Source organism: Carboxylicivirga taeanensis, from assembly GCF_051851475.1.
In the GTDB taxonomy this organism is placed as follows: Bacteria; Bacteroidota; Bacteroidia; order Bacteroidales; family Marinilabiliaceae; genus Carboxylicivirga; species Carboxylicivirga taeanensis.
Genome location: NZ_JBPUSJ010000004.1, coordinates 403,701 through 454,778, shown reverse-complemented (window position 1 = coordinate 454,778; position 51,078 = coordinate 403,701). Strand labels below are relative to the sequence as shown.

Genomic DNA, 51,078 nt, shown 5'->3' with positions numbered 1-51,078 from the left:
GTTTGAGCATTTTACAAAGCTGCAAAGTCACCAAACAAACTTTTTGAGCATTTTGCAAGGCTGCAAAATCACCAAACAAACTTTTTGAGCATTTTGCAAAGTTGTATAAGCCCCGTTCAAAATGTTTCGGAGTCCCGCACAAAAAAAGCCGCCAAAAGGCAGCCTTTTCAACGGAATACTACAACTATAACTAGTTAACTAGTATCTCATCACAAAATAACCAGGACGGATACCCGGCTCCAGGTTGTCCGGCTGGTATCGCACCAAAATTTTTAATATTCACCTTAATAAAACGCGCCTCGGAGCTCAAACCAGTCACTCCTTTCTCCACTACAAAAACATTGTTTAAGAGTTCAGTTTTGCCAGATAGGTTGGCTTTGATGGGCTCAAAGGCTTTACCATCGTCTGACAGGGCCACAGCGACCTGCTCCGGCGCGTACACCCATGAGCCTCTTTTATCGAGGAACCGCATTTTTATTTCCTGAATTGGCGTATTGTCCGAAAGCTCTATGAGCACTTCCACATCCTTGCCGTTAAACCCCAGAAAGGCTTCATAATCGGATGCCCACAGCGGCGTGAAGTGCTTGACATTCCCATCACACAAATACTCAATGGGTGCATCGTAAGGTTTATCAGGCCCTTGCTCTAAAGTAATTTTTGCACCTTTTGCCTTATTACTCATGGTAATAAAACGTTCGCCCATCTCCTGCTCAATAGAGGGTACTTCATACTGATCGCGCAGTTCGTTCAGGCGAGTCTTCAGCTCATCCGTAATAGCTGTATAGCCGTCCTCTCCATAGAGGTTATTCATTTCTTTTGGGTCATTCTGCAGGTCATACAACTCCCACTCATCACAATCGTAATAAAAATGAATCAGCTTGTAGCGGCCATCGGAAACGCCATAATGCCGCTTAACTGCGTGAATGCCCGGATATTCGAAGTAATGGTAGTACACAGCATCGCGCCATTCATCGATGGATTGCTCCAGCACCGGACGCATGGACATGCCCTGCATTTCATCGGGTGCTTGTACGCCGGCATAATCCAGAAAGGTCTGCGCAAAATCAAGATTCTGTACCAGTTTATCACTCACCCATCCCTTTTGAACAGCCTTTGGATAACGGATTAACAGAGGCGTGCTAAGCGACTCCTCATACATAAAGCGCTTATCAAACCAACCATGTTCTCCCAGGTAAAATCCCTGGTCAGAGGTATACACCACAATGGTGTTCTCAGCCAGTCCATTTTGGTCGAGGTAATCCAGAATTTTGCCAACACCATCATCCACCGACTCAATGGTTGACAGGTAGTCTTGCATGTAACGCTTGTACTTCCACAAAGCGCGTTCCTTCCCCTGTAGTTTGGCCTCATGAAAGGCTTCATTCTTATCACGATAGGCGTTGTGCCACATGGCTTTCTGTTCATCGCTCATTCGCTGATACCAGTCGCCCCAGCCATCGCCAATAACCTCATCGGTACCGGGCTTAGTCAGTTTCAGGTCATAGCCCTCAAACATGATTTTATCAATCTCCATTTCCTGTTCCCGGGCGGCTCTTCCCCGCGTATGATAATCATCAAAGAAGTTATCCGGCACCGGTATTTCGGTGGAATCAAAATGATTGAGGTAATCGGGTGACGGCATCCAGTTCCGGTGAGGTGCTTTATGCTGCACCATCAGGCAAAACGGTTGGTCCTGCCCCTTAATGGCCTCCAGCCACTCCAATGATTTTTCGGTGATAATGTCGGTCACATAACCAGGCACACGAATTAGTCCATCTGGTGTTCGGAAGTCAGGATTGTAATACTCGCCCTGACCCGGCAACACCATCCATTGATCAAAACCTGTTGGTTCACTCTTTAAATGCCACTTTCCAACAATAGCGGTATGGTAGCCTCCCTCCTTTAACAACTTTGGAAAAGTGGGCTGTTCCCCATTAAAGGTCACCTCATTGTTTATCAATCCGTTTTTATGGCTGTGCTTCCCCGTTAGTATAACCGCTCGGGAAGGCGCACAGATGGAGTTGGTAACTGTGGCATTGGTAAAACGAACCCCTTCCGTAGCCAATCGGTCGATATTAGGCGTATGGTTCAGCCCGTGCCCATAGGCACTGATAGCCTGTTCCGCATGATCATCGGAGATGATGAAAATGATGTTGGGCTGCTCTGTTTTAGAGGGCGAGCAAGCAAAAGTCAGCAGCATAGCAACAACTAACAGCAGCTGATTGAAAGTATTTTTCATCTGTTCAAATTTATTTTTCAATGGTCAAATGGAACTCCCAAATAAATTTGTTCATCCGCCTGTGTATCAATCTGGATAATCAAATTTGCATGGTCGTTTCATGCTTGTTATTTTAATAACCTTAAATTCTACGTCGAACTCAAATAATTGGGCATTGAAAGCGGTGACACACCCTAAGCAAATCCCCTCTTCACCTTTCGCACTTCACCGGGGGGAAGCCGGTGGGTGCAGAAAAGAACTGTTAGAAGGTGATTAGTTGCTTAGGGCCTCCGCGTCAATGCGACCAAGAGGACGTACTTCTTGTCCTTCCATATTCTGGAGTCGGTCGCCCAATTCATATCTTGCCTGTTCAGCAATGGCCTGCAGTTGAGCCACCACATCCGGATGCTGATCAATAACATTATGCGCCTCCTCAATATCCGATTTTAGATTGTATAATTCCAGCCCGCATGGCATCTGCTTGGTCCATCCCGGATAGCCGTCTTTACCCGGAGGATGCTGACGGTAGGAACGGTACTCATGCGGAAAATATAATTTCCAGTCACCCTTTTTTACGGCATGCAACTCTCCGCCATAATAGCACCAAAATTCGTCGCGTGGCGTAACCTGCTCACCTTTCAACAAGGCCGTGATATCTACCCCGTCAATTTTATTGGCCGGTAGCTGTGCTCCCGTTACCGCCGCTATGGTTGGCAATAAATCCATGGTGGTTGCGATTTTATCGCTTACCTGACGAGCCGGTATTTGTTGCGGCCAGTGCATGATGCATGGCACCCGGTGTCCTCCTTCCCACATGGAACCTTTCCCTTCGCGCAAAGGGGCTGCGGAGCCGGCATGGTTACCAAAACACAACCACGGGCCATTATCGCTGGCAAACACCACCAATGTGTTTTCATCAATTCCTTCCTCTTTGAGGGCTTGCATCACCTGACCAACCGACCAGTCAATTTCCATCATGACATCTCCATAAAGCCCCTGCTCGCTTTTCCCTTTAAATTTTTCGGAAACGGCCAAGGGTGCATGTGGCATTGAATGCGCCAGGTACAGAAAAAACGGTTTTGTTTTGTTACGCTTTATAAAGTCGACTGCCTTTTGAGTATATAGTGTCGTTATTTGAGCCTGCTGTTCGAGCGTATGGATCTCCTCCACTATTTGATTGCCTTCCAGAATGGGTAACGGCGGATATTTCAGTTTCCAGGGTTTAGAAACCGAATCCTTTTCGTGCACCGAAACGCCATCATAATCAACAGGCCACATATCATTAGAATAGGGAATGCCATAGTACTCATCAAACCCTTGCTGAAGCGGTAAAAAAGCTTCATTACGGCCCAGGTGCCACTTACCTACCATGCCAGTGGCATAGCCCTGCTGTTTCAGCATATCGGCAATGGTTACCTCTTGAGGATTAAGCCCCACCAATGTATCCCAAGGCATGTAGGCGCCACGTACGCTGATCCGTTCATTGTAACAACCGGTCAGCAAGGCCGATCGGGAGGCACTGCAAACGGCTGTGCTCACATGGAAATTGGTAAAACGAATACCATCTTCGGCCAGCTTATCCAAATGGGGGGTCTCAAAATCGGTAGCGCCATAGCATGAGAGGTCGTTGTAGCCTTGATCATCGGTAAAAATAATCACGACATTTGGTTGCTTCTGTTGATGACAACCCGTGAGGCTCGCTGCAAAAAGAACGAGCCAGACTAAAATAAAATTCCTGGAGTTTAAATTCATAAAACTATTTCTTGTGATTGACGATAACTACAAAGTTAAGGCGTCCATCACCAGACTACGTTTTATGTTAGTTCAGAAAAGGTCAGTTATGTTCAAAGTACACAACTACAAAGCTTCCGAGCGAACACAGCACACTCAGGGCGACAACCTCATTAGTGTCCCCGGCTTATCTGCAGTAATAAGTCTTCTATGGTCCGCATCTCGTGTCTGCTGCCATCAGTCTGGTGCAGAATATAGGCCTTATTGGCGCCGCTGTCCACTTCTATTTTGGGGTAGTTCCCCTCATCTTTGGTGGTTAAATAGCCGGTTCGGTTGAGGGCATGACTCAGCCATTTATACTCCACTCCTTTGCCAATCACCCGGATGGTTTTCATTTGCTCCCGTTCCACCTTAAACGAGCCACTTTCGTTATCAAACAGAATGCCTTCCTTTTCAAAAAAGCGACGAAACCCGTTGGCAAGCACCAAATCTTCGGGAATACCCGCTTCGAGGGCACGTCCCTGAGCCAATAGCCAAATCTTATCGGCCAGCTGCAAGGCTAAATCCAGGTCATGCGTTGATAAAAGGATGCCTCTGTTTTTTTCGCGAGCCAGCTTTTTTAGTAGCTGAACGATTTCGATTTTACTGGGCAAATCTAAAAATGCGGTTGGTTCATCCAGAATAATTAGGGGTGTGTCCTGAACCAAAGCTTTTGCTATCATGGCTTTTTGTCGCTCCCCATCGCTCATGCACATCAATTGGCGGTTGGCAAAGCCTGATAAGCCAACATCTTCAATGGCCTTTAAAACCAACTGCTTATCCTCCTTGCTTAGCACCCCAAAAAAATCGGTATAAGGTGTGCGCCCCAGTGCCACCAGGTCGAAAACAGTCATGTTGCTGATATGCAATTTCTCGGTCAGCACCACCGATACCTCTTTAGCCAGCTGACTCCGTTTAATGCTGCTCAGGTCAATGCCATTAATGGCAATACGTCCTTTAATTTGAGGGATAAAACCACTTAAGGTTTTTATGAGTGTCGATTTACCGGCACCATTGGGTCCCAGCAAACAGGCAAACTCCCCGCGATGCAACTGCACGTTTATGTGCTGATGCAGCACCGTCTCTTTATCGCTGTTGCCCTTGTAGCCAACAGCTAAATCATGCGATTGTAAAAGCACATTACTATCCATTGGCGTTCATCTTTCGTCGTTTAATAATCACTGATATCACAATAGGGGCACCGATAAGACCCGTCACCACATTAATTGGCAGGGCGCCGTCAAAGCCGGGTAGCCGGGCTATAAAGTTACAAAACAGTGCCAATACAGCACCAGCCAGTATCACTGCCGGCAGCAGCACCTTTTGATCACTGGTGCGAAACAGGCCTTTCGTCAAATGCGGAACAGCCAGCCCCAAAAAAGCAATGGGCCCGCAAAACGCGGTGATGGCTGCGGTTAATAAGCCGGTGCACAACAAAATAGCTAAACGGGTATTCTTGATGTTAATGCCCAAATTCTCCGCATAGTTCTCGCCTAACAACAGAACATTTAGTGGTTTAACGAGCAGAAGGCTCATTACTAAGCCAAAAATGACCACCGGAATAAGAATTAATAAATGCTCCCAGCTCACATTGGCAAAACTGCCTAAGCCCCAGATAACGTAAGCATGTACATCCTCTTTGGGGCTGTAAAATTTCATCACGCCAATGATGGCCGAAGCGGCATAGCCTACCATAATGCCAACAATAAGCAGAATGGTATTATCGCGCAAGGCACGGGCAAAAAATACGATGAGCAAAAGAATTAGAAAGGCCCCTAAGAAAGCAGCTCCTACCACGGTCAGGTGTCCAAACAAACCATAACCGCTAATGGTGACTCCCAAAATATTTCCTGCAAACAATACCACCAGCGCTACACCAAGTCCTGCACCACTGCTGATGCCCAGAATAGATGGTCCGGCCAAGGGGTTTCGAAACAGGGTTTGCATCTGTAAGCCTCCCACCGCCAATCCGGCTCCTGCTAAAATGGCGGTTATGGTTTGTGGTAAACGCGATTTCAGGATGATGGATGCGTAGGCCGTACGAGAGGCCTCTTCCCCCAGTATAATGCGCACAATATCTTCGAGCGGAATAGATACGGAACCAAAACCAATGTTTATTAAAAAGAATAGCACCAACGAAATAACCAACAATGCAAATCCCAAAAACCACTTTATTCGTTGCTCTTCCATAATTATTCTTTACTTATCAATTGAAAATAGGCCGGCTGATACTTTGGTGAAAATGCAGGATGAACAGCGTGTACCAAGTCCTTAAGGACGATGTGCGGTTGCAATAATCCTTTCTCAAAGTACTGAGATTGTGAGGAATTGGTTACTATTATTTTTTTGTTTTTATAAGCCGAAAAATCTGTATAGCGGTTGTCAATTCGGGCTATCTCGGTGTAAGTTACATCGGTGGGATGGTTAATAATCAATACCCAGTAATCAGTATCTTCGGCTTTCTCGATAATGGTTTCATAGTCGAGAGATAAAGAGCCGGTCCCCTTTGTTTCACGATAGATATAGTTACAGCCCGCATCCTTGAAAAAGTTAGCCATGTAACTCTCTCCCGCTGGCGTGTGCCATATGCCCTGATAAATATGACCTGTAAAGATGGATGGCTTTTCATTTAGCTGCGCCACTTTTTCTTTCACATCCAGATAAGCTGTTTCTATATCAGCAAACAAGCGCTTGGCTTTATTGCCCTTACCCAAGAGTTCTCCCACAAAAACCAGCCACTCGGCACGGCCCAATGGTGTGTGTTCGAGGTAATCGGCATTGGTAATTACCGGAACTCCTGCAGCTTTGACAGCATTAAAGTGATTGTCCTTAAACGGGGAAACCATCATAAAGTCAGGTTCCATATTCACCATCACCTCCACATCGGGCGCCACAGCCAGGCCTACGTCCTTAATAGTACCTTCGGCAATGCCTTGTTGAATATAGGCATCGGCAATGTACTGAGGCTCCGCCACCCCTTTGATCGTCTGCTTCATTTCGAGGCTATTGGCATAATTCACCATGGTTGACGACAAGGCGATCCATTTATTAACCGGCTGCACCAGTACCAGATCGTTCGCCTTTTTCACTGCCTCCAGCTTTGTGGTATCAGAAACCAGAACAAGCGTTTCAGACTTGCTGCTATCCCCCCATGGATCATTCATAACTATTTGCGAATAACCATCGAAATAATTAATAGTAAAGCCCTTGGCGTGCCTGGGTGTATAAGTACTGTCGGGCTGTACATTTGAAGATTGATTGCTACGGTTTGATGGCCGGTTTTGACACGCCATCAGTAAAACACTTGCAAATACGAATGAAGTTATAAGTCTAATCATCTCTTTTTCTCCGAAAGATCTATGAATAAAATGCATAATCAGACAGGTTTTCCGGCTCTCTTTCTTTGTCTCCCCTTCCCGATTCTAATGAACAGTGGTTATCGAAACAAAGTTCCTGCAACAGGCACAGACTACGGCTGCGGGAACAGCTCAGGCGTTTAACCTGATTCCCTTTCTGTATTATACTGCAAAAGTAATGTTTTATGCCGACAAGTGTTAAGCTTTGGATGTTAAATACTCTCAAAGCTGCTTCACTCGGCAGAGCTTTGTTAAGCCTGAATTGTGCTATATTCCCGGTTATACCTCAACATCTGCTCAATAAAACCCTCTTTATAGGATACCTTTACATCCACTATTTGCCCGGAGGCATCCGTAACCGGCTCCAGCTTTGGGTTGATAAAACCGGCATATGGAGCTACATTAAGTTGCCCATAACGCACAAGGACTTCCTGATGGATGTCGGGGTTCACCTTAACGCCATAGCTTTCGACCAGTTGGCGAGCGGCCTCATAATCGCCCTGCGATTTGATGCGCTGCACCTCCTTGAGTAAGGCTCCAAATAACTGACGCAACTGCTCGTAGTCGTTAATTTTGTAATAGGTTTTATTTTCGCGGGTAACCTTCTCTATCACACCGCTGGCACTTCCTTGTTCGAAAACCCAGCTGGCAATTAACTGGCGGTTGCGCATGTGGGTTTGCTCAATATTGGCGCCTTCACTAATTCGGGCCAGCTGAACCATTAAACCATTCCGTATGTAAGAATTGTACTGCGCTTTAGCCACATCCATGTGCGGCACTAAATTAAGTTCCAGCATTTTAGGATCCGCCATAAAGTAAAGACCAAATAAATCGGCTCTGGCTTCTTCAATTACCGAACTGTAAGCCTTTAAATCATCGGAGCGAACACCCTGCTCCAGCCTGCCCGAGCCATGGCCCACACATTCGTGCAGATGCGTATGGAGGTGATCGGCCAGCGCTCCATACTTTTTATGCAAACTCAGCTCCTCAGGGGTGCAGGCAAACTCTTCAATTACACCTGATGTTAATGAAGCCATCTCATAGGCCTCACTGATGTTGTTTAAGGACACAGACTTTGATCCATGAACTTCCCTCATCCATTCCGCATTTGGCAGGTTAATGCCGAGTGGCGAAGCCGGGTAGCAATCGCCTCCCAACATAATGGCGTTTATGACCTTCATGCTTACACCAGTAACTTTCGCTTTGCGATGTTCTTCCATTACTGGCGAATGATCTTCGAACCACTGCGCATTAGCACTGATAACCGATGCCTTATCGGTTTCAGGTTGATCAATAATATTAACCAGACTCTCCCAGGTTGCTTTAAAGCCCAAAGGGTCACCATACACTTCTATAAACCCGTTGATGAAGTCAACTTGTCCCTCCTGCTCCTTTAGCCATTCAATGCTATAGGCATCAAACATGCTAAGATCGCCTGATTGATAATATTCGCACAGGTGATGAATGACTATTTTTTGTTGCGCATTTTCACATACCCCGGCGGCCTGTTGCAACCAATACACAATTTGCTGCAAGGCTTGTGAGTACATACCTCCAATGCACCATTTTTCCTCTTTAAGCTCACCATCCTGCTTTACTAAACGCGAATTGAGTCCGTATGAAACAGGCTGCTTATCTTCCTTATCAATCTGTTGGCTGTAAAACTGCTCTGCCTCTTTCTGAGTGACCTCTTTATAGAAATTATTGGCCGAAGCAACTACAATGTCCTGATGTTCGTCCTGACAGACCCGCTTAGCCATGTACTGCTCATTAAAAAGCAGCATTTCCATACGCTCAAAAAGGGCCTCGCAGGAGTTACAATTCAGCTGCTTTAGCTGCTCCTCAGAAAGGTTTTGTATCCAGGCTTTGAGCTTTTGAGCGGTGAACGAAGGCTTTAGCTTTGTGGTACTGTAATGGTGATGCAAGCCGTTTGAAAACAAAACACGCTTGTAAAACACGGTTAAATCCTCATAGGCAGCATCGGCCGGATCCACTGTCTGATATAGGGTATCTAAGCATTTTCTGAGCCACAAATTGTATTCATTATTCTGATCCCAAATAATATCGCGCCCTGCCAGCGCCGCTTGTGAGAGGTAATAGATATACTGTTTTTGCTTAAGTGGCAGCTGTTCAAAACCCGGGATTCTGTATCGTAATATGCGCAGGTCGGCAAATTGCTCCACCTGATATTGAAAATCATTCATGCTAATGTTTTGTTAATTGTGGTTATCAAGCCTTATTTCTTGGGGTTACGCAGGTCAATGTCTTTTTTCAACACCCAAACTCCTTTGTTGAATTTAAATGCATTGTAAGAAAAATCGGGTCCGTAATACTGGGAAACACCTGCAAACATCGGGTCCGCTGGGGCCAGGTTATCAAACACAATGAGCTTTTCATTGGCGTCATAACGAAGCATCATGGTGGTTTTGGCCGAATACTCAAAGATAACCCTGTTACGAGAAAAACGATCGATTTTAAAAACTGGTGCCCCAAAACGAGCCCGCCCGCTTTGGATGGTTAGAACATCTAACACCCTGGTTTTTATGAATTCATCGTGGCCTTTATAGCCAATTAAGGTGTAAAATGTTTTATCATCACTTTTTGTTTCAACTAAATCGAGGTAAAGCGCCCCGTACCATTTTTTGTTTGAAAGAACTGCACGTTCCGGCGAACGGATTTTTTCAGACGCATCGGTCAACGGTAACACATTAATGTCGTCCTCCTTAACGATAACAGCCCCATAAAATTCCTGCTTAAAATTGTCTTTGGGGATGTTGTAGGTACATACTTTAACCTTTCCATCATCTGAATGAAGCGTTCTCATCCTCTTCAACTGCGCAAAATCGTTCTGAAAGAAGTTTTTATCAGACCAGAGGCGCTGAAGTCGTCTTTGGAGAACCTGATTGACAGAATCCTTACGTGCATCATCTGTTTGCTGCAGCAGTTCTTCAAACAAACATTTGGTGATGATATCTTCTGCATTAACCAGTACCTTCTTTCCATATTTGATTAGAACGCCATAAATATCCTCCCCTTGGTTGGTAAATTCCAAAGAAAGCACGTTATTCCCTTTATTAGCAGGCACATTGACTTCATCACTAAACGACCAGGTGGTATTACGATAGTTCACCAACCACTCTAATTGATAAACACCATTGTAAGTAGTTGCTCCGAAAGCCGCCACCACAATCTTGTTATCAGTCGACTTTGATACATGCAAATTATCGGTATGTCGGATCAGCTCGTTAAGTTCTGCATCTGATTTCCAAACAGCCTGTAATTGGCTGTTCAACTCCTGCAGAACAAATCGCTTATTGTTCGGATCCAATATTGTTTCTGAAGCATTTAGCTTTTCGGCCCATTGGCTCAGGTTTTGCGAGAACAACGTAGTTGAACACAGTAACAGCGCTATTAATAGATACCCTTTGCTTCTCATCTGACTTTTTTATAATTCCCACAAATTTAAAAATAATTGAGTAGAACCAGGGCACAAAAAAAGACAGCCTTGCGACTGCCTTTTTAAATACTTTGTATTGGTGATTAGTCCCAGCTCAGCAGTACTTTTCCACAATTACCCTCTTCCATAACATCAAAGCCTTTTTGGAAATCGTTGATGCTGTATCGATGAGTAATAATTGCTGTCAGATCAAGTCCTGACATCAGCATTTGCTCCATTTTATACCACGTTTCGTACATCTCACGTCCGTAAATACCTTTAAGCGTGAGCCCTTTAAAAATAATCCGGTTCCAATCTACTTGTGTTGATGAAGGCAGAATACCGAGCATCGATATTTTTCCGGAATTATACATGTGTTCGACCAGTTGATTGAACGCGGCCGGCGCTCCAGAGCACTCCAGACCAATATCGAAGCCAATCATACCCAAATCATCCATCACCTCGCGCAAGTTTTCAGTAATTGGATTAACTACGCGCGTAGCTCCCATTTTTCGTGCCAGCTCAGCGCGAAACTCATTGGTTTCGGTGGCCACCACATAGCGTGCACCTGCAAATTTGGCGACTGCAACAGCCATGCTACCAATCAGGCCGGAGCCGGTAATCAACACATCTTCTCCTATCAAAGGAAAAGATAAAGCGGTATGCGTTGCATTTCCAAAAGGGTCCATTATTGCCAAAACCTCATCGGGTATTGATGCATTTATCTTCATCACATTACTCGCCGGCACCTTTACATACTCAGCAAATGATCCATCAATATTTACCCCAATACCTACTGTTCTTTCGCAGATATGCTGACGTCCACGGCGACAGTTACGACAATGACCACAGGCGATATGCCCCTCTCCGGTAACGCGATCTCCTTCTTTAAACTCTTTGACCTCACTCCCCAGTTTGGCAACATGACCGACATATTCATGTCCAATCGTCATACCCACCGGAATCGTGTTTTGCGCCCACTCATCCCACTTATAGATGTGCAGGTCTGTTCCACAAATGGCCGACTTTGAAACCTTGATTAACACATCATTAGGCCCAATCTCCGGGATCTTCACTTCTTCCAACCAAATACCCTTTTCGGCTTTTGATTTTACAAGTGCTTTCATCGTTGTCATTGTCTTATTTTTTAGTTGTAATTATGTTCCTAATCTATTCTTATTCTAAATAACAAATGTGCAAAAGCTATTTGAATTGCACCTATGACTAATGTCATTTCCGAAAAATAAATAAAGGCTGGCAAAAGTGCCAGCCCCTTTTTAAGAATTCATAAAACAATGCATCTATTTCTGTGCCCACCAAAGTGGTGTTAACACGGCATCGTCGCCGTTCAGGAAGCCAACTGCCTGTTCATAGCCTTCGGGGTTGCTATTTTGCAAACTGGAAGGATATTTAACACGCTGTGGAAAGAAAGAAACCTGATTAGTCATGTAATTGGACGCATTGAGATCCGGTAAATTCAATATTGGCTTATCAACCGCCGGATTTTCAAAAAATGGTAAACCTAACCTGCGATGATCGTTCCAGGCCTCCAGCGGTAAGTATGGATTTTGAGCAATGTACTTTTGAGTAATAATTTTAGTAAGGTGATCATTGCTTACGGTTCCATCCTTATACAGATAATTTTTCGGATAATTAAAGTCAACTGTTCCAGCCTCGCCTGTATATCCATCAACATAATTCATTACTACCGGACCCACAGGTTCAACAGTGTGATCCCAACTTACTGATGTTCCAACACGATTATAGGCTTCGGAAACCAGATAAGCATCCAGAAACGACTGTACTCCCCAATAAACGAAATTAGACTCAATTCCCTTTTCATAGGCCTCTTTTCCACTCATAGGCACTGTCCATCCCCTTACAGCCGCTTCGGCTACCAAGAAATAGGTCTCCCACGGAGCAAAGAAAATGCGTCCGTCATTAGCCTGACGAAAGCGCTGGCTTAGACGAGGATTTGTGCCCGGATAAGTAGCCACCTGATTACGTTCGGCCTTTACCCCCCAATCGCCAAGCGGGGCAGCATTCCAGGTGTAAGTGGCATCAATTTCAACAACCACCTCACCAGCATCATCTACCAGGTTACGCGTCACAGTTGTTGCCTGGTTATTCCATGACGGATAGAAACAGAAATTAGGATTATCAAAGTCACCAGGAACGATGAAGCAATGATAGGCCCTTGGATCAATCGTTTCGTGCAAGCCATCGTACCAAAATCCGGTTGACGGATCATTGGTCATAGAAGTTAGATGATCGGTATACCTAACGCCCATATAATCACCTGGCTTAATTTGATCATGTAAATAATCTTCCAGCACATCTTCTGACATAATTCCGCCTAATCCGATGTATAAATTGTTTAGTGTTGCAGACAAGGGCTGACTGTTCCATTCCCGGCTCATAACAGCTGTTAAATCGCTCCAACCACCTTCTTCAGCCACTTTAAATATATCATCAGTTTCGATGAGAATATCTCCTGAAACTGCATCTTCAAACTCTGCTTTTGCTTTTGCGGGATCTACTTCAGACAAACGCATAGCTAAACGCATGCGCATCGAATTGGCATATTTCTTCCATTTTAAGAGGTCAAAGCCATAGGCCTTATCATAGTTAGCAAGGTCCTGAGGTACTTTGGCGTCTTCAGATAAATCGATTTCAGCTGCAGCCTGCTTAAGCTCATCAATCATAAAGTAATAAGCAGTTTCTAGATCGCTAAACTCAGGATTCTTTCCACTAAACCCATCAATGGACATGGGACCAAATGTATCAGCAAACTCGCTTAACAAATAAACACGCCAGATACGGGCCACTTGTTTCAGATTATTTGTATAAGGAAGCGCTACACCTTGCTCTATCTTCTCATCTGCAATGCTAACAGCTAAATAGGATCCTTTCAACCAGCTCGAAAGAGAACTGTAATAGTCATTACTCCATCCATCTACATAGCTACCGGTGGCCAAAGCACCATTGCCCCGCCACTGACGAGCTGCAATTTTCCAATACAACACAAAGGCCCGTTCGGCTACGTGTGGGTTTTGCTGTGCTCCTACAATAGCGGCATTAATTATGTATTCGACCTGCACCTGTTCTGAGCTGGCAGCTTTTGGGTCAACATTTATTTCTTCAAAATCGGAGCAGCCCGCCAATGCTAAACATCCGGTTAGCACGAAGGCTAAGTATAGTTTTATTATATTTTTCATCATCTTATAGTTTTAAAAGTCCAACGATAGATTAAACACATAGCTTCTTGAGGTTGGAGGCGCAGCATTTTCAAAACCTACCGCATTTGTTCCCGTAGCAAATACAGACTCTGGATCCACACCTTTTAAGTGACTCTTAATTAACCACACATTATTCACGGTAAAGCCAAGCTTTACACGCTTGATGGGTGAGTTTTCTAAAATACCTCCACGAAGGCTATAACTTAAACGGATATTTCGAAGTCGGATATTGGTGGCATCATACACATTAGCTTCTGTAATACCCAGGTTTCCGGGGCCTGTTACAGCTTCCCAATAATCCTGTGTGGTAATGGAAGTTGTATTCTCAGTATAACTTTCACCATCGAGAATCACACCGTCAACAACCATGTCATCTCGCATACCGCCTGGAGCTGTTACATCGGCTGTACCAGCGGCCTGCATACCCATGTTTGTACCTGAGAATATCTCGCCTCCAAAACGACCATCGACTTGGAAACTCAAATTAAGATTTTTGTATGAGAAAGAGTTAATCCATCCGACCATGGCATCGGGCTGTTGATTTCCCAATTTTTTCAATTCAGGATCCTCCTGAGGCAAACCATTACCATCCAACAACATTCGGCCATAATGAGCACTTTCAGGGTCGGTCACACGCAGGAAGGAAGTACCGTATATTTCACCATACTTACCACCCACTTCGGCAATAATTCTTACATTATCAAATCCTCCCAAACGGTATTCTACAACATCATCAGCTAACTCTTCAATGGTATTTTCGTTTTTAGAATAGTTCAACTGCATGTCCCAATTAAGACCTGAACTATTCTTGATGATATTACCATGCAACATCAGCTCAATCCCTTTATTCTGAATATCACCGGCATTGATTTTTCTATACTCGTAGCCACTCAGTGGGTCCATTGGTAAATCGATTAGCTGACGCGTTGCATTAGATTTATACCAGGCAAAGTCAATACCCAGTCTATTCTGGAACAAGCGCAGTTCAGCCCCAACCTCCCAGGATTTGATCAGCTCACTACGAACATTTGAATCGTACAAAGTAGTTCCGGCTCCGGCTGTTGTGTCACCTTTAGGGTCTTTACCAATCCAGTAAGTATTATATAATTGATAGGGTCCTAAATCGTTACCAACTTCGGCATAAGAGGCCCTTACTTTACCAAAAGTTATCCATGAAGGCATCGTCACATCCATTTTATTAAACATATCTGTAACAACGTAGGAAACTGTTACTGAGGGATAAAAGAAAGAACGATTATCTTCACTTAAGGTAGATGACCAGTCGTTTCGGAAGGTTCCTTCCAAGAACAGATAGCCATCGTAATTAACCTGCAGGTTACCATAAACAGAGTTAATTTTCTTTTCACTAAAACTATCGGTTATCGTTGGGTTATCAACCCCATTATTTAAGGAGAATAAGTTAGGAACCTCTAACTCGCCTGAATTAGCTGACAAACCTGAATTATTCTGAGACATTAGGTTACCACCCAACATGGCGGATCCACCAAATTTTCCAAAAATATTATCCCTAGATGCACTTATTAAGGCACTGAAGTTATTCTCATAAAATACGCGTTTACTAAGCGTATAACGGCCTCCCGATGAGAGTGGACTTCCTGCATATTGCTTCGTTTCAGTATTGGTCGTATAACGGTCTGAACCACCTTTAATTTCGGCATTTAACCAAGGGGTGAAACGGTATTTTAAAGAACCATGCAAAATAAAACGGTCACGGCTATCTTCATTCAAATTATACCTAGCGTTCCAATACGGGTTTACCTGACTACCACCACCATACCAAATCATGTTTCCAAGTTCATCGGTAGGCGGATCAAAATCACGAATATCAAGAGAAACCGGCAATGTATACATGGTATAGTAGGCATTTGAAGCATTTGCGCCTAACAAAGGACGATTTTTAGCAGTTGTACTACCATATTGAACTTTTGTATCCATGGTCCAACGCTCATCCGGCCCAAACTTAGAAGTGGCGCGTGCGAGCAGGTTCGTTCTCTGCAGCTTGGCACCAGGTATCATACTCTTGTCATCTTTATGCGTAAATGAGGTATACAAAGAAACCTTATCGTACTGCTGCTGGAAAGACACGTTGTAATCCTGCGTAACACCAACATCGAAGAAGTTCTCTACATTATCATAGGCGGTTAAAGGAACTTGCGTACCATCCCATTTTGTTACTTGTTGCCCTTCAATTTTAGGCCCCCAGCTAGACGTACTTAGCTCACTAAAAATACCCTGACTACCTTGTCCAAAAGAGCTTTGCATATCGGGGTTAGTGAAAATGGTCTCAAAACCATAGGTAGCAGATACTGAAATACCTAAGCCCTCCGTTTTTTTACCTGACTTGGTGGTGATTAAGATAACCCCGTTACCTGCTCTGGAACCATATAAAGCAGCTGCTGAAGCCCCTTTCAATACCGACATACTTTCGATATCATCAGGGTTAATATCACCTAATCCGTTACCCATATCGGGCGATGGATTCCAATAATCATTGTTTTCTGCACCAGTAAAGTTATCGATAGGGATACCATCCACTACAATAAGCGGCTGGTTATCGCCCGTTAATGAACTATTACCCCGCAGCACAATTTTTGAAGAGGCTGCCGGTCCTGCACTGGATTTAATAACCTGTAATCCGGACACCTTACCACTTAATGAATTAGCCACATTAGCCTCACGAGATTCCAAAATAGCCTCTCCATCCACTTCCTGAATGGCATATCCCAAAGCCTTTTTCTCACGTTTAATACCCAAGGCCGTTACAACCACCTCATCTAAACCTTCTGATTCGGAAACTAATTTGACATTTATAACTGTATTAGCTGATGTTACAACTACTTCCTGCGTAGCCATTCCGACAAACGAAAACACCAATGTGGCCCCGTTAGCAACAGTGATGTTATACATTCCGTCCATATCAGTTATTGTACCGTTTGTTGTCCCTTTTTGAAAAATGGAGACTCCCGGCATAGGCAGTCCATCATCAGAACTTGTTACCTTACCGCTAACATTTAAGTCTTGGGCATTTAGTAACATACCAAGCATGAGTGTTGGAATAAGCAACAAACATCTTGTTACCCAACTTACATTTCTTTTCATACGTGCGATTTTTTTAGGTTTATAATGGAATAAGAATGGTAGTGAGAGAGAACGTATTTGTCACCAATAATTCTCACGGACTAAACACCCTTAATCAATAAATGCCAAACCCGAAAGTTTGACATCTAAAAGGTACGGTGAGACGCTTGGGCAATCAAGCACTCGTTTACTTATTTTCACATTTAGGAACATATTTAATCACTTTGAAACATATCTCCACCTTCTGCAAAAAAAGAGGCCCTGCCTAAGCAGAGCCCCTTCCATTAATCGCACTTATATAATAGTTTGGTTTTAGAGACTATCAATCAAGTTTTAGTAGTTAGCCCACCAAACTTTGTTTGCCATGTTTTTACTTGCTTCTGGAACATTCGCATTCACAGATACTTCACTTTCTGGAACTCTCATACGCTGAGGAAGTGCGAAGTTGGTGCTACCCTGAGCATAGACTTCAACATCTTTACGTTCTGTTGTTCCATCCGCATTTTTCCATATACCATTAACTGTAGCGTTCTTATCCAAATAGCAATATTCAGGATGACGTGTACGTCTTAAAACAGAATATGCTTCATGCTGAACAGTGTAGGCTGAAATCCATCTTTCGGTAGCGATTATGGCAATTTTCTCTTGTTCTGATGCAGCACTAAATTTTGCTTCTACATCACTTATAAATGAAGAAGGCTCCGCTCCCCAACGCTTACAGCTCGCTGCAAGACCAGTACTTAGCCACTCCTGTGCAGATTTGTCTGAAGTCACCAAGTTACGCTGTACTGCTTCTGCCATAGCTAGGCATACCTCTGCATAATCCATTGAAACAGGATTCCATGTTCCATTGTCATACCAAATTGAAGGGTGCATCCATGAATAGTTAAGAACATTACCTTCTACAGAGTGTGCTGCAATTGAACGAATTGTATCATTTTCATCAACAAAATAATTTGCTCGAGCAGGTCTTCCTTTATGATCATTAGCTTTATCTCCTCGTGGCGCCATAAAGAATTTATCAATTCGTGGATCATAAATGCCTGATAGAGCATTAATATCCTCTGTTGAAGAACCATCTTTATTCACATTGGAAGCGAATAACGGGCTACCTTTCATTACTTCTATTATCTCATAGGCAGGTATAAAAGCCCCAGGACCTGGAGCCCAATTCATTGTATAACCATCCCACGTGAAAGTCAATTTAATTTTTTCATCAGGATTTTCAGGATCAGTTTCTTCCATCGAACCCGGCCATGTCTTGAAGAAACCATAATATTGATTTTGAAGATCAATGGTAGAAGAAGTTCTTTTAACAACCAGATTATCTTCATTACTTTCAAATAATGGATAATTTACAACATTTGCCAGGATTGATGCTGCTACATCTGGTTCTGCATTGGATCTTCTTAACGCCATTCTTAAGCGCAAAGAATTAGCAAATTTCCTCCAATTAGATACGTCGCCTCCATAAACAATATCGAAGGTGTTAAGAGTAGCAATAGTAACATCCTCTTTAAGATAATCTTCAACAGCCTGCTTTAATTCAGCCTCTAAGCCATCATATAACTGTTTTTGAGTATCAAATTTAGGTGAAGGGTTATCAATGTCTCCGTGTTCCGAATATGGAAGATCTCCAAACGCATCACTAATCTTAAGAAACTGGAATGCTCTAATTGTAACAGCAATACCTTTAAATTCCTTTGCCATTGAAGTCTCAGGATTAGCTTCCAAGTATTCTAGAATAAGCTTAACATTGGCAAAAAGAGAACCACCAAATCCATTCATAAAAGAGGATGAGTTATATGAATCCCATACACCTGCAGTCCAGCCTTCATTGTAGTCGTATGCGGTGGCTCCGCCCCACCAACATCCTGAATAACCACCTTCAACATGAGCTGCAAATCGTTCCCCGTGCAAAACAACACCTCTCCAAAACTCAAAACGATCTTCATGAAAAGCCTTTCTCATACAGCTTGCTAACAAAGCTTCTGTTGCTGGATTATCAGCTGTAGGTGCATTAGGATTCACATTGAGTTCATCCAAATCGTTACAGCTTATTGCTAGTAAAGCTATTAATCCAACTGCAATAATTTTTCTTATATTTTTCATATGTAATAGTATTTCTAATAAATGTTTAAATGGCAATGCTTAGTAACCACATTAAGGGTTTATTTTGCCAATAAACTATGATTAAAACTTCACATTAACAGTAAATCCATATGAAGTGGTTGAGGGAACATTAAATAGGTTATAACCCTGACCGTTACCTGTACCCCACGATTGATTAGGATCGATACTTTTAGCGTCTTCATCACGGTATAAGAATCCCAAATTATATGCATTGAAGCTTAATCGTAAATCCTTTACAATACCTTCAGGATTCATCTTAAAGTTATATCCCATTGAAATCTCTCTCAAGCGGATATTTGTAGCATCAACTATCCATGGTTCACCATATCCAGACAATCCATTCCAATAGTTTTGTGCATTCATAACAACATCAGCAGCATTACCATTTCCATCAACACCGGAAACACTTACTCCACTCTCACGTCCTAATAGCGTACGTTCTGTGACACCAGCTGCACTTAAAGCGGCCTCAGTAGCATTTACAATATCCCCTCCAATCTTGCCATCAAGCAATACTCTAAAGTTAAAACGCTTGTATTCGAACTGGTTTAACCAACCAAATGTTGCATCAGGATTAAAGTTGCCTAATTCGACAGCTGTTCCCCCAGATACAAATCCTTCGTTAGTAACACGATAATTACCATCAACTTTTGCAGGAAGCCCCATTATCTTTCCATAGCCGTTCTTACCAGGTTCAGCAATTATCTGAATACCTCCAGCGATATTACTCAAATCAGCTAACGTCTGTTTATCAACACCTTCAGCTAACTCTACTACCTCTGTAACGTTTTTAGCTAAAGTTAAAGTTGTTTCCCAACGGAACGATCCACTTTCTACAGGTACTCCTCCTAAAGACATTTCAAAACCACTATTTTTTACCTCACCGGCATTTAAGAATTTATTATTATAACCTGTAGCAGAAGAAACTTTTGTAGTTAAAAGCTGGTTTTCTGTAGTTTGTGAATAGTAGTTAAAATCGAATGATAAGCGATTATTTAATGCTCTGAAATCCAATCCTGCTTCAATTGAGGCTGTTCTTTCAGGTTTAAGATCAGGTACACCTGGCAAACCATTCACATCCATCAACGGCACCCCATTATGATCTAACAGCGGATTAATACCAAAAGTAGTAACGGTTCTATAAGGATCGGTATCATTACCCACTTCAGCATAACCTAGTCTAACTTTAAGCAGGTTAATTCCAGAAAGTTCTACTACTTCATTTATAAGGAAAGTAGCTGAAACTGCAGGGTACGTGTAAGGATCTGGCAAGGTCGAACTTTTATCATGACGGATTGATGCGTCCAGATAAAGGAAGTTTTTATAGCCAAGATTAATCGTACCGTAAACAGAATTTACTTGCTTCTCAAAATAATTGTAACTAGCCTTTTTTGATAAATAATTCTGAATATTCCAATAACCACCTTTTATAACATCATCTCCGCGGTCAAAGCTAACATTGTTATATTTTTTCATGATGTTACCACCAAGATTGAAACCAAAATCCAGATCTCCGAAACGATTCTTATACATAAGAAGAGCATCGTAGTTAGATTCTCTACTAAGATAATTATTCATTATCCATTGACCTTTCGAATTTTGCTTATGTCCATAGTTGTAACGCTCCTCAACAGAGTTGTTTTGGTAATCTGTACCAGCACGAACAAAACCAGACAAGTGATCTGTTAAATCGAAATCAAGTTTTATAAAACCAATCAGTCGGTCCTTCTTGTTAATCATTTCATCATACTCAGTAGTCCAGTACGGGTTCATTTGAGTACCAACAAATGGGTCATTAGGTTTAACGGCACCATCTGTATCAACATATTTGTAATTCTTTAACTCATCCAAATTAGTGTTTCGTGGAAGTGTGAATAATCCATACATGGCGTTACTGGATGCTTCTCCTAACCATGTACCACCATTAACCTCCTGATTAATGTAATTTGCCTTTACATCTACACGCAACCACTCGGCTAAATCATACTGCGTTCTGATATTAAAATTATGACGAACTTGATCATTACCAGGAAGAACACCTTTTCCATAAAGATTTGTATATGAAAAACGAGAAGAACCATTTTCGCCACCTTTAGTTAAAGAAACTGTATTGGTAGTTTTGAAACCTGTTTCAAAAAAATCTTTAATATTATCTGGCTGAGCAGCATAAGTAAGATTATCTTCGTAGGCACTCCACGATGGCAAGCTTTGACCGGTCATCTCTGGTCCCCAACTATTATCTGAGTCGGTTAAAGTATAAGTAGGTTGGTTCTCTACATAATGCCCCTGTCCATATTTATTTTGAAACTTTGGTAAGTACTGCTCAGAAACCACATCAAACATGTTTGAACTGGACACCTCAATACCAAGTCCTTTACCTTTAGTTCCTGATTTAGTTGTAATGATAATTGCCCCATTTTGTGCACGTGAACCATATAAGGCAGCAGCATTAGGACCTTTAAGAACAGTTACGCTTTCAATATCGTCAGGGTTAATGTCCATTGAACCCGAACCAAAGTTCTTTCTGTCCCAAACTCCGGCAGCGTCTTCAACCGTATTATTATTGATTGGTACACCATCAACCACATAAAGCGGCTGGTTATTGCCAGAAATTGAGCTATTACCGCGAAGAACAACGCGATTAGAAGAACCAAGTCCTCCTTGCGATGAACCTAGATCTAGACCAGCAACTTTACCCTGCATCGAACTTAGCACATCACTACCTGCGGCTGCTTGAATCTCTTCACTATCGACCTTTGACACTCCATATCCAAGCGATTTTTCTTCGCGCTTGATACCTAAAGCTGTTACCACAACTCCCTCCATCTCGATTGATTCGGGCTGTAAGGTCACATTAATTGTTGTTTGGCTACCAACTGTAATCTCCTGCGCCTTCATACCAACAAAAGTAAACGAGACAACTGCGCCCGTTGGAGCAGTAATAGAATATTTACCGTCAATATCGGTAATGGTACCATTGGTTGTACCTTTTTCGACAACAGAAACACCCGGTATGGGCATCCCGTCTTCGGCACTTTTAACAGTACCATTAATCGTAACATCCTGGGCGAAGGCTATGCTTGCTGATAAAAGCAACATAACAACCCCCATGAGTCCTCTCTGAAACCAGTTAAATCTTCTTTTCATAAAGAGTTTAATTTTGGAATTAGTTAATGTATTAAATAAATGTGAGTAGTAGCAAAAGGATTAGCATGAGTATTAAAAGCACAATCAGCACGCTCCGTATTACAAAATACCGGCGTGCTTCATGCTTAATGCTCGATGGTTTATCTCTATTGCTTAATGTTAATTTCATGAAGGCAAATGTAAATCAAAGAACATCATGCGAAATGAAACAGATGTTGAAAGAAATAGAACTTTTAACACTTTAATTGCTCTATTGTATCACTATTGTATTATTGTTGCATCGGCTTCTAATCATTGACTTAAAAAGTGTTGCGGAATGCATAATTTAACTCTTCAAGACATTCTGAGAATGGGGATGATGGGCAAGAAAAAAGGTGAACAAATGTCCACCTTTTCAAATTTTTGTGAGAAAATACAATTACTTCACTAGTTCACCGACCAAAATTGGCTCACCCTGTTCCTCATCTAGGTGAGTAATCAGGACCGTATAAAATTTATTCTTAAGTAATGGTTCGTTAACTTTAACAGGGACATAATACTCCCCATACCCTTTCGACCAGTCGTCGGTAATTGTTTCAATCAACACCACCTGGTGACATCCGATAAAGCGTTTTCGATAAGCCCGTTTATTTTCCAAAGCAACCTTCCGAATTATTTCGCTCCGACGCGTCTTTTCTCCTTCAGGCACACCATTATTCATTCGGGCCGCACGGGTATCTTCCCGCTTAGAATATTTAAAGGTATGTACATGTCCAAAATCCAGGTCCTTTATAGCTGTAACTGATTTCTCGAAGTCTGCTTCTGATTCACCTGGAAACCCGACAATAATATCTGTTGTAATATTAAACCTGGGATCCACCTCACGCAACCGCGCTACCATTCTTTTATACAATTTATAGGTATACATCCTGCGCATTTGCAAAAGCACTGATTCTGATGCACTTTGGAGGCATAAATGCAGGTGCGGCGTAATTTTAGGATGCTGCATTAATTCAAAGAACTCATCATCAAAACTATCGGGCTCAATGGACGAAATTCGAAGCCTGAAATCAAGATCCATATCAACGATATGCCTTAATAATTGAGAAAAATTGACTCCATCGTGCTGATAGCGACTAATATTGACCCCGGTAATGACCACTTCTTTATAACCAAAAGCAACCACCTGCTTAATGTTTTCGAGAATAGCATCGACGGATCGGCTGACTGCCCGCCCACGCACTTTAGGAATAATACAGAATGAACAGAAATTGTCACATCCATCCTGTATCTTAATCATACTGCGGGTATGGAATGTTTCACCAGCAGGCGCATAGCTAAACACACCTCCCTCATAAGTGTTAGAAGGAATAATCTCTTGATTAAAATGAGCTTCTACCAGTTGAGGGATGGCACTTTTTTGCTGATTATCGACCACATAAGCATTCGGATAACGCTTTTCCAGCTGTTCCTTATGATGATTCGCCATGCAACCTGTAATAATCAGCATGCCTTTATGCCCGTGATTTAGTGCATGATTAACCACGTAACGCGATTTCTGGTCGCTCTGATTCGTCACCGTACAGGTATTTACAATAAATACATCCGTATCTTTACTATCTTCAACCACCTCGTAACCTAAGCCTGCAAACCTGGAGGCTAAAGCATCAGTTTCAAACTGATTTAACCGACAGCCTAAGGTCTTAAATCCTACTCTCTTTTTCATATTGTTATCCAGCCATCTCATTTACCTCTACTAACTCCCCTTCAACGGAAAAATTAGTGGTTGATGTAATTTTAACGGTCACAATCCGACCTATTAGCGACTTATCTTCCGATGCAAAACGCACAGTAATTTTACCTTCTGTCTGGGCACTTAAATACCCTTGTTTACGGTCCGTATCCCTTACAAGTACACTTACTTCCTTCCCCAGCAACTGTGCATTGTAGCGCCCCGACACTTCGGCCAGGTCAGCAGATAGAATGGCAAGGCGTTCCTTCTTTACTTTTAAATCTACATCATCCGGCCAGGCGTAAGACGCAGCACCAGGTCTTTTAGAGTACATCGCTATATAAGCCATATTGTACTCAAACTCTTTAAGCACCTGCCGTGTATTCTGAAACTGCTCATCTGTTTCGCCCGAGAATCCAACTATGATATCGGTGAACAAAGTAGCCTGCGGAATCAGTTCTCGGATGGCGCTTACCGTTTCCCTGTACTTTTTTACAGAATGTTTACGGTTCATTTTTATCAGTACCTTGTCATCACCTGATTGAATTGGTAAATGAATTTGTTTAGCCAAACACTTGTAGCGAGCAATCACTTCAATAACATCGCGTCCCATGTCGCGTGGATGTGGCGATGTAAAGTACACCCAAAAGCGGTGCGCGGTCGTTTCGCCTATCTGTCCAATCTGCTCCAACAGCTGAGCAAAGCTTATTTCGTTGCCTTTCTTATCCAATCCATAGGAATTAACGTTCTGACCCAGCAAGGTTATGGAACGATACCCCTTTTCAACCAGGCTTTTAACCTCATCAACAATCTCACTTGAAGGTCGGCTGACCTCTCTTCCACGCGTATATGGCACTGCACAAAAAGAGCAGAACTTATCACACCCGTTTTGAATTGGGATAAACGCCTCAAAAGAGCTGTTGTACTTAGGTTTTACCTTCCAGAAAAAGTTGATTTCGTCTTTGGGATTAAGGTTATCACTCACCAGGCCTGCAGGTGTTGTTATGCCGTAATGAGATAGCATTTGTGGAAACTGTGGCAATTCGCGCATAGCAAACACAATGTCGAACAGCGTTAAAAACTTCTGTTTATCAGCTGGCAAGATACAGCCACTAATAAAGGTGATTAGATTTTGAGAAGCTTTTCGCTTGTTCCACGCAGCAATTTTAGAGTAGACTTTATCAATGGCTTTTTGACGCACCGAACAAGCTAAAATACCTATAATATTCGCCTCGTGTTCATCTTCTGTCCATTGGGCACCCATCCCATCTAAAACTCTTTTCACTCGCTCACTGTCAGACTGATTCATCTGACACCCTAATGTTACCAGGTGGTATTTCACAATAATTCCTTGTTTTGATAATTCGTATTGAGATCGACAATCAATTAATAATGCTGTTAACCTTGCACAGTTATGAAATCAAAGACACCGCAGCTTAAAAATACACCTCAGCATGAATATTATCGGTGCTAACTCCCTGCTCCTCTAAAATGTCGTATACATCATGAATCATGTTACAATTACCACACAGATAATAATGCACGTCTGTACCAAAAGGATGGTTTTTCAAATAATCAGTTACTCTGCCCTTATAATTTCCTTTGGAATCCTGTGAAGTGCACAACACATACCTGCCGGTTTCATAGGCTTCTGAATCGTAGGCTTCATAAGCATACTTAACGCCATGCAACAAGGTGTAGTTAATTGCCTTATTGCTTTGTACGAAACTATGAAATGGCGAAATACCAGTTCCACTGGCAATAAATACATATTTTTGATCTTTAGGTAGATCTTTATTGATTGTAAAGTATCCAACTGGTTCTTCAACCACCACAAAACCGCCCTTTTGAAGCTTTTTTAAACTTGGCGAAACAAGACCATTTTCAACTTCCTTCACAAGTATTTCAATGTAATCATCCTGCTCGGCGCTATAAATAGAATACTCTCTTGTATGTATACCATTTGGCGGTCCGACACATACATGCTGGCCGGCCTCAAACTCCATTCCTTTTTTTTCTATACGTAATACAAATGTGCTATCCGTTAAATGACGAACAGCTAATATCTCGTGCAAATCGGTTTTAATTTTATTTGCTACCGGAACTTCTTTTTCCATTACTACTATCTGTTATAATTTATCAATCCCTCTTGCCTGATTCTGGCTTTTATCTTTTACACACCAATAAACACACCAACTCTGCTTTTGGTTTAATAAAAAAACATCTTTAAATATTAAATAATCCTAACAGCGTTTAGCTCGGATGTAAGTAGCGACATTTTCAAAAGGGCACATCAGGCGATCAAAATTATATGAAAGTGAAGTTTTGATTATCGTAAGTAAAACAATGATTATTATTTTTCATATATTCACCAATCCATAAAAATCTACACATGCTACGCATATTAATAGTCATATTTTCCGTATTGATATTTAGTACATCAATACAGGCTCACTATTCACATTATGGTTTTAATAGTTTAGATACAGAAAATGGATTAACCAACAATACCGTGAACTGTATACTTCAAGATAGTCGCGGTTACATGTGGTTTAGCACTTATTACGGACTGAACCGTTATAATGGTTATGACATAAAAACCTTTTACAGCACTTCAGACAAAGAGGAAACGCTCACAAGTAACTTCATTACCAAACTAGTTGAAGATAATGAAGGTAATATTTGGGTAGGCACTAAATTTGGGTTAAATAAATACCATAAAGACACCGAGAAATTCACCCGCTATTGGGCCAATGACTCCCTACCGGCTTCTTTAACCAATAATCAAATAGGAGCCTTACTCCTGGATAGCCGGGGACAAATGTGGGTGGGAACCATGGGCGGGGGCTTGCACTACTACCACCAGCAAATTGATGGCTTCTCCTGCTTTTCGCAAAGCGACAGCATAGGCGCCTATGTTAACACCATTTCGGCCATAACAGAAGGTTACAATGGAGAGTTATGGATTGGCACCTTCGGCAACGGCCTCAGTATGTTTAATCCCAAGGAACACTTCTTTATCAATTTTGAGTTTCCAACCATGCAGGTGAATGACTTATTGGATGATGGCAATGGCAGTATATGGATTGCAACTGACAACATGGGGTTATACCGATTTGACAAAGAAATGAAGGTATATGAGCGATTTGACTTGAAGGACAGTAAGGTTAAAACAAATCTCAATATCATCCTGTCATTAACCCTGGATAAAGACGGAAGTATTTTAGCAGCAGTGGATGGAGGTGGTATCATCTGCATCGATCCACTCGAAAACGAAATAAGCAACAAAAAAGACCACCAAAATGCCTTTGCACAGCTGGATACAAAAGCCGTGTTTTCAGTTTATATAGATAGCAATGGGCTATATTGGGTTGGCACCATCGGCAAAGGGGTACGCATCGTCAATTTGGAACGAAACCGTTTCCAGCATTACACACACCAGGCACACATCCCTAACAGTCTTAGCGACAACGCCATACTTTCACTCTTACAGGATTCCAAAGAGCGAATATGGGTAGGTACAGATGGTGGCGGACTAAACCTTTTTGATGTTAAAAATGAAACATTTAAGAGTTTCAATCAACTCCCATCCAACCTAAAAAGTAATGTTATAAAGCGGATATTTGAAGATGAAGACCACAATATTTGGTTAGGCACCTATGGAACAGGCTTGGCGTTGCTCAACGAAACAACAAACGAGCTGATCACTTATAACCCAAATAATATACTTAATAGTGAAGCCGTGTCAATTTCTGTGTGGTCCATTGCGCAGCAAAAAAGTCAAAAGCTATGGGTGGGCACTCTGGGGAATGGCCTTTACGAATTCGACACCAGGGATAAAAAATACACACACCTTTCTGATATTTATCCTGAATTGAATAGTGTAATGAACGACTATATTCTCAGTCTGTTCGTCGATTCTCAAAAAAACCTGTGGATTGGCACCAGTAACGGAATTTACGTGTGGCTAAGTGATGAAAAGAAATACATCCGCTACCTGTTTGACCGCATCAATGATAGTGGTGTTGGGAAAAATGCCATCCTCTGTATTAAAGAGGGAAAAGATGGCCAGATGTGGATAGGGTCCAATGGTGGTGGTATCTTCAAATTAAATCCGGAAAATGGAGAAATTGTTAACCTCACGATAAGCGATGGCTTGGCACAGGAACAAGTTTATGATATTTTAGAGCTGGAAGATGGAAAGTTATGGTTTGCCACCCATGGTGGGCTGGCTAATTACGACCAGAAAACGGGACGCTTTCAAAACTACGATACCAGAGACGGCTTGCTTGGCAGCACATTTAATAAGTTGCTCTATACATCGTTTGACAAACTGATGGTTGGAGGCGTTAAAGGCTTGAATGTTTTCAACCCCAATGTAATCAAAGTCAATAATAACGTTCCAAAGGTTCTGCTTTCAGATTTATTAATAAACAACAGTCCTGTTAAAGCTGGCGATACTAACAGCCCTCTAGAGCAAAACATAGCCGACACCAAAGAAATAGTGCTAAATCACCGTCAAGCAAACATTGGGATTGAGTTTGTGGCCATTAACTACTTTATCTCTGAAAAAAACTCATACAGCTATATGCTGGAAAACTCTTCAGAAGAGTGGAGCAAAGCCTCCTCTGAGCGCTTGGTAAAATATAACAATTTAAAGCCTGGCGAGTATGTGTTTAAAGTTAAAGCCGCGAATAATGATGGAGTTTGGAGTAATTCCGAAACTCAACTTAAAATAAAAGTATTAGCTCCTTGGTGGAAGCGCTGGTACGCGTATATGGCCTACTTTATTATTATTGGAGCCATTATGTATGCCTATATCCGATACACCGTATTATGGATTGATTTAAGACGAAAGTTAGAGTTTGAAATCATGGAACGTGAAAAAATAAAAGAACTGAATCAAATGCGTCTTCAGTTTTTCACAAATATTTCTCATGAATTCAGAACCCCATTAACCTTAATAGCAGGGCCATTAGTAACCCTGAAAAAGAAACTTTCGCTCAACAGCGACGACGAAAAACTTTTTAGTATTGCTCACAAAAACACAAACCTTCTTCTGCGCCTTGTCAACCAGGTGATGGATTTTAGAAAGGTTGAAACGGGTTCCATGGAGCTAAATATTTCAAGTGGCGACATTGTTGCGTGTATTAAGGAGTATGGCGAATCATTCCGCTATCTGGCCCTCGAGCGCAATATGAATTTCAAGATTGAGAGTAATATCGACCACTTGCAGATACAATTTGATGAGGACATTATTGAAAAAGTAGTATATAACCTGTTATCCAATGCATTTAAATATGGGAAAGAGCAGGGCAGCATCCAGCTCATCCTAGAACTTACAGATGATGCTGTTATTGAGAAGCAGCAACTCCTTATAAAAGTAAGTGATGATGGGGCTGGAATTGATAGCGATAACCCAGCTGATGTTTTCAAACAGTACAAACGCTTTAGCCATGGTAATAAGCACATTACAGGCACAGGTATTGGATTGGCATTAACCAAGTCACTGGTAGAACTTCACGGGGGCCAAATTACTGTGGAATCAGCCAAAGGCCAGGGAACAACATTTACAGTATGCTTGCCGGTGGTTAATAAAGTCAATCAGCACGCCAACTCTGAATATACAGAAATATTTACTGAACACAGCGAAACACAAACCCCTGCCACAGAACAGACTGATCATGCTGCCAAACAGCATAATTACAAACTTTTAGTTGTGGATGATAATCCGCAGGTGGTTGAGTTTTTAAGCTCCGTGCTGAAACATCACTATCAGGTGCACAGTGCAAGTGATGGTGAACAGGCTTTAAAACTTCTGAAACGACGTTCTTTCGATTTGGTAATATCGGATGTAATGATGCCGGTAATGGATGGCATTGAACTGTGTAAGCAAATTAAAACCAAGTTACAAACCAGTCATATTCCAGTAATTATGCTGACTGCCAAAACCTCGGTTGAAAACAAAATTGAAGGACTGAGCATAGGTGCTGATGCCTATGTGCCCAAACCCTTTAATCCGGATGTACTCAAGGCCTATATCGATAACCTGCTTAAGAACAGGGAAAAACTGAAAGAGGTTTTCACCGGCAATGCACTTATTTTGCCTGCCGATGTAACAAGCACTGCTGTGGATGAAACGTTCATCACCAAAGCACTGGATATCGTTAAAACAAACATGGAAGATGAAACTTTTGGAGTTGAAGAGCTGGGGAGTGAATTAGCCATGAGTCGAAGCAACTTGCATCGAAAAATTAAAGCACTCACCGGAAAATCAACAACAGACTTTATTCGGACCATACGACTGAAGGAGGCAGCCGCTAAACTTATTAGTACCGATGATCAGATAAGCGAAATTGCCTATAAAGTAGGGTTTAACAGCAGCTCATACTTTATCAAAAGCTTTAAAAAAGAGTTTAACATGTCGCCGGGTCAATATAAGCAGGCACATCAAAGATGGAGCTAAAAAGAGTTAAGCAAGAGCGTTCGGGAACTTTTTAGAACGCTGCTGCAGCAATGTCCTTACACACCCGCGGCTAAGGGCATGCTTATGCGCGTTAGCGGCTATAAAAAACAGCGCCAACTATCAATGTCCATCTCAGTGATAAAGCTGCCATGATGTGCTTCGAGACAAACCTCCTGTTGCACGTTTTGTTATTCTTGCCTGAAACTTGCCAGAAAAGAGAAAAGGCTGTCGTTTCCCAACAGCCTTCAATATGGTTCAAAGAGAGTGTGCTACCTTATCCTAATAGATCCTTAATATCATCAATGGAAAGGTTTTTCATAATGCTCTCATCCGTTTGAATAATATCACCAGCCACCTTCTTTTTACGTTGTTGCAGTTTCAGGATTTTTTCTTCTACTGTGTCCCGGCAAATCATCCGATAAGCAAACACTTTCTTATCCTGCCCTATACGATAGCAGCGATCGATAGCCTGATTCTCAACTGCCGGATTCCACCATGGATCCACAATATACACATAATCAGCAGCAGTAAGGTTAAGACCCGTTCCTCCGGCCTTCAGGCTAATAAGAAATACCCGAAGATCATCATTGGTCTGGAAATTATTTACGGATTGTTCGCGCTGTTTGGTTGAGCTTTTACCATCAAGGTATTCAAAGTCGATACTTCGCCGATTCAGCTCATCCTTTATTAAGGCCAACATTTTAACAAACTGCGAAAAAATCAGAATTTTATGGTTGGCTGTTTTGTCGGTGATATGTTGAACAATTTCCTTTATTTTAACTGATTCGCTCACATCGTACTGACTGTTTTTAATCAGCAGGGGCGAATCACAGATCTGACGCAAACGAGTTAAGGCCTCCAGTACCATAAGTTTACTTTTACCAATGCCTTCATCTTCGACCTTACCAATCAACTGATCTCTAAACTGATTTCTGTAAGCTTCATACACCTTTCGTTGAGCCGTATCCATCTCACAAAAAATAACATCCTCGGTTTTAGGTGGAAGTTCAGAGGCCACTTTTTCCTTTGTCCGCCTTAATACAAACGGATTGATTAAGCGTTGCAGCTCATTGCCTACCAACTCATCACCATCTTTATCTATGGCGCTGGCAAAACCGTCTTTAAAAGACGACACAGACCCCAGAAAACCACGATTAACAAAACTCATTTGCGCATACAGATCAAAAGTGCTGTTTTCGATTGGTGTACCGGTTAAAGCCAATCGTCCTTTAGCCTTTAACAAGGAAGCCGCTTTAAAGCGACGAGATGCCGGATTTTTAATTGCCTGCGACTCATCCAGTACGATATAATTGAATTGATAATCCCTTAATAACTCAATGTCACGCAACAAAATACCGTAACTGGTAAAAACAATATCGTAATCATCAAAGAGGCTGGTGTCATTCACCCTATCGACACCATAGTGGTAATAGGCTTTCAGTTCGGGTGCAAACTTATTGATTTCATTTTCCCAGTTGAACAGCAGTGTGGTTGGCACAATAATTAGATTCGTAGTTGCGTCCCTATCCACCACTTGCTGCAAAAATGTAAGTACCTGCAATGTTTTACCCAATCCCATATCATCGGCCAAAATACCACCCCAGCTCATTTCATGCAGGAAGTTAAGCCAGTTAACACCTTCTTTCTGATAGTGGCGTAACTCAGCACTAATGGAGGCCGGCACTTCGGTATCCTCTATCTGTGTAAAGGCGGCCAGGCGGCGACGTTTTTCAGCCAGCTCTTCCAATACGGCCGCATCTTCTATATTTTCAAACAGTTCATCGATGATAGAAAAACGTAGTTTAGAAACAGATAGATGCTCGCCATTAACTTCGCCATGCCTAAAGTATTTTTCAAATTTATGGAACCACTCTGAAGGCAACACACCAACGGAACCATCTGCTAACTGGATGAACCGTTGCTTGTTCATCACCGCTTTACGGATATCTTTCAGGCTCACTACATTATCCCCAAAGCTAACATTGATTTGAATATCAAACCAGTCGTGTCCGGAGCTGATTGAGGTTGATATTTTGCCTTTATGCGGCGAATACTTGAAACTCTTGAGCTCTTTTAAGCCATACACCTCCACATTGTTATGCTGCAGGGCATCAAAAAAGCGGTAAAACCACATATCGTGACTAAACTCGTTGTAGTGTAAATGAAATACCCGATTACTCTTTTGAGCTTCAAATTTTGGATGTAGCTGTGCCAACTGCTCAGCAAAATCATCTTCAAGCTCAAAGTTGCGCTTATACTGAATCACTTTATCATCCTCTTCCACCAAAATATTGCCATTGGTAGTAAGCTTCACTGAAACTCCGTGATGGTACTCTACCTGGGGAGTTATAATCAGATGCTGTTCCCGCTCGGAAAGAAAGACTTGCTTCTTCTTAAAATCAAGCTCTGCTGTTTCGAGGGCAAAAATTCCCTTATCAAACACCATGTCGAAGCTGTTTGCTAAGGGCTTGATGACTTGCTCGAAAAAGATGTCTTTATGAGTCTTGATCATCTTAATAGGCTCCTTATGCTCCACTATAAGCTTAGCCACACGGTAATCCTTTGTTACATAGTAGGCCCCATCAATCACATAGATAAACTGCCCCGATTGCTCGTAATCAATAGCGTCAATCGCCAATACCTTCTCCCCTATCCTTAGCTTCGGATTCAAGTACACAAAGGTGTCATCTTCCTTCACCTCGTAAAATCCATCGATTGGAGTGCCGGCGATTACAATGGGCTCCAAATCGGCTTTACGCAGTTTGTAATTGTTTGAGCCGTTGACATACACATGCTTTTCTTGCGCGAGCAGTTCCATTATTCGCTTATGCACCAAAAATAAATCGGAAGACTTAATGGCAGAATTACACTCATCAATCAGTTCCAACAGTTCTTTCTGTCGCTCACTAATTGTTAGCATATACTCTTCGTGCATGCCGTCGTATTCAGTAATATGCGAACTTAATGCATCCCGCTTTTTATTTGGCTTACCAATTATAGGCGTTAGCTCAATCAGATAATTATCACTAAAGTAAGTTTTGGTAGTGCGCAATTCCAGAACAAAGCCTAATTCTCGTTCTTGCTTTTGAACCTCATCGTGCGTATCTAAGTGAAAAGTTTCAACATCGATCTCATGCAGAATTTGCTCGACCACGTTTTGCTCAATATGCTCAATTGGCACTAATCCTTTGGCAAAATCGGTTTGCTTGGCCACTAAGCCCTTTTTCTCATCAAAACCAATGGTAAAATACGTGTCAAAATCATCCCCGACTATACCATGTTTCTGAAGAGCTTCTGTTTTCAGCCCTTCAAGACTATTTTTAAATACTCGCTTTAAAATGTCAGGGCTGGCCGAACGGGCAAACTTAAGCAAGCAAATAACCTCGGGTTCGGTTAATGACTGCAGGTTTGTTTTTTCTTCGGGCGAAACATAGACCTTATCATCAATATGACTAAAAACAAGGCGGACGTGCTTTTTAAAGTTTTGATCGAGCTGCACAATCAATTTATTGTCGCGTACAATCAGTTCAGAGATATAGCTTACCTGGTAACTGTACGAAACCGCACTTAACACCGAATACGTAGTATTATCTTTTACAAAAGATTCGGTAATACGCTCGTAAGAGGGCAACTCAAAGCCCAATACCGAACGCCCGGATACGGCTCGCTGACTTGATTGCTCATTGCGTTTTTCGAACCCCATCTGAATATTTCCGTCTATATCGGCAATAAATAACAGAGCTGCGATTGTATGAACACAAAATCGCCCGCCTATATATGAGCAGTTACACATCGTCTCTATTTGCCGATCGTTCAGGTTACGTATCTGCACTTTGTGCATTTTAGTATCCTTGACCGAAAAAATCCAGTTATCTAAGGCTTTTTGATAGAGCTGTAATGATACTTTACCTTCTTTATAAAGGCTTGTACCAGCACTGCTGATATCGTTCGATGTATAAAATTCTATTGCATCACTGATGTAGTCTCTCACGCTTTCCGCCATAATCCTCTTTCAATTTGAAAAGTGCTAATCCGCAAAAGTACTAACAGAAACGCAAAAGTGAGCAATGAAAATTACGATAATTTAGCAGCATAATGATATATCACTGAATCACTGCCATTAACACTGAATTTATCATCTCAGAAAATGTAACTCCTCAGCCAGGAAGCAGGTAATTGCTGAGATTTTAACCGGGTTAACCCCAAAAAACAGTCATAAAAAAACCTAACAGATGAGAACACCTGTTAGGTCTTGATATCTAATACCAGTAATTCTGGCTTTTATTTATGAGACTCGATCCACTTACGGGCATTAACAAATGCCTCGATCCATGGAGATACCTGATCCGTTTTTCTGTCAGCAGGATAATAAGCCCACTGCCATGGGAAAACCGCTCGCTCCATGTGTGGCATCATGGCCAGATGACGACCATCATCAGAGCAAATAGCAGCTGTGTTGTAGTCACTACCATTTGGATTGGCGGGATATGTTTCGTAAGCGTACTTACCCACAATGTTGTACTTATCCTCTGCATATGGCAATTGGTATTTACCTTCACCGTGAGCCACCCAAACTCCCAGCTTGCTGCCAGATAACGAACTTAGCATTACAGAATCGTTTTGCGCAATCTCCATATTAAGGAAGATAGACTCAAACTTATGCGATTCATTGTGCAGCATTTTAGGCTTCTCTTCGTGTTCGGGATATACAAGCCCTAACTCTACCATCAGCTGACACCCGTTACAAACACCCAGACTAAGCGTATCAGGTCGAGCATAGAAATTATCGAGGGCCTTCTTAGCTTGCGGATTATACAGGAAGGCACCTGCCCATCCTTTAGCAGAACCCAGAACATCGCTGTTTGAGAAACCTCCAACAAATACAATCAGGTTCACGTCTTCAAGCGTTTCGCGCCCGGCGATTAAATCAGTCATATGGACATCTTTCACATCCATACCTGCCAGGAACATGCTGTAAGCCATCTCCCGATCGCCATTCACACCTTTTTCACGGATAATAGCCGCTTTAATACCTGAGCGCTCTTTACGATCCAAAGCCAGGTTCCACTGCTCTAACTGTCCCGTAAATGTGGTTGGGAATGAATAGTCAAGCGCATGGTTGGCATAATTATCGAAACGCTCTTTAGCAAGTTTCTCTCCGCTCTGCTTGCGGTCCAATAGGTAAGAGGTCTTGTACCAGTCGGCACGGTACTTATCAATGTCCAGATTCAGAGTAGAACCATGGTTCTCGATAATCAGCTCACGAGACTCAATTGGTTGTCCAAGCTCCATGAACTGAACGCCATTCGCCTCAAGCACAGCTGACGCTGCAGCCAAATCTTTCACCTGAACAACTACACCCGGATTTTCACTGAATAATAACTTAACTAAATCCCTTTCTTCGTAATCGTTCAAATTAACTTTAGCACCGAACGACGTATTCGCAAAATTCATTTCCAGCAAAGCAGTTACTAAACCTCCTGCCGAAATATCATGCCCGGCCAGTACCAAGCCTTTGTTGATTAACTCCTGAATGGTGTTGAAACCAGCTTTAAAGTATTCAGCATCGGTCACAGTTGGAGCTTCGGCACCCAGTTTATTAACTACTTGAGCAAACGAGCTACCACCCAACTTCAGACTATCGAATGACAGGTCAATGTGTAATATATGAGTATCGGTATCTTTAACCAGTACCGGTTCTACAATTTTTTTGATATCGCTTACTTCACCAGCACCTGAGATAATAACAGTACCCGGGCTGTAAACCATATCACCATCTTTGTACTTCTGCGTCATCGAAAGCGAATCCTTACCAGTAGGAATGTTGATTCCCAAATCAACACTGAAATCACTAACAGCCTCAACAGCGCGATACAAACGGCTGTCTTCACCTTTATTTTTACAAGGCCACATCCAGTTAGCACTTAACGACACCCCTTTTAAACCATGTGTAAGTGGTGCCCAAACAATGTTTGTTAGAGCCTCAGCAATTGATACTAGAGCTCCCGCAGCCGGATCAACTAAGCCAATTGCCGGTGCATGACCGATGGAGGTAGCGATACCTCTCTCGCCTTTATAATCGATGGCACAGGCCCCCAGGTTATTTAAAGGCAACTGCAATTCACCGGCACACTGCTGCTTGGCCACCTTACCAGTAACCGAACGGTCCACTTTATTGGTTAACCAATCTTTACAGGCCACAGCTTCCAACTGAAGCACATCGCTAATGTATTTTTCAACCTGCGTTGTTTCGTATTCAACCGCCTCGAATTTATCATCAGCCGTTTCATCATTCATGATGGTCTTTGGCGGATTACCGAACATATCGGCTAATTTCCAGTTAATTGGAGCATTGCCTTTATCATCTTCAAACTTAAAGTGCATATCTCCGGTCGTTTCACCTACCTCATAGAAAGGGGCACGTTCACGGGCCGAAATATTTTTCAGATTCTCAATATCCTTATCCTTTAACACCAAGCCCATGCGCTCCTGCGACTCGTTACCGGCAATTTCTTTAGCCGATAAGGTTGGGTCTCCAACTGGCAGTTTATCCAGATGAATAGTACCACCTGTGGTTTCAACCAGCTCCGACAAACAGTTAAGGTGTCCACCTGCACCGTGGTCATGTATAGAAACAATCGGGTTATCATCCGATTCCGCCAATGCACGAATGGCATTCATAGCACGTTTCTGCATTTCAGGATTTGAGCGCTGAACTGCATTCAATTCAATGGAGTTATCGAATTCACCGGTAGCAACAGATGAAACTGCTCCTCCACCCATTCCGATACGATAATTGTCACCACCTAATATCACCACTTTATCACCTTTCTCAGGATCATTTTTTAAAGCGTGCTCTTTGCGGCCAAAACCAATACCTCCGGCCAGCATGATGACCTTGTCGAAAGCAAATTTCTTTTGATTTTCGAAGTGCTCAAACGTCAATACTGAACCACAAATCATTGGTTGCCCAAACTTATTTCCAAAATCAGAAGCTCCGTTAGATGCCTTAATCAGGATTTCTTCAGGTGTTTGATACAGCCATGGACGAGCGGGTATGTCTTTTTCCCACGAACGCCCCTCTTCTGATCGCGAATATGAAGTCATATAAACAGCGGTACCTGCCAAAGGCAAGGAACCGCGTCCACCTGCTAAACGGTCACGAATCTCCCCTCCACTACCTGTTGCAGCTCCGTTAAAGGGCTCTACGGTTGTCGGGAAGTTATGTGTTTCGGCTTTCAACGAAAGCACGGTATCTATATCTTTTGTTTCAAAGAAATCAGCTGTATCCTGTCTTCCGGGAGCAAACTGCATAGCTTTCGGTCCTTCAATAAACGCCACGTTATCTTTATAGGCAGATACAATGAAGTTAGGATGCTCTTTTGATGTGCGCTTTATGAGTTGGAATAAAGAACTCTCCTTCTCCTCCCCATCAATAATAAATACACCATTAAAAATTTTGTGGCGACAGTGCTCAGAGTTTACCTGTGAAAAACCAAACACTTCGCTGTCGGTCAGTTGGCGTCCCAGGCGCTTACTTAAACCATTCAGATAATCAATCTCCTCTTCGCTTAACGCTAAACCTTCCTGCACATTATAAGCCGCGATGTCTTCAATGTGTAAGATGGGCTCAGGAGCTTTATCGATAGTAAAAATGGCTTGGTTTAAACCTTTATACATTGCCTGAAGCATCGGATCAAATTCTGCTTCTTCAGAATCAACTTCAAAAAACTCTTCCACACGAGTAATTCCTTCCACCCCCATGTTTTGAGTTATTTCAACAGCATTTGTACTCCATGGAGTAATCATTTCCTTACGTGGACCAACAAAAAAGCCTTCTAAAATTTTACTTTCAGAAAGCTTTGCCCCGCTAAATAGCCACTCTAATTTACTGATGTTTTCAGCTGAAAGTTCGGCTTGCGTTCCTACTGCAATAATCTGCTTGGAGTTTCCCTTAAAAAACAGAACCATGAATGAATGTTTTGAATTGATTTTTTTATTGAAGTGCAAATTTAATAATAGTTCAGTAGTTTTACGTCGAACTGCGTCAATTATTGATGAACTTTGAAGCATTTTAGAAATAAAACAAAGAGGTTATTCAATAGAACAACCTCTTCTCTCTAAAACCAAAAAACTACCTGCGCTTATTTAATTTATCCTGCCGGATAAAAGTAGCCAGCGTAATGAAAGAAATATGTCTATCTTTCAGGTATAAAACTACTACTTTTTTAATTGTTGACAATATAAAAAGTAATAAAATGTTAAAATTAACTTTTTTCGTATTTTTGTTAATCTAATCGACAACAACCACTATGATAATCAATGAAAAAAAACAATTCATTCCTGCATTAAATCAAGAAATTACAACAGTCGTCTTACAAAATCGCAAGCACACGCAAGTGACGGTGACCAACTATGGCGGCATTATCATGAGCATTAAAACACCCGACAGACGTGGTAACTTTGCTGAAATTGCACTTGGGTTTGATGATGTCGAAACCTACTTGAGTGAATTATACAAAAGCCAATGTCCCTATTTTGGTGCATCAATCGGCCGATATGCAAACAGAATTGAAAATGGAAAATTCTCACTTGACAATACAACTTATCAGCTAAACTGCAACAACGGGTCAAACGCATTACATGGAGGCCCCAATGGCTTCCACCAGAAAGTATGGAACATTGAAACCTTTAAAGAGCCCAAGCGAACAGGTGTTGTACTGACACTGCAATCAAAAGACATGGAAGAGGGCTACCCCGGTAATCTGAATGTCAAACTAACCTACACGTTAACTTTTGATAACGAACTGGTGATTGACTACGAAGCAACAACAGACAAAAAAACCATAATCAACTTAACGAATCACTCCTATTTTAACCTGTCGAGCATGCAAAACAACGTACTTGAGCATTCACTGGTGTTGTATGCAGATAAGTTTACTCCTAAAGATGAGAATGATATTCCTACAGGTGAAATTGTGGCCGTCAATGATTCGCCACTCGATTTTATGATGCCGCGAAAGATTGGCGAGCGCATCCATGAGATTGATGGATATGACCATAATTACGTCATCAATGGCTTTGAGGGCGATTTAAACATTGGTGCCCGTTTAGTTGATGAAAGCACAGGCCGTTCATTAGAATTTTATACCACAGAGCCAGGTTTTCAGGTTTATACCGGTAATTTTCTGGATGGTAGCTTTGGCCGTGACGAGGTGACTTTCGACCAGTATTATGGCATTTGCTTTGAAGCTCAAAAATACCCCAACTCTCCCAACATTGATCATTTCCCAAGCGCGGAGCTGAAGCCCGGGAATACCTATACGCAAACAACCGTATACAAGTTTGGAATCGCTGATTAACACATCAAGAGGCTGCTTCATCTGAAACAGCCTCTTTTGTTATATGATTAACGGTACCTCACCACCGTCTTTTCATTAATCCATGAGCCAATCGTATAGTTATCACCTTCCTGGACGCCATGAAAAAAGCCTGTTTCCTTATCAGGAATATATTGTGAGTATAAATTTATTTGCTTCTCTGCCTCATCAGCGCATTCTGGATCGATCATCTTTGCCTTTTTAAATTGGTCAATAGCAACCCAGTACACCGTTTGATGATCAAAATCACTATCACCGTATTTTGAACTCTCGTGCGCATAAATATTTCCTATAAGAATATGGGGTTTTCCCCAGTCGCGCTTCATTTCCAAGGCATTTTGAGCGTACTCCCGGGCTTCCGGACCATTTTTGTAGTGTGAAAATGTAACCACTGCTAATTCATAAAAGCACTTAGCCTGCAGTTCCTGATCATCAGCCTGACTGATTGTTTTTAAATAGTACTCCTTCGCCTTATTAAAATCATTTTGCTTAATAAAATACTTTGCCAACATGTATGAAGCATCGGCTGTTGGAGCTAATTGGTAATTACGTTCAGCTGCCTGAGCATATAAATTACCCCCCGAGCAATCAAAAGCATCCAACAGCTTTAACAACCGAGACAAACCATCGGTATTGTCTTTCACCTGTTCATACTTTGCAGTAAGTGTTTGTTCAAGCGCCTCACAATTATCAAATCCACTTCTAATTGCAATTTCAACGCAGGTATCACTGGCTTTATTGAGCATCTCCACCAACTCCTCATTCGTTTGCTTTTTGATATGATAAGCCAACACTTGGTCTACATCCATATAGACATCAAGAAGTTCTGAAGAGGTTCTTTCCCCGGTTGCCAGCAAAGCGTTTGTAGCCTGTAACCAATTAACTGCTACCATCGGTTCCATCTTTTTTCCAAGCGCGCCATGAGATGCTTCAAAACAGGTTACCGCCTTTTCTAACTCTGAAATTTCATTGCGCCTGTAGGTAACTATGTCCAATCCTTTACGGCCAAGCACCCAGCCCTTGGGATATTTGGGATGATCTCCAAAATACTGAATACGCCGATCATAAATCAACAATAAAGTATCAACCAAAGATTGCTTTCTTAGATTGTCTTTCTCTTTATCAATGTAGTATTTGTAAATATCGACTCCATCGGCGTAAAGTCGAATGGTCACATCGGGACAATTATCAAACATCGCGCGCCAGGCGCCAATGGAATAATCGTACATTTTTTTCTTAAGCGCTTCTTTATACAAAGAATAATTTTTAAGACACTCCACACTGTCCATTTGGGCAGTGTTTTGCGCTTCAACATAAGATGTAACTGTTATAGTCCCAAATAACAGCATAAAAAACAATGCATATTTCTTCATGGTACAAGGTTTAACTTAATTAATCTACAAAATGTAATCAATTTCCTTGCCACCATCTATTAAACACTAACTTACTGAATATTAGATAAAGATTATAATAAAATACTTGTCCGAATATACACACCAAATGGTCGAAAACGAACACAAAAAGTTCTAATAATTTTAATTTAACTTTAACCCCTGAAAAATTTAGAATATGAAAAGCTTAATCGATTTTTTTGAGGAAAGTGTTATCAAATACCCCGATAACCCGTTAATATGGGAAAAAGAGACGGATAAATACGCCTCATATTCGTACAAGGAAATACAAGCTGAAGTCCATCATTTGAGTAACGCACTTCTGTCATTAGGCATTAAGCTTGGCGACCGGGTGGCCTTGCTCTCGGAAGGCAGACGGCTTTGGTTGGTAAGCGAATTAGCGATTCTACACGTTGGCGCCATCAACGTACCTCTATCCACCAAACTAGAAGCTGATAACGACCTTATATTCAGACTAAACCACTCACAGTCAGAGACCATCATCGTATCCCGCAATCAACTAGATAAAATACGATTGGTAAAACCACAGCTAACCGAACTAAAACGAGTAATAATTTTAGATGATGTTAATGAGCTGGAAGAAGACGAAACAACGATTACAGAACTTTTTAAAGTAGGCAAACAACATGCACAAAAAGCTCCTTCAGCGTTAGCACATGCCATGGAAGCAGTAAAGCCAGAAACACCTGCCAATATCTGCTACACATCGGGCACCACTGCCGACCCCAAGGGAATCATCCTTTCACACAGAAATTACACAGCAAATGTTGAACAGGCCTTCAGCTATATTAACGTTCCCCAGCATTATAAAACACTGGTTGTGTTGCCATGGGATCATGCCTTTGCTCACACGGCCTCTCTGTACTCCTTCATGCATAAAGGTGCATCAATAGCTGCCGTGCAAATTGGTCGCAACCAGCACGAAACACTGAAAAACTTTGTGACCAACATGCAGGAAATTAAACCAGAGATTTTAATGAGTGTACCTGCTTTGGCAAAGAATTTCAAGAAAAACATAGAAAAAGCCATTCAGGGAAAAGGCGCAACAGCATCCCGCCTGTTTGAATCCGGCCTTCACTTTGCATACTGGTACAATGGTGATGGTGAGCAAGCAGGAAAAGGACTCAAAAAACTTTTATACCCAATATATTGCCTCTACAAGCAGCTAATCTTTAATAAAATAAAAGAGCGCTTTGGCGGTAAACTACAATATTTTATTGGTGGTGGCGCTTTGCTCGACATTGAACTGCAACGTTTCTTCTACGCAATAGGTATTCCCATGTATCAGGGCTATGGCTTGAGCGAAGCTTCACCCATCATTTCTGCCAATACACCCAAACATCATAAGCTTGGTTCGTCGGGCAAGGTCGTTAACCAGCTGGAAATTAAAATTTGTGACAGCGATGGCAAGACGTTGCCGGTTGGCGAAAAAGGTGAGATTGTAATACGCGGAGAAAATGTCATGCAAGGATACTGGCGCAATAAAGAGGCCACTAATGAAACGATAAAAGATCAATGGCTTTACACCGGTGACCTTGGCTATTTAGACGCTCATAATTACTTATATGTATTGGGGCGTTTTAAAAGTCTTCTTATAGGTGCAGATGGGGAAAAATACAGTCCGGAAGGCATAGAGGAAGCCATCATTGATCACTGCGAATACATCGATCAGTTTATTCTTCATAACAACCAAAACCCCTATACCAGCGGCTTGATAGTGCCCAATAAAGAAAAAATAAACCTCTGGCTAAGACAGAACAATAAAACAATTGAAGAAGAGCAAACTCTAATAGAAATACTTCAGCTCATTTTTGATGAAATAAGCAGTCTAAAAGCGTCTAACAACAATGATTTTAACTTTCCTTCCAGATGGCTGCCCAGCACACTAGTCGTTTTGAAAGAAAGCTTTACGGAAAAAAACAAACTCCTAAACAGCACAATGAAAGTAGTAAGACCGAAGGTCGAAGAGTACTTTTCGCACGAGATAGACTATCTTTATACCCCCGAAGCTAAAAACTTCATATCTGGCACAAACATTAGTAATTTAAGGATTTATCTGACTAATAATGACTAAGAACTATTCATTTGAAATCTGCATTGATTCTGTTCAATCAGCCCTCAATGCACAAGAAGCTGGCGCACAGCGTGTGGAACTTTGCGATAATCTGTTTGAAGGAGGTACAACTCCAAGTGCAGGCATGATTATGGAAGTAAAAAAAATGGCTCCCAATATTCAAGTTTTTGTAATCATCAGACCCAGAGGTGGCGATTTTGTGTATTCCAGCGAAGAAATAAATGTCATGCTAAATGACATAAGAATGGCAAAACAACTCGGTGCTGATGGCATTGTTTCGGGTTGCCTCCTGACAAATGGCGATATTGACGTACCCAACACACAAAAACTTATTGATGCTTCAGGAGAACTGCCTTTTACGTTCCACCGGGCATTTGATATGTGTAATGCACCGGAAAAAGCGCTTGAAGAACTGATATCTCTTGGAGCGACAAGAGTATTAACATCGGGTATGCAACAAACAGCTCCATTAGGCATAGATTGTCTTTCAGAGCTCATCAAACAGGCCAACGGACGCATTACAATACTTGTTGGCTCAGGTGTTAAACCGGATAACATTGCAGAACTGGCAGCAAAAACTGGCGCCAAAGAATTTCACTTTTCGGCTCGCAAAGAGTTTCCTTCCCCTATGACCTATAAAAATGACAATATAAATATGGGTGGTGTAAGCGGCATACCTGAGTTCAGTCGATTTTACTCGGATTTAGAAACGATAAAAAAGACGATGAATGCAATTCTTAAGATTTAAGTGTAAAAAAAACTTACTTTTACTAAGTAAAATACGTTATCTGTAAATTTTTTTTCGTAAAATGAAGTCTTTATTACACCTTTGGAATAAATTGATTTTTCTAATCGTAAAGTTTTTTACATTTTTACACCATAATTAAAGCACATTCGAATGCCGTCGTCATTAAGAACAATCATAATTATTGCAATCCTCATTGCAACAGTCTTACCTGAGTCTGTTGCCCAACGTAGACGAAGATCAACTATATGGGAAGGATTTAGTGTAACAGGGCGTCTTGGGGCTAACCATTTTTATGGCGACCTTGTTGATGATGGGCGAACACATCTATCTCTGGGTGTTAATGCAGATAAGGAACTCACAACCTTTCTTTCAGCCAGAGCTTCAATTATGGGAGGCGAAATGAGCGGAATACAGCTTTCTGCTCCCGGCATAAATAACGCATGGTTTGACAATACTTATGGAGAATTTAATGTAGGCGTTACGTTTCGACCCATAGATGTTTTATTCGGCTACTTCAAACAACGCTCAATTAATCCATATATTATCGGACAGGTAGGAGCTTTGTATTATAGCGCAACAAAATATTATGGCGTCTATGGTGCCGGATTTGATCAAGAATATGGTTCTGTTTGGAACGAAGCGAGCGGTATTACCCCTACTTTTTCGGGCGGCCTCGGCATCTCACTTTGGATTAACTCTCAGTGGAGTGTTAATATCGAAGGCATCGGGACGGTTCCATTTACAGATGATTTAGATGCCCACAAAGAGTATGAAATACCTGGAGGCGGTGTGGTACAGACAGAGTCAAACGATTTTTATTATACCACATCAATAGGCATTACTTACTTAATCGATGATAGTCGTTGGCGAAATGAGCCTAAATACAACAGAAAGGCCTACTTAAAAACGCGCTCTCAATACCGCGGCTCATCAAAACGCAATTCGAAAGCGATAAAGAGAAAACGCAGAAGATAAAAAATCATTACAAAATACCGAAAGAGTTGCAATTGCAACTCTTTTTTTGTCACTTGACCAAAGGCAAATAAATTAAAGTGGACAATGGAGCTTAAAATATTATCGGATTTTGCACCAACTGGCGACCAGCCGCAAGCCATCGAGCAATTAACAAAAGGGATACTGAACAACCAAAAACACCAGGCTCTGCTCGGCGTAACCGGTTCCGGAAAAACATTTACCGTGGCCAATGTTATTGAACAGGTACAACGGCCAACTCTCATATTATCGCATAACAAAACGTTAGCTGCTCAGCTATATGGAGAGTTTAAGCAGTTTTTCCCCAATAATGCGGTCGAGTATTTCGTGTCCTATTACGATTACTATCAACCAGAGGCCTACTTACCGGTAACAGACACCTACATCGAAAAGGATTTATCCATAAACGATGAAATTGAAAAATTAAGGCTGAGTGCTACCTCTGCTTTGCTTTCTGGCAGAAGAGATGTCATTGTCGTTTCCTCAGTTTCCTGTCTTTATGGCATTGGTAATCCAGAGGATTTTCATTCAGGAGTCATCACCATCGAGAAAAACAGCCAGGTATCAAGAAATGCCTTTTTAAGACAGTTGGTAGACAGTCTCTACTCGCGCAACGAAGTGATGTTTGAGCGAGGCAATTTCAGGGTGAAAGGTGATACCGTTGAAATATTTCTGGCCTACGCCGACCATGCCTGTCGAGTTATATTTTGGGGCGATGAAATAGAAGAAATAGAGCTATTTTATCCGGAAAACGGCAAACGTATAGAGTCGCTGGATACCCTGAAGATATATCCTGCCAATATCTTTATTACATCAAAGGAGCGCACTCAACAGGCCATTCAACAAATTCAGGACGATCTTACAGCACACGTTCAGTTTTTAAAGGAAAGCGGTAAAAGCATTGAAGCAAAGCGACTGGACGAACGGGTTAACTACGATTTAGAAATGATTAGAGAACTGGGTTACTGCCCGGGTATTGAAAATTATTCCAGGTATTTTGATGGCCGCAATGAAGGGACTCGCCCTTTCTGCCTTTTGGACTACTTTCCTGATGATTACCTGATCGTTATTGACGAGAGTCACGTTACCATCCCTCAAATACGTGCAATGTATGGCGGCGATCGCTCCCGAAAAGAAAATTTGGTTGAATATGGGTTCCGTTTACCCGCGGCTTTGGATAACCGGCCGCTTAAGTTCGAAGAGTTTGAGTCAATGGTAAACCAGATTATTTACGTGAGTGCAACACCAGCTGATTACGAGTTGGAACAAACGGAAGGGGTTATTGTGGAGCAGCTAATACGACCAACAGGACTGCTAGATCCGGAAATTGATGTCCGACCAAGCCAAAATCAAATTGACGATCTAATAAATGAAATTAATGACCGTATAGAGAAAAATGAACGAATACTGGTCACCACACTAACCAAACGAATGGCTGAAGAACTAACCAAGTACCTCACCCGACTCTCTATTAAATGTGAATACATCCATTCCGATGTGGACACATTGCAACGGGTAAAGATCATGGAGAACCTCCGGCTGGGAACATTTGATGTACTTATAGGGGTTAATCTGCTCCGTGAAGGATTGGATCTGCCTGAGGTGTCATTAGTGGCTATTTTAGATGCAGACAAGGAAGGCTTCTTAAGATCAGAGCGTTCACTGACCCAGACAGCCGGTCGCGCAGCACGAAATCTGAATGGCCGTGTTATTATGTATGCCGATGTCATTACAAAAAGTATGCAGGCAACCATTGATGCCACTCTATACAGACGCGAGAAGCAGCTGAAATACAATCAAAAGAACAACATTACCCCAACCCAGATAAACAAACAGCTTACCACAATTATTGAAGCCTCCTCCAAAGCCAAAGCCTACATCGAGCCTGAAGGAGCCGATATTGCCGCAGATCCAGTGGTTGAATACATGAGCGCTGAAGGACTGAAAAAAGCCATTGAGAAAACTCGGAAAGAGATGCAGAAAGCTGCTAAAGAGCTTGATTTTATCAGCGCTGCCCAGCACCGTGATGAAATTAAGCGACTTGAAAGTTTACTTAATAAAAAGGCCCCAAAGTAAACTTCGAGGCCTTTCTTTTTATGCTTTTATAGCTTATCCTAAGTAAGATTTTAAGAGCTTACTTCTTGAAGTATGACGTAAACGACGAATTGCTTTCTCTTTGATTTGTCGCACTCGTTCACGTGTCAAACCAAAACGCTCGCCAATCTCTTCCAGCGTCATCTCCTGACAACCAATACCAAAGAACAGCTTAATTATATCGCTCTCTCTTTCAGTAAGTGTCGCCAAGGCACGCTCAATCTCACGAGCTAAAGACTCATTTATCAGCGTCTTATCAGCATTGGGAGAATCTCCATTCACCAATACATCTAACAAACTGTTGTCTTCCCCTTCAACAAAAGGAGCATCAACCGAGATGTGGCGTCCTGAAACACGCATTGTGTCAGCGACTTTTTCCGGAGGTAATTCCAGCTTATCGGCCAGCTCTTCCGGTGATGGCTTACGCTCGTTTTCTTGCTCAAACTTCGAATAAGCCTTATTAATTTTATTTAATGAACCTACCTGGTTTAAAGGCAGACGAACAATACGAGACTGCTCAGCTAACGCTTGAAGAATCGACTGTCGAATCCACCAAACCGCATAAGATATGAACTTAAACCCGCGCGTTTCATCAAACTTCTCTGCAGCCTTTATCAAACCAAGGTTACCTTCGTTAATTAAATCAGGTAAACTTAAACCCTGATTCTGGTATTGCTTAGCTACTGAAACCACAAAACGTAAATTCGCTCTGGTTAATTTCTCCAAAGCAATTTGATCACCTTTTTTGATACGTTGAGCTAACTCTACTTCTTCCTCTACAGAAATCAATTCTTCACGACCAATTTCCTGCAAATACTTATCTAAAGAAGCGCTTTCGCGGTTAGTAATCGACTTTGTTATCTTGAGTTGTCTCATATTCCTTATAAAAATCCGGCACAAAAGTACTACAATTTCCTTATTTTTCCAACCTTTCGTGCCTAATAGCCGGAAAACATTTTAATCGTTCAGATTCACTGCATAGTAAACAACCCGACCATTTGGATAAATTCCAGTCAGGAAGAGTCCGTCTTTCGCTTTAGCTACTTCTGCCTTAAAATCTTCAATATTTTTAATAGGTACATCGTTTACTTTCGTAATGATGTATCCATCTTTAACACCACTCTGGCTTAAACTTCCATTACCAACGTCTGCAACTTGTATGCCATAACGCACTCCAAGACGCCTTAAGTCGTTGACTGAGACAGTCTCCAGCGTAGCACCAAGGGTTTCATCAAACTTATCGGAAGATATAATACCGGTTGTTCCCTGTATATTACGTAAAGTTACTTCAAAAGGTTTCTGTTTTCCATCACGTAACACAATAATATTTACCTTTTCTCCAGGGCGGTGCATACTCACTCTCTCCTGAAGCTCGGGAACCGAATTCACATCCTCTCCATTCACCTGAAGAATGATATCACCGGCCTTAACGCCAGCCTCAGCTGCACCGCCATTAGGAGCAACACTTCCCACAAAAACGCCCTCTATCTTTTCGATTTTCACACCTAACTCATCGGAAAGCTCTTCAGGCACATCACTGACCTCAATGATACTTACCCCAAGAAGTCCTCTTTGCACCTCTCCAAATTCCATCAAATCAGCCACAACTTTTTTGGCAATTGTTACAGGCACAGCAAAAGAATAGCCACTAAAAGACCCAGTGCGCGAGGCAATAGCAGTATTGATGCCAACCAATTCGCCCCGCTGATTAACCAATGCGCCGCCGCTATTACCGGGATTAACAGCAGCGTCTGTTTGGATAAATGATTCGACGCCCAAAGTCTGATTCCTATTAGCGATAATATTTATACTTCGAGCCTTGGCACTAACAATGCCAGCTGTAACAGTTGATGTTAAATTAAACGGATTACCGACGGCCAATACCCATTCGCCTACTTTCAACTCATCGGAATTACCATAAGGCACAAACGGCAGATCATCGGCTTCTATTTTAATCAAAGCAATGTCTGATGTTGGGTCGGCCCCAACCAAAGTGGCCGAAAAGGTACGCTTATCATTAAGAGTCACCTCAATTTCATCAGCATTATCAATCACGTGGTTATTGGTTACAATGTATCCGTCGGTTGTTAGAATCACCCCCGAACCGGCTCCTAATACTGGCTGAGGCTGCTGACGATAACCACTTCCGGGACCAAAGAAGAAATCGTAAAAGGGATTTCCGGAGTAGTAATCCTTTCCTGTACTTCTGGTTTTAACATGAACTACCGCATGAACACTCCTTTCTGCTGCAGTTGTTAAATCGGGTAATGCCGCCTGAACTGTATTCGAAGTAAATTGCCCTATTGCAGGCACTTCCTCCCTAATTGTAATAACTTTTGGTTCACTATTTTCAAAATGTGAGTACACATAAACACCTGTAACTGCACTAATCACTGCAATGGCAAATGTGTAAAATACTTTTTTTGTATTCATATGTCTTACCTTTTTAAAGTTACTGTTAGATTTTTATAATGCAATAGTCCTGTCGAACCATGCATATTTAACAAATATTATACCTTAATAGCCTAAGGTACGAAAACTGGAACATCAAAAATTAGTCCGGTGACCAACTTTAACTAGCCCTTAACGTTTTTTTGCCTAACATTAAGGTTTTTCTGCCATATCAGCGTATTTTTGTAAGCAAAACACGACGTTTTGTCTTTTGTTTAATGAATAAAGCACAATCCCGCAATGACAAAAATTAAATTCCATAAATACCAGGGCGCCGGAAATGATTTTGTAATAATTGACAATCGCCAAAAACTATTTGATGGCGACCGACACGATATAGTCCAAAACTTATGCGACAGACGCTTTGGCATTGGTGGTGATGGCTTAATGCTGTTGGAGAGTCATCCCTCTCTCGACTTTACCATGCGCTATTTCAACAGCGATGGTAAGGAAGCATCGATGTGCGGCAATGGTGGCCGGTGCATTGCTGCTTTTGCTGTTCATATAGGAGCTGTGTCAAACCCCAACGATTTTACTTTTATGGCCATTGATGGAGAGCATCGCGCGTCCTATTCTGATGGAATTGTAAATTTAAAGATGATTGATGTGGAGGAAATTCACACCAGCAGTGAATACACATTTTTGAACACCGGCTCGCCTCACCACGTTAGTTTTGTCGATGACGTTGATGCAGTGAATGTGTATGAGGAAGGTCAAAAGATTCGTTATTCCGATCACTACGCCCCAGACGGCACAAACGTTAATTTTGTGCATTTTAAAGAAGGTAACCAAATTAAAGTAAGAACCTATGAACGGGGAGTAGAAGACGAAACTTTGGCTTGCGGAACAGGGGTTGTGGCATGTTCTTTAGCAGCACACATTAAAAAGCCTGACTATAATGAATTTGCCATAGAAGTACTCGGCGGAAATCTTAAGGTTTCATTTTCTGCAACAGCCGAAGGCGGCTATAAAAATATATGGCTCGAAGGACCGGCCACCTTTGTATTTGAAGGTTTCATTGACATTTAAGCGATAAAAATTTCTAACTAAAAAGGGAGCTGCAATCAAGCAAGCTCCCTTTTTTAAATTTTATCTAATCCACTGTACTATGCATCAATATTTGCGTAAGTGGCATTTTGTTCAATAAACTCTCTGCGCGGTGGTACATCGTCACCCATCAGCATTGAGAAAACGCGGTCGGCTTCGGTGGCACTTTCAATAGTTACCTGGCGCAGTGTTCGCTCTTCTGGATTCATGGTTGTTTCCCAAAGCTGCTCGGCGTTCATCTCTCCAAGACCTTTGTAGCGCTGAATATGCAAGGCACTCTCTTTTCCTCCACCCCACTCTTCAA

The 51,078-nt window shown here is 41.9% G+C and carries 28 protein-coding genes and 1 riboswitch (1 of these 29 cut by a window edge); of the genes, 7 read left to right on the top strand and 21 right to left on the bottom strand.

The genetic code is table 11. The annotated features are described in order from the left end of the window. Nucleotides 1-190 precede the first annotated feature (190 nt). The 15 genes from ACSX1H_RS08945 to ACSX1H_RS08875 form a co-directional block, all read right to left on the bottom strand. Nucleotides 191-2,239 carry a sulfatase family protein gene (locus tag ACSX1H_RS08945; protein ID WP_439183510.1) on the bottom strand — a complete coding sequence of 683 codons (2,049 nt, stop codon included), beginning with the start codon at nucleotides 2,237-2,239 and terminating at the stop codon, nucleotides 191-193. Between the two features lie 252 nt (nucleotides 2,240-2,491). Beyond that, a complete protein-coding gene (locus ACSX1H_RS08940; protein ID WP_439183509.1) occupies nucleotides 2,492-3,970 on the bottom strand; it encodes a sulfatase family protein in 1,479 nt (492 codons plus the stop codon). A 152-nt stretch (nucleotides 3,971-4,122) separates the two neighbouring features. Continuing rightward, the gene (locus ACSX1H_RS08935) at nucleotides 4,123-5,139 is read right to left on the bottom strand and encodes an ABC transporter ATP-binding protein (protein WP_439183508.1); all 1,017 of its coding nucleotides are present in this window, start codon (nucleotides 5,137-5,139) and stop codon (nucleotides 4,123-4,125) included. Continuing rightward, complete coding sequence (locus ACSX1H_RS08930) at nucleotides 5,132-6,178, bottom strand: iron chelate uptake ABC transporter family permease subunit (RefSeq protein WP_439183507.1); 1,047 nt, start codon at nucleotides 6,176-6,178, stop codon at nucleotides 5,132-5,134. Before ACSX1H_RS08930 ends, ACSX1H_RS08935 begins: the two co-directional genes overlap by 8 nt. A gap of 2 nt (nucleotides 6,179-6,180) precedes the next feature. Then, a complete protein-coding gene (locus ACSX1H_RS08925) occupies nucleotides 6,181-7,326 on the bottom strand; it encodes an ABC transporter substrate-binding protein (RefSeq protein WP_439183506.1) in 1,146 nt (381 codons plus the stop codon). A gap of 24 nt (nucleotides 7,327-7,350) precedes the next feature. After that, a riboswitch (cobalamin riboswitch) is annotated at nucleotides 7,351-7,545 on the bottom strand. 50 nt (nucleotides 7,546-7,595) lie between these two features. Beyond that, entirely contained in the window at nucleotides 7,596-9,548 is a 1,953-nt protein-coding gene (locus ACSX1H_RS08920; RefSeq protein ID WP_439183505.1) for a dipeptidyl-peptidase 3 family protein, read from the bottom strand. 32 nt (nucleotides 9,549-9,580) lie between these two features. Then, a complete protein-coding gene (locus ACSX1H_RS08915; RefSeq protein ID WP_439183504.1) occupies nucleotides 9,581-10,780 on the bottom strand; it encodes a hypothetical protein in 1,200 nt (399 codons plus the stop codon). A gap of 104 nt (nucleotides 10,781-10,884) precedes the next feature. Next, a complete protein-coding gene (gene tdh, locus ACSX1H_RS08910) occupies nucleotides 10,885-11,916 on the bottom strand; it encodes an L-threonine 3-dehydrogenase (RefSeq protein ID WP_439183503.1) in 1,032 nt (343 codons plus the stop codon). Between the two features lie 165 nt (nucleotides 11,917-12,081). Next, the gene (locus ACSX1H_RS08905) at nucleotides 12,082-14,001 is read right to left on the bottom strand and encodes a SusD/RagB family nutrient-binding outer membrane lipoprotein (RefSeq protein ID WP_439183502.1); all 1,920 of its coding nucleotides are present in this window, start codon (nucleotides 13,999-14,001) and stop codon (nucleotides 12,082-12,084) included. A gap of 9 nt (nucleotides 14,002-14,010) precedes the next feature. Continuing rightward, nucleotides 14,011-17,139 carry a SusC/RagA family TonB-linked outer membrane protein gene (locus ACSX1H_RS08900; RefSeq protein WP_439183501.1) on the bottom strand — a complete coding sequence of 1,043 codons (3,129 nt, stop codon included), beginning with the start codon at nucleotides 17,137-17,139 and terminating at the stop codon, nucleotides 14,011-14,013. Between the two features lie 312 nt (nucleotides 17,140-17,451). Further along, nucleotides 17,452-19,230, bottom strand: coding sequence for a SusD/RagB family nutrient-binding outer membrane lipoprotein (locus tag ACSX1H_RS08895; protein WP_439183500.1), 1,779 nt, complete (start codon nucleotides 19,228-19,230; stop codon nucleotides 17,452-17,454). 81 nt (nucleotides 19,231-19,311) lie between these two features. Further along, complete coding sequence (locus ACSX1H_RS08890) at nucleotides 19,312-22,398, bottom strand: SusC/RagA family TonB-linked outer membrane protein (protein ID WP_439183499.1); 3,087 nt, start codon at nucleotides 22,396-22,398, stop codon at nucleotides 19,312-19,314. Nucleotides 22,399-22,816: 418 nt separating this feature from the next. Then, nucleotides 22,817-24,103 carry a tRNA (N(6)-L-threonylcarbamoyladenosine(37)-C(2))-methylthiotransferase MtaB gene (gene mtaB / locus ACSX1H_RS08885; protein ID WP_439183498.1) on the bottom strand — a complete coding sequence of 429 codons (1,287 nt, stop codon included), beginning with the start codon at nucleotides 24,101-24,103 and terminating at the stop codon, nucleotides 22,817-22,819. A 4-nt stretch (nucleotides 24,104-24,107) separates the two neighbouring features. Then, entirely contained in the window at nucleotides 24,108-25,451 is a 1,344-nt protein-coding gene (gene miaB / locus ACSX1H_RS08880; protein WP_439183497.1) for a tRNA (N6-isopentenyl adenosine(37)-C2)-methylthiotransferase MiaB, read from the bottom strand. 94 nt (nucleotides 25,452-25,545) lie between these two features. Then, nucleotides 25,546-26,226, bottom strand: a complete 681-nt coding sequence (locus ACSX1H_RS08875; protein WP_439183496.1) for an FAD-binding oxidoreductase — start codon at nucleotides 26,224-26,226, stop codon at nucleotides 25,546-25,548. A gap of 275 nt (nucleotides 26,227-26,501) precedes the next feature. Here ACSX1H_RS08875 and ACSX1H_RS08870 point away from each other — a divergent pair, with 275 nt between their 5' ends. Next, nucleotides 26,502-30,575 (top strand): hybrid sensor histidine kinase/response regulator transcription factor, encoded by a 4,074-nt coding sequence (locus ACSX1H_RS08870; RefSeq protein WP_439183495.1) that lies wholly within the window; start codon nucleotides 26,502-26,504, stop codon nucleotides 30,573-30,575. Nucleotides 30,576-30,849: 274 nt separating this feature from the next. Here ACSX1H_RS08870 and ACSX1H_RS08865 read toward each other — a convergent pair whose 3' ends face one another. After that, nucleotides 30,850-34,578, bottom strand: a complete 3,729-nt coding sequence (locus ACSX1H_RS08865; RefSeq protein WP_439183494.1) for a DEAD/DEAH box helicase — start codon at nucleotides 34,576-34,578, stop codon at nucleotides 30,850-30,852. Nucleotides 34,579-34,856: 278 nt separating this feature from the next. Next, nucleotides 34,857-38,546, bottom strand: a complete 3,690-nt coding sequence (gene purL / locus ACSX1H_RS08860; RefSeq protein WP_439183493.1) for a phosphoribosylformylglycinamidine synthase — start codon at nucleotides 38,544-38,546, stop codon at nucleotides 34,857-34,859. Between the two features lie 341 nt (nucleotides 38,547-38,887). On the opposite strand from purL, the gene ACSX1H_RS08855 reads away from it, so the two are divergent. After that, nucleotides 38,888-39,937, top strand: a complete 1,050-nt coding sequence (locus ACSX1H_RS08855; protein WP_439183492.1) for an aldose epimerase family protein — start codon at nucleotides 38,888-38,890, stop codon at nucleotides 39,935-39,937. A 47-nt stretch (nucleotides 39,938-39,984) separates the two neighbouring features. On the opposite strand, the gene ACSX1H_RS08850 is transcribed toward ACSX1H_RS08855, so the two are convergent. Continuing rightward, nucleotides 39,985-41,328: a tetratricopeptide repeat protein gene (locus ACSX1H_RS08850; RefSeq protein ID WP_439183491.1), complete on the bottom strand. Its 1,344-nt coding sequence runs from the start codon at nucleotides 41,326-41,328 to the stop codon at nucleotides 39,985-39,987. Between the two features lie 196 nt (nucleotides 41,329-41,524). On the opposite strand from ACSX1H_RS08850, the gene ACSX1H_RS08845 reads away from it, so the two are divergent. From ACSX1H_RS08845 to uvrB, 4 genes are all read left to right on the top strand, one after another. Then, on the top strand, nucleotides 41,525-43,441 hold the full coding sequence (locus ACSX1H_RS08845; RefSeq protein WP_439183490.1) for an AMP-dependent synthetase/ligase: 1,917 nt from the start codon (nucleotides 41,525-41,527) through the stop codon (nucleotides 43,439-43,441). Then, nucleotides 43,434-44,189 carry a copper homeostasis protein CutC gene (locus ACSX1H_RS08840; protein WP_439183489.1) on the top strand — a complete coding sequence of 252 codons (756 nt, stop codon included), beginning with the start codon at nucleotides 43,434-43,436 and terminating at the stop codon, nucleotides 44,187-44,189. Before ACSX1H_RS08845 ends, ACSX1H_RS08840 begins: the two co-directional genes overlap by 8 nt. A gap of 150 nt (nucleotides 44,190-44,339) precedes the next feature. Further along, entirely contained in the window at nucleotides 44,340-45,164 is an 825-nt protein-coding gene (locus ACSX1H_RS08835; protein ID WP_439183488.1) for a hypothetical protein, read from the top strand. A gap of 84 nt (nucleotides 45,165-45,248) precedes the next feature. Further along, nucleotides 45,249-47,258 carry an excinuclease ABC subunit UvrB gene (gene uvrB / locus ACSX1H_RS08830; RefSeq protein ID WP_439183487.1) on the top strand — a complete coding sequence of 670 codons (2,010 nt, stop codon included), beginning with the start codon at nucleotides 45,249-45,251 and terminating at the stop codon, nucleotides 47,256-47,258. A 33-nt stretch (nucleotides 47,259-47,291) separates the two neighbouring features. On the opposite strand, the gene ACSX1H_RS08825 is transcribed toward uvrB, so the two are convergent. Together ACSX1H_RS08825 and ACSX1H_RS08820 are read right to left on the bottom strand one after the other, a co-directional pair. After that, the gene (locus ACSX1H_RS08825; protein ID WP_439183486.1) at nucleotides 47,292-48,152 is read right to left on the bottom strand and encodes a sigma-70 family RNA polymerase sigma factor; all 861 of its coding nucleotides are present in this window, start codon (nucleotides 48,150-48,152) and stop codon (nucleotides 47,292-47,294) included. A gap of 81 nt (nucleotides 48,153-48,233) precedes the next feature. Further along, nucleotides 48,234-49,709: a Do family serine endopeptidase gene (locus tag ACSX1H_RS08820; RefSeq protein ID WP_439183485.1), complete on the bottom strand. Its 1,476-nt coding sequence runs from the start codon at nucleotides 49,707-49,709 to the stop codon at nucleotides 48,234-48,236. Between the two features lie 258 nt (nucleotides 49,710-49,967). Between ACSX1H_RS08820 and dapF the strand changes: the two genes are divergently transcribed. Beyond that, on the top strand, nucleotides 49,968-50,756 hold the full coding sequence (gene dapF, locus ACSX1H_RS08815) for a diaminopimelate epimerase (protein ID WP_439183484.1): 789 nt from the start codon (nucleotides 49,968-49,970) through the stop codon (nucleotides 50,754-50,756). Between the two features lie 77 nt (nucleotides 50,757-50,833). Here dapF and gyrB read toward each other — a convergent pair whose 3' ends face one another. Beyond that, nucleotides 50,834-51,078 carry the final stretch of a DNA topoisomerase (ATP-hydrolyzing) subunit B gene (gene gyrB, locus ACSX1H_RS08810; RefSeq protein ID WP_439183483.1) on the bottom strand. 1,720 nt of this gene lie beyond the right edge of the window, so only the last 245 of its 1,965 coding nucleotides appear in the window; its start codon lies off the right edge, out of view; its stop codon occupies nucleotides 50,834-50,836.

Coding starts and splice junctions, on each gene's coding strand:
- ACSX1H_RS08945 (WP_439183510.1), bottom strand. CDS start 2,239: ATGAAAAATACTTTCAATCAGCTGCTGTTAGTTGTTGCTATGCTGCTG.
- ACSX1H_RS08825 (WP_439183486.1), bottom strand. CDS start 48,152: ATGAGACAACTCAAGATAACAAAGTCGATTACTAACCGCGAAAGCGCT.
- ACSX1H_RS08845 (WP_439183490.1), top strand. CDS start 41,525: ATGAAAAGCTTAATCGATTTTTTTGAGGAAAGTGTTATCAAATACCCC.
- purL (WP_439183493.1), bottom strand. CDS start 38,546: ATGGTTCTGTTTTTTAAGGGAAACTCCAAGCAGATTATTGCAGTAGGA.
- ACSX1H_RS08925 (WP_439183506.1), bottom strand. CDS start 7,326: ATGATTAGACTTATAACTTCATTCGTATTTGCAAGTGTTTTACTGATG.
- dapF (WP_439183484.1), top strand. CDS start 49,968: ATGACAAAAATTAAATTCCATAAATACCAGGGCGCCGGAAATGATTTT.
- ACSX1H_RS08850 (WP_439183491.1), bottom strand. CDS start 41,328: ATGAAGAAATATGCATTGTTTTTTATGCTGTTATTTGGGACTATAACA.
- mtaB (WP_439183498.1), bottom strand. CDS start 24,103: ATGAAAAAGAGAGTAGGATTTAAGACCTTAGGCTGTCGGTTAAATCAG.
- ACSX1H_RS08915 (WP_439183504.1), bottom strand. CDS start 10,780: ATGAGAAGCAAAGGGTATCTATTAATAGCGCTGTTACTGTGTTCAACT.
- ACSX1H_RS08935 (WP_439183508.1), bottom strand. CDS start 5,139: ATGGATAGTAATGTGCTTTTACAATCGCATGATTTAGCTGTTGGCTAC.
- ACSX1H_RS08905 (WP_439183502.1), bottom strand. CDS start 14,001: ATGATGAAAAATATAATAAAACTATACTTAGCCTTCGTGCTAACCGGA.
- ACSX1H_RS08920 (WP_439183505.1), bottom strand. CDS start 9,548: ATGAATGATTTTCAATATCAGGTGGAGCAATTTGCCGACCTGCGCATA.
- uvrB (WP_439183487.1), top strand. CDS start 45,249: ATGGAGCTTAAAATATTATCGGATTTTGCACCAACTGGCGACCAGCCG.
- ACSX1H_RS08840 (WP_439183489.1), top strand. CDS start 43,434: ATGACTAAGAACTATTCATTTGAAATCTGCATTGATTCTGTTCAATCA.
- ACSX1H_RS08930 (WP_439183507.1), bottom strand. CDS start 6,178: ATGGAAGAGCAACGAATAAAGTGGTTTTTGGGATTTGCATTGTTGGTT.
- ACSX1H_RS08835 (WP_439183488.1), top strand. CDS start 44,340: ATGCCGTCGTCATTAAGAACAATCATAATTATTGCAATCCTCATTGCA.
- ACSX1H_RS08875 (WP_439183496.1), bottom strand. CDS start 26,226: ATGGAAAAAGAAGTTCCGGTAGCAAATAAAATTAAAACCGATTTGCAC.
- ACSX1H_RS08820 (WP_439183485.1), bottom strand. CDS start 49,709: ATGAATACAAAAAAAGTATTTTACACATTTGCCATTGCAGTGATTAGT.
- ACSX1H_RS08855 (WP_439183492.1), top strand. CDS start 38,888: ATGATAATCAATGAAAAAAAACAATTCATTCCTGCATTAAATCAAGAA.
- tdh (WP_439183503.1), bottom strand. CDS start 11,916: ATGACAACGATGAAAGCACTTGTAAAATCAAAAGCCGAAAAGGGTATT.
- ACSX1H_RS08895 (WP_439183500.1), bottom strand. CDS start 19,230: ATGAAAAATATAAGAAAAATTATTGCAGTTGGATTAATAGCTTTACTA.
- ACSX1H_RS08890 (WP_439183499.1), bottom strand. CDS start 22,398: ATGAAAAGAAGATTTAACTGGTTTCAGAGAGGACTCATGGGGGTTGTT.
- ACSX1H_RS08865 (WP_439183494.1), bottom strand. CDS start 34,578: ATGGCGGAAAGCGTGAGAGACTACATCAGTGATGCAATAGAATTTTAT.
- ACSX1H_RS08940 (WP_439183509.1), bottom strand. CDS start 3,970: ATGAATTTAAACTCCAGGAATTTTATTTTAGTCTGGCTCGTTCTTTTT.
- ACSX1H_RS08870 (WP_439183495.1), top strand. CDS start 26,502: ATGCTACGCATATTAATAGTCATATTTTCCGTATTGATATTTAGTACA.
- ACSX1H_RS08900 (WP_439183501.1), bottom strand. CDS start 17,139: ATGAAAAGAAATGTAAGTTGGGTAACAAGATGTTTGTTGCTTATTCCA.